Raw genomic sequence first — 55,381 nt, 5'->3', positions numbered from 1 at the left:
GTGCCCGGTCGTACCCGGCCGGCGTTACGAGGACTGGGCGGTCGCCGACCCCGCCGGTGCCGGTGCGCCGGACGTCGCCGCGATCCGTGCCGACCTCGATGCGCGCGTGCGGGACCTGATCGCCTCGCTGCTGCCGGACCTCGACCTGCCCGCCGCGGTGGTGCCGCAGGCGCCCGTTCCGACGCGGTGAGCGGTGGCCTGCGGCTGGCCGTGATCGGTGGATCCGACGCCGGCATCTCCGCCGCTCTCCGCGCCCGAGAGCTCGATCCGGCCACGGACGTGACCGTGGTCGTCGCTGACGCGTACCCGAACTACTCCATCTGCGGGATCCCGTACTACGTCTCCGGTGAGGTCGGGCACTGGCGCAACCTGGCGCACCGAACCGCCGCGGAGCTCGAGGCCACCGGCATGCGCCTGCGGCTGAACACCCGCGCCACGGCCATCGACGTCGCCGGGCACAGGGTGGCGGTCCGGGACGGCGACGGCATCACCTCCGCGGTGGAGTACGACCGGCTGGTCGTCGGCACCGGCGCGCACCCGGTCCGCCCACCCATCCAGGGGCTCACCGGCCCCGAGCCGCTGGGTCCCGACGACGGCGTGCACCTGCTGCACACCATGCACGACACCTTCGCGTTCATGGCCACTCTGGAGCGGACGAGGGCGCGTTCCGCGCTGATCGTGGGCGCCGGCTACGTGGGCCTCGAGATGGCCGAAGCACTGACCACTCGCGGTCTCACGGTGCACCAGGTCGAGATGCTGCCCGAGGTGCTGCCCACCGTGGATCCCGAACTCGGCGGCGTCGTCCGCACCGAGCTGACCAAGCGCGGGGTGCAGGTCACCACCGGCGTGGTGGTGAGCCGCATCGGGCGGGCGCGAGAGGGCGCCGCAGGCCGGCTGCTCGTCGAAGCTCGTCCGGTGGACCAGGAAGGCGGCGTCGACTGGAACGTCGACCTCGTGCTGATCAGCGTGGGCGTGCAGCCGGACACCGAACTGCTCGTCGATGCCGGTGCCGCCACCGGCATGCGTGGTGCCGTCCTCGTCGACGAGGGCATGGCCACCGGGTTACCGGACGTGTGGGCGGCCGGGGACTGCGTGGTGACCCACCACCGCCTGGCCGGGACGACGTACCTGCCGCTGGGCACGACCGCGCACAAGCAGGGCCGCGTGGCGGGGGAGAACGCCCTCGGCGGCGCCGCCCGGTTCGCCGGCAGCCTCGGCACCCAGGTGGTCAAGGTCTTCGACCTCGTCGCCTCACGCACCGGCCTTCGCGAGCACGAGGCCACGGCGGCCGGCTACACGCCGGTGTCCACGACCACTGTCGCCGACGACCACAAGGCCTACTACCCCGGCGCACAGCCGATCACGATCCGGGTGACCGGCGACGCCGCCACCGGGCGCCTCCTGGGCGCGCAGCTCATCGGGGCCCGGGGCACCGAGACCGCCAAGCGCGTCGACACCTACGCCACCGCGCTGTTCCACCGCATGACGGTCGACGACGTCGCCGCCCTCGATCTCTCCTACACACCGCCGCTGGGCTCACCGTGGGACGCCGTCCAGATCGCCGCCCAGGCATGGGTCCGCGAGCACGCGCCCACGCGGCTGCCCGCAGTCCGGTCGTCCGTGGCATGAGCGACCACCTGAGCCCGGACGCCGCCCGACCGCGGGTGCTCTTCGTGTGCACCCACAACGCCGGCCGCAGCGCCCTCGCCGCGGCGCTGGCCGCGCACCACGCCGTCGACCGCATCGACGTCGACTCCGCGGGAACCGACCCCGATCCGGCGCCGAGTCCGGCAACGATCGCCACCTTGGCCGAGCTCAGCATCGACGCCGCTGCACACCGTCCCTCGGCGGTCACCGCCGACCGCATCGCCGCCGCCGACGTCGTCGTCGCCATGAAACCGGGCCTCGATCTGCCCCAGGTCGACGGCGTGCGCTACGAGACCTGGGCGCTGCCCGACCCCGCGGGTTGGGATGCCGAAGGCCTCAGGCCGCTACGCGACGAGATCGACCGTCGTGTCCGCACCCTCATCTCCGACCTGACCTTCCGGCGCGACGGCGCCGGCTCCCCGGAAGGACGCCAGTGACCGACCGACCCACCGTTCTCTACGCCTGCATCCACAACTCCGGCCGTTCCGTGGCTGCACAGGTGCTCACCCGGCACTACGCCGAGGGCGCCGTCGACGTCCGATCGGCCGGCTCGGAGCCCGGCGCCGGGGTGAACCCGGTCGTGGCCCAGGTGCTTGCCGAACGCGGTCTCCCAGTCACCGACCACACACCGACGAAGCTGGACACCGAACTGGTCCGGGGCGCCGACGTCGTCATCACCATGGGCTGCGGCGAGACGTGCCCGGTCTTCCCGGGCAAGCGCTACGAGGACTGGCCCGTCGACGACCCGGCTGGCCAGGATGTGGAGACCGTCCGAGGGATCGTCGACGACATCGACGCCCGAGTGCGTGACTTGCTCCGAGAACTGGAGAAGGCAGCGATCTCCTCCTGACGATGCCATCGGGGGGACCTCAGGAAGATCGGTTGCCCACTGCAGCCACCTGCTCGTGCCGCAACTGAAGGCACTGGCCGATCCGACCGGCTGCACCTGCTGCTGCTCGCCGAGCGGTCGCACACCGTCCGCGAGCTCACCGGCGCCGCCCCGCCTGCTCGCAACTCTGGCCACCAGGACGCCGGAAGGCGCCGACGCCTGCTGCTCGGGATAGGAGGATTCGTGCTTGACCTTGGACTCCGCTCCAAGGTCTAGCGTCGATCGCATGACCACGACGGCCGTGCGCGGACTGCGAGTCTCGGAACTGGCCGCTGCCGTCGGGGTGTCACCGGACACCATCCGGTACTACGAGCGCGCCGGCCTGCTGCCTTCTCCCGAGCGGACCCCGGCTGGCTACCGCAGCTATGACGCAGGCGCGGTCGACCGCCTGAAGTTCATCCAAGGAGCCCAGCGGCTCGGCCTCCGCCTGGCCGACATCCGCGACCTGCTCGCCGTCCGCGACACCGGGACCTGTCCCTGCGAGCCTGCCGAAGACCTTCTCCGACGTCGGCTGGCCGAGGTGGACGCGGAGATCGCGCGGCTCGTCACCCTCCGCCAGGAGATCGCCGCCATGGCCGACGCTCTGCCGGCCGCCGACTGTCCTCCTCCGAGCCCCGGCACTTGGTGCCCTCCTGAGGGAGGAGGTGACCCACGATGCTCGAGTTGACCTGCAGCTGCGACCCCGACAGCTGTGACGAGGCCTGCGAGTGCGACTGCGACTGCTGATCAGGGCATGCATGGAGGCGCCGGGCACCCGGGACCGGCTGCCGCCGCCACGGTGGACCAGCGGTGTCGCCACACCTTCACGGCCGAGGCCAGCAGCAGTGCGACGAGCACCGGAATCAGCACGCCCGTCGGCACGACGCCGAGCAGCAGGCCGCCGGCGACGGCGCCGGCGATCGAGCCGGCGGCCATCACGAGGACGAACCGCCCGTTCGCGCGGACGACCCGAAAGCTCTGGTCCCGGCTGTACCGCGCGAAGGCCACGAGCATCGTCGGAAGGGATACCGCGAGGGACAGGCTCCCGGCCAGCTTCAGCTCGACGCCGTAGAGCAGCACGATCGTCGGGATCAGCAGCTCGCCGCCTGCGACGCCCATCAGCGCGGCGACGACGCCGATCGCCAGACCGGCGGCCAGTCCGACGAGGAACCGCCCCCAGCCGGTGAGGCCGAGCGCGTGCACGGTCCCGAGGTGATCGGCCGCCAGAGCCACCGCGATGAGCACGAGGAGCGCGGAGAGCACCCGGTACAAGACGGCGGACCGCATCCTGGTCGCCCAGGTGGCTCCCAGGTACGCGCCCACGAGGCTGCCGACGAGGAGATTGACGATCACCTCCCAGTGGGCGGCGATCGTCGGCAGCGGAACGGCCGCCAGCCTGGCCGGCAGGGCGACGACGACCACGATCAGGCTCATGGTCTTGTTGAGGATCACCGCCTGCAGTGCGATGAAGCCGAAGAGCCCGATGAGCAGCGGCAGCCGGAACTCCGCCCCGCCCAGGCCGATCATCCCCCCGAGCACGCCGATGCCCGCCCCCGTGGCGAAGGCGGCGATCGGCGAGCGCGTGATCGTGGCTCCCGCGGCTTCCCCTTCCGGGGCCGGACCAGGGCCGACCACGGCTACCGACGCGGTCGAGCAGGAGACGTCACGGCGGGACCGTAACGGGACCTCGGATCAGTGGCCATGGCGCCCACAGGACGCCCACAGGCGGGCCGCTCCTGACCGTTACCCGCCATCGATGCCCAACGGTGTCTTCCCGGGTGGCACCGAACGTGCGGGACGAAGGCCCACGCCAGAGGAGCGTCTCGGGCAGGCTGTCGATCCGCGGGTTGCGGGTTCCATCCCCACGGGGCCCACCCACGGCACGGTGGACGGCGGGTGACCGATGACTCCGGCCCGATGTCGCGGTCACCCTCGTGTGCGCGACGCAGGAGGAGCGACATGGCGGTGATCGAGGACGTCCGGCCGCTGGGCGCCGGGCTGGAGCGCTCGTACGAGGTGTACGTGCGCGGCCGGCTGAAGTTCCGCGTCGGGCAGCTCGTCTACGTGGCGTTCTCCCCGGACGAGAGCGTGATGGGCTTCGCGTTCCCCAAGGAGGAGCGGGAGGCGCTGGTGCGGGGCGAGCCGCACAAGTTCTCCCTGCCGGCGGCGTCGGACCTGAGGTTCCACTGGGTGCACGCCGCCCTCGCCGCGCTCGATCCGAGCGAGGCCCGCGAGCTCGTCGTCGACGCCTGGCGGATGGTCGTCCCCGCCAAGGTCTCCCGCGCCTACGACCTCGTCCACCCGCTCGGCCCGGGCTGAGGCCCGCCCGGCCCCCACCCCGGCCTGCGTTCCGGCAGCATGGCGCACCGTGCCGAGGGCCCCCGTCCGCGCAGGTGACGAGCTGATCACCACCATCGCCCCGCGTGCCAGGGCCCGGCTGCTCGCCGGGGTCTACGCCGGGTGCGCCGTGGGGATCGCCGTGATCGTCGCGCTGCTGGCCCCGGCGTCGCCGTGGGGGCTGGTGATCGTGGGCCCCGTGATCGTCCTGTTCGCGCTGATCGCTGTCCGCCACGCCCGCGAGCTCACCCACCGGACGGTGCTCACGTCGTCCCAGCTGGTCCACCCGGGCCGGTTGCTCGGCTGGCGCACCGTCGAGCTGGCCGATGTCGTCTCCGTCGCGATGCACCACGAGGCCGATCACGAGACGGGGGTCGAGTGGGAGCTCCGGATCGCGACGGCCGACGGAGGGTCGGTCGCGCTCCCGGTGGACGAGCACCCCCGGCTCCTGGGCTGGGCGCCGTCGCGGTTGAACGACGCCGAGGCCGAGCAGGAGTGGCGGGCGGTGCGCGACGGCGGTGGCGGCCCGGTCGCGGTGATCGCCGCGCAGGTGCGCGCCGTGCAGGGACCGGACGGTCCGCTCGCACGCCCGCCCGCCTCGGGTTGAGGACGAGGTGCGGTCAGGTCGCCGAGACGGCCTCGATGGCGGCCATCGCCTGGTCGCGCAGCCCCTCGGGGATGGGCGCCGATCCCGCGACCTCGGCCGCCGCGCCCTGGCCCTCCTCGCTGACGACGTGGGTGAGGAACGCCTGCAGCCGCTCGACCAGCGCCGCGTCGTCGTAGCGCAGGCACCCGATGTGGTAGCTGACGAGAACGATCGGGTACTCGCCGGATCCCTCGGTGTCCCGCTCGATCTCGATCACGTGGTCGTGCTCCCCGCGGCCCTCGGCCCGGGGTGAGTTCGACACGACGGCGGCAGCGGCCTCGGCCGACGGGCGCACGAACCCGCCGCCCACCCCGACGGCGACGACGCCGAGGTCCGCGACCTGGCTGAGGTCGGCGTAGCCGATCGTGCCCTCCCCGCCGCCCACGGCGGCCACCACACCGGAGTTGCCCTGGGCGGACTCGCCCTGCTCCAACGGCCAGCTCCCGTCCGGCTCGTACGGCCACGCCTCGGGTGCGGCGCCGGCGAGGTAGTCGGTGAAGTTCTGCGTCGTCCCGGACTCGTCGCTGCGGTGCACCGCGGTGATGCGCAGGTCCGGCAGGGCCACCTCGAGGTTGTCCGCGGCGACGGCGGGGTCGCGCCACGTGGTGATCCGGCCGGTGAAGATCCCGGCCACCGTCGCCGGCGAGAGGTTGAGCTGCTCGACGCCCTCGAGGTTGTGCACGATCGCGATGGGGGAGATGTAGTTCGGCAGCTCGAAGACACCGTCCGGACCGCAGCGCTGCGCGGCCTGCGCCAGCTCCTCGTCGTCCAGGGCGGCGTCCGACCCCGCGAAGTCGAGGCCGCCGGCCAGGAACTGCTCGCGGCCCCCGCCCGAGCCGACCGGGTCGTAGCTGACGTCGACGTCGGGCTGCACGGCGCTGAACCCCGCGGTCCAGCCCTGCATCGCCGCCTGCTGCGCGCTGGACCCGGCCCCGACGAGGGTGCCGGTCAGCCGGGGGCCGTCAGCGGCCGCGCTGCCGCGCTCGTTCGGCGGGACGTAGTTGGCCGCGAAGACGACGATGCCGGCCACGGCGGCCACGCCCACGAGTCCCGCGATCCTGGCCCGTACCCCCACTGCTGCCTTCCCGCCGCTCGGCCGCTCCCGCCCCAGTGTGCGGGACGCGGTGGTTGTCGACATCTGCCAGTTCCGGCGCGCCGGTTCTCGCAGGCTCGCCCGTGCCGCGTGCCGGTCCGGTTCCGCACCCGGGGGCAGGGTGGACGGCGTGACCGTCGTCCCCCTGCCCACCACCAGCCGCTGGGCCGGCGACGTCCGCGAGGACGGTCGGGCGGTGCGGGCGACCGCGCACCCCGACGAGGGCTTCCTCACCCTGAGCGTCTGGAAGGACGACACCTGCGCCGGCACGGTGCAGCTCGCCCCGGCCGAGATCGCGGGCCTGGTCGCCCGGCTCACCGAGTGCCTCGTGCAGCTGGCCGCGCCGGAGGCCGCCCGGCGTCACGACGTGCGGGCCGACGACCGGTCCTGACCCGGCGCGCGGGGCAGCTCCCGCGCCTGCTCGGACACCGCGGCCAGCACGGTCCGCAGCGCCGGCGCCGTCGGGCCCTCCCGCGTGACGACGACGAGCCGGCGACCCACGGCGGCGTCGGCGACGTCCCGGACCGCCAGCGCCGGGTCCTCCGGCGGGAGCGTGAGCGCCGGCATCAGCGCCACCGTGCCGGTCCGGCGCACGAGCTCGAGCTGCACGTCGGCGTCGTTCGAGCGGTGCCGCAGGTCGGGTTCGAAGCCGCCCAGGGAGCGGCAGGTGCCGACGACCATCGCGTGGTGACCGGTCCCGACCGCCGACGAGGTCCAGACGGCGTCGCGCAGGTCGCCGATCGGGACGGGGCGGCCGCTCGCCGCCGAGGGGTGCGCCGCCGGGAGCGCCAGCCGCAGCGGCTCCTCGTGCAGCAGCTCGAAGCGGAGCCCGGCGGGCCGGGGGCGCGGGTGGCCGTCGTACTCGTCGCTGACCACCAGGTCCAGCGCGCCGAGCCGCAGCTCGGGCAGGGCCTGCTCGAGCTCGAGCTCGGTGATCTCCAGGCGCACCCGCGGGTGCCCGGACATCAGCCGCGCGACGGCCGGGATGAGCAGGTGGCGGGTCGCCGACTGCAGCCCCCCGGCGCGCACCGTGCCGCGGACCTCGCCGGTCAGCGCGGCCAGGTCGGCCCGTGCCGCCTCGGCGGCCGCCAGCAGCACGCCCGCGTGCTGCGCCAGCAGGCGACCGGCATCGGTCAGCCGCACCCCGCGGCCGGCCCGCTCCAGCAGCCGCGCGCCGACCTCCTTCTCGAGGACGGCGAACTGCTGCGAGATCGCGGACGGCGTGTAGCCGAGCGCGGCGGCGACGGCGCCGAGGGTCCCGCGTTCCTCGAGCTCGCGCAGCATCCGCAACCGGCGCAGGTCCACGGCGATCATGCAGCACATCTTACGAATCAGGTCCAAGAATCGTCACTGGACGTGATGGATCGCCCGCTGCACCCTGGAGGCGTGGGACCGCTCCTCTGCCTGCTGTCGGCCGCGTGCTTCGGCGCGATGGCGATCTTCGGCAAGCTCGCCTACGACGCCGGCGTCTCGCCGACCGCGCTGGTCCTGGTCCGCTTCTCCCTGGCGGCCGTCCTGCTCGGCGCGCTGCTGCTGGCCCGGCCGGGACTGCGCGCCGGCCGCCCGGCCCCGTCGGCGGGTGCCGGCCCGGGCGCCCGGGGCCTGGTGCTCACCGCCCTCGGCCTGGGGGCCATCGGGTACGCGACCCAGGCGAGCCTCTACTTCTCCGCCCTCGAGCGGATCGACGCCTCGCTGCTGGCGCTGCTCTTCTACAGCTATCCGCTGCTCGTCACGCTGGGCGCCGTCCTCCTCGGCCGTGACCGGCTGACGCCCGGGCGGGCGGCCGCGCTCGCCGCCGCCACGGGCGGGACGCTGCTCGTGCTGCTCGGGGCCGGCGGGTTGCGGTTCGACCCGCTCGGGGTGGCGATGGCCGTCGGGACCGCCGTCACCTACACCGTCTACATCCTCGTCGCCGACACCGTCGTGCACCGGATGCCGCCGGTGGTGCTGTCCGCGCTGGTGATGGCCGGCGCCTCGCTGGCGCTCGCCGGCAAGGCGCTGCTGACCGGCGGCGTCGACCTCGGGTTCGCGGCCGCGGGGTGGTTGTGGCTGGCCTGCATCGCGGTCGTGTCCACCGTCGTGGCGATGCTCGCCTTCTTCGCGGGCCTGCGGCGGACCGGTGCCGCCACGGCGGCGATCCTCTCGACGTTCGAACCGGTGGTCACGGCGGCGCTGGCCGCGGTCGTGCTCGGGGAGTTCCTCACCCCGGTCCAGCTGCTCGGGGGGCTGCTGGTCCTGTCGTCCGTCGCCGTCCTCCAGCTGCGCGCCGGGCGGACGACGGCGCCGGCACCGGCCCGCAGCGCGGAACTGGAGCGCGTGCTCTAACAACCCGCATGGCTGAGCACCGTGCCCCCGTGCTGGACCTGTACGAGCGGCTGGAGCCGAAGCCGCTCGGGAGGCACCTGTTCTCCCTGGCGATCACGTGGAAGGCGCCGTGCTTCCGCAGCGTCCGCTCCCGGTTCGTCAGCCTGGCGCCGGGCAGGGGGGAGGTGCGGGCGCGCAACCGCCGCGCGGTGCGCAACCACATCGGCACGTCCACGCCATCGCCTGCTGCACCCTCGCCGAGCTGGCGGCCGGCACCACCATGGAGGCCACGCTCCCGGCGAGCCACCGCTGGATCCCCAAGGGCATGGCGGTCGCCTACCTCGCCAAGGCCGAGACCGACCTGCGCGCCGTCGCCACCGTGCCGGACCTCCCCGATCTGGCCGAGGGCGGGTCGCGGGAGGTGGTCGTCCCGTCGACGTCGTCGACACCGGCGGCCGGGTGGTCGTGCACGCCGACATCACCAGGTGGGTCTCCCCGAAGCGGCGCGAGGAGGCGGCGGTCGGTGCCCCGGCGGAGGCTGCACGCGCCTGGGGCCGTCCTCGACGCCGCCGAGGAGCTGCTCCTCGAGACCGGCCGCACCGGCCTGACCGTGCGGGCGCTGGCCGACCGGTCCGGTGCGTCGAACGGCAGCATCTACCACGCCTTCGGGTCGCTGGCACCGCCGGGCGGTGCAGTTCCTCGCCGTGCAGTCCGCAGCGGCCGCACGCGAGCCCGACGCCGTCCGGGCCGTCCAGGCCGCCGCCGACGCCCCGGCCCGCTTTGCCGAGCGCGAGCTCGCCGCGGCCCGGCAGCTGGTCTCGGTCCGCCGCGACGACCTGCTCACCGACGCCCTGCCCACCGATCTGGCCGCGGACCTCCGCGCGCTCGACGGGCGCCTGGTCGACCTGCTCCGGCAGCTGGCCCGCGGCCTCTGGGAAGTCGTCACCACCTGCGTCGTCCGGCTGCCCGAGGCCCTGCTGTTCCCCGACATCCGCGCCGGGTGCGTGCGCGAGCTGACCCGCGCGCAGCTGTCGGCCGCCGTGGCGGCGGTGCTGGGCTGCGGACCGCCCTGACACGCCGGGGGACGGCGTCGTCGGAGGTCGTCGACCGCCACGACCGGCGTGCCACGCTGCGGGAACGCCGTTCCTGTCGACAAGTGGCCGACGCAGGGGACGGGTCGTCGTCCGGCATCGGCGGTCCCGCAACGATTCGGGAACGCGGCCGCTGCGGCCGGTCGTGAGTGGCGTGCGGCACACGCGCGCGGCCCTACGTTTCTGCCACTGCCGCACGGACGCGGCGGTGGGGATGGAGCGGTGAACGGTGAGCTACGCGGGTGGTCTGTCCAGCGGTGAGGTCGTCCTCGGCGGTGTCGCCTGCCAGGGCTGGTGGCTGGTCGTGGACGAGGAGGGCGGTCCCGGCCGGCTGGTCGCCGGCCCCTTCCCGGACCGGGCCGAGGCGCGGTGGGCGGCCGCGACCTGCGGCGTGGACGGCGCCGTCCCGACCTACGGCTACCGCCGGGCCGACGGCGGGCTGAGCCGCCGGCCCTCGCCGGAGGACTGGGCGTGGCTGGCCCACCTCGGCGAGCAGCTCGACCGGCTGCCCGAGGACCGGGACGCGCAGATCGCCGACGAGGACCCGCTGACGACCCTGGTGGTCGAGGTCGCCGCGGCGGTCGCGGAGGCCGGCCTGCCGCTGCACGACGCCACGGGTGCGGCCGCTCCGCTCGGCGGGGCGTGCCTGACGCCCGAGCCGGCGCTCGGCGGCATCGTCGTCACCTGGCGCCAGCACGACCGGATGAGCGTCGACCAGGTGCACGGCGCCGCCGCCGACGCCCTCGCCCAGCAGGTGATGAACCGCGCCCTCGCCGATCTCCTCGCGCTGCGCGGCTTCGCCCTCGAGGCGCTGGACGGCGGGAGCGGTCACGTGGTGCGGTCGGCCTGAGCCCCGGCGCGCAGGGCGCGCCCCGCGAGTTCCCGGCCGGAGCGCGAGGCCCCGGCCGGGAACGGTTCAGCGGGCGACGGGGGTGGGGCGCGGGCTGGTGTCCGCCGCGGTCGCCGGCGCCTCCGGGAGCCGCAGCCGCTTGAGCAGCAGCGCGTTCACCGCGACCAGGAAGCTCGACCCCGACATGGTCAGCGCCGCGATCTCCGGCCGCAGCACCAGGCCGAACGCCGGCGCGAAGACCCCGGCCGCGATCGGCAGCGCGACGGCGTTGTAGCCGACGGCCCACGCGAGGTTCTGCCGCATCTTGCGCACCGTCGCCCGGCCGATCCGCAGCGCGATCGGGACGTCGAGCGGGTCGGACCGCACGAGGACGACGTCGGCGGTCTCGATGGCGACGTCGGTGCCGGCGCCGATCGCGATGCCGAGGTCGGCCTGGGCGAGCGCCGGCGCGTCGTTCACGCCGTCGCCGACCATGGCGACCCGCTTGCCGGCCCGCTGCAGCTGCGCGATCTGCTCCGCCTTGTCACCGGGGAGCACCTCGGCGACGACGGCGTCGATGCCGAGCTGGTCGGCGATGCGGCGGGCGGTGGCCTCGTCGTCGCCGCTGAGCATCACGACCTCCACCCCGAGGTCCCGCAGCTCCCGCACCGCGGCGGCCGAGGTCTCGCGGGCCGCGTCGGCGAGGGCGACGACCCCGACGGCGCGCCCGTCGACGGCCACCAGCACGGCGGTCCGCCCGGCGCCCGCCAGCTCGTCGCGCCGCGCCCCCAGGGCGCCGACGTCGACCCCTTCGCCGGCCATCAGCGCCGCGTTGCCCACGAGCACCCGCCGGCCGCCGACCACCGCGCTCGCGCCGTGCCCGGTGACGCTGCGGAACTCCCGGGCGGTCGGCGCCGCCACGCCGCGGGTCTCGGCGTACCGGACGACGGCCGTGGCCAGCGGGTGTTCCGACTCCCGCTCCACCGCGGCGGTCAGCGCCAGCAGGTCGTCCTCGTCCAGACCGTCGGCGACCACGTCGGTGACCTCGGGCTCGCCCCGGGTCAGGGTGCCGGTCTTGTCCATGACGACGGTGTCGATGCGGGCGGCGGCCTCCAGCGCCGCGGCGTTCTTGACCAGCACCCCGCGGCGCGCGCCGAGGCCGGTGCCCACCATGATCGCCGTCGGCGTGGCCAGCCCCAGCGCGTCGGGGCAGGTCACGACCACGACCGTGATGGCGAACAGGATCGCCGTGGCGAACGAGGCGCCCGACAGCAGCCAGGCCACCAGCGTGGCCCCACCGCCCAGCAGCGCCACGAACACCAGCCAGAACGCCGCCCGGTCGGCCAGCCGCTGCCCCGGTGCCTTGGAGTTCTGCGCCTCCTGGACCAGCGCCACGATCTGCGCCAGCGCGGTGTCGGCGCCGACCCGGGTCGCGCGGACCCGCAGCGTGCCGGTCGTGTTCACCGAGGCGCCGATCACCGCCGAGCCCGCGGTCTTGGGCACCGGCAGGCTCTCGCCGGTGACCATGGACTCGTCGACCTCCGACTCGCCGTCCTCCACCGTGCCGTCGACCGGGACCTTCGCTCCCGGCCGGACCAGCAGCAGGTCGCCGGCGACCACCTCGGCGGTCGGCACCTCCACCGGGACGCCGTCGCGCAGCACGACCGCCCGCGGGGGGGCCAGTTCGAGCAGTGCCCGGATGGCGTCGTTGGCCCCGCCGCGCGCCCGCATCTCGAACCAGTGGCCGAGGAGCACGAACGCGGTCAGCACCGAGGCGGCCTCGTAGAAGACCTCGCCGCCGCCGCTCAGCGTGACGGCGACGCTGTAGAGCCAGCCGGCGCCCACGGCGACGGCGACCAGCACCATCATGTCCAGCGTCCTGGCCCGCAGCGCCCGGTAGGCGCCCTCGAAGAAGATCCAGGCCGAGTAGAAGACCACCGGCAGCGACAGCAGCAACGAGAAGACGTCGTCGCGCAGCCCGAACGGCGCCGGGACCTCCCAGCCCAGCACCTCCCGCCCGATCGGCGACCACAGCAGGATCGGGATCGACAGGACGGCGGCCACGAGGAACCGGTTGCGCATGTCGCGGACCATGTCGTCCATCGACATCGAGCCGTGGTGCCCGCCGTGGCCCATCGCCTCGTGCTCCGGAGCGCGGGAGGCGTGCGGCTCGGCCGCGGGGTCGCAGACGTGCGCCGGGACCGACTGCCCCGCGCAGTGGAAACCGCAGTCGCGGACCCAGGCCGAGAGCTCGGCCACCGACGTGCGGTCGTCGTCGTAGGTGACGGTGGCGGTCTGGGCGACCGGGTTCGCCTCGACGTCCAGCACCCCGGGACGCCGGCCCAGCACCTGCTCGGCCACGACCTTCGACGAGGCCCACTGGACCCCGGAGACCTCGAGCACAGCAGTCGTGCGACTCATGTCTTCCTCCTCCGTCGACGCGAGAAGGTAATACCCCTAGGGGGTATACGCAAGGGCCCGGCGGCCTTCCCTGTTCCCGCCGGGTCCGCGATCCTCGGCGGAACGGCCGGCGGAGGTGGCGATGCCGATCTGGGACGGGACGCAGCTGCCCGAGACGGAGCAGTTCGACTACTGGCACGAGGTCATCTGCCGCGCCTTCGTGCCCCTCACCCCGCGCCGGCTGGAGCGGAGGCCCGGCTTCGCCGCGACGGTGGAGACCCGCCCGCTCGGGGAGGTGAACCGGGCGCGCATCTGGTCCCAGCCGCAGGCCACCGACCACGGCCCGAGCGAGGTGGCGGCCACCGACGGTGCGTTCTACTTCGTGAACCTGCAGCTCACGGGGCGGTGCCGCACGCGCCAGGGGAATGCCGAGTCGGTGGTGGGGCCCGGGCAGTTCGTCGTCGTCGACACCACGGCGCCGTACCACTTCGACTTCGACCGCGAGTGGCGGATGCTCTCCTTCCGCGTGCCGCACGAGCAGCTGCGGTCGCGCCTGGCCGGGCGCTCGCCCCGGACCGGCACGGGCATCGGCGGGACGGGCGTGGGAGCGGTCGTGCCCGCCCTCATGCGCGCGCTCTGGGAGGTCGACGAGGCGACGCCGCCGGCCGCGCTGCGCGACCTGGAGCAGTCCTTCGCCTCGGCGGTCGCGGCCACGACCGCGCCGTGGGAGCCGGCCGTCCCCGGGCGGGCCGCGCTGCGCGCCGCCGTCCTGCAGCACGTGCGCGACCACCTGACCGACCGCGGGCTGTCGGTGACGAGCGTCTGCCGCCGCTTCGCCGTCTCCCCGCGGACGCTGCACAACGCCTTCGCCGACGGCGGCGACTCCTTCGCGGCCACGGTCCGCGCGATGCGGCTGGACGCGTGCGCCGCCCTGCTCGCCGACGGCCGCGTCCCCGCGACGGTCACCGAGATCGCGGCGGCCCACGGCTTCGACGACCCGACGGCGTTCAGCCGCGCCTTCCGCCGGCGGTTCGGCGCCAGCCCGCGGGAGGTGCGCGGCCGGTAGGTGCACGAACGGCACGGGGAGCCTGCGCGCACGGCCGAGACGCGCCCCCGCCGCAGGCCCACGCTGGGAGGCGGTCCGCCGACACCGAGGAGGGCACCCGCGATGACCGTCTCGTTCCTGCTCAGCCCGGAACAGGAGAAGCTGAAGTCCGTCGCCCGCCAGTTCGCCGAGGAGCGCCTGGCCGGTCTCGCCGCCGCCGTCCGGGCCGAACCCGACCCGCTCGCGCGGGCGCTGCTCGCCCGCCCGGTCTTCGAGGAGGCGGTCGCCGCGGGGTTCCTCAAGGGCTTCATCCCGGCCCCGTTCGGCGGCACGGCGTCGAGCGGCGTGGACGCCGGCATCTTCATCGAGGAGTGGGCCGTGCACAGCCCCGACTTCGTCATCTCGATGGCCGGCCCGCTCATCGCCCTCGTGCCGGTGTACCAGGCGGGCACCCCCGCGCAGATCGAGCGGTTCGTCGCGCCGTTCCTGGCCGACACGGGCGCGCCGCTGGCCGCCATGGCGTACAGCGAGCCGGGCGGCAGCGCCAACTTCGACGCCCCGCCACCGGCGGAGGGCACCCGAACCACCGCCGTCCCCGACGGCGACTCGTGGGTGGTCAACGGGCGCAAGGCGTGGGCGTCGCACCTGTCCGGGTGGGACGGCGACGGCCCCGACGTGATGACCATCGTCTGCCGGACCCCGGGCGGGGTGTCCCTGCTGGTGGCCGAGCGCGAGCACCTGGCCGGGCACGTCGAGGTCGAGGAGCACTACGACCTGCTCGGCCTGCGCGGCTGCCTGACCTCCCGCATCCGGCTGGTGGACGTCCGCGTGCCGCGCGAGAACCTGATCGGCGAGGAGGGGCAGGGGGTCGCGCTGACCCGGGCGGCCTTCCTCGGCAGCGGCGCCTCGATCGCCGTCTTCGCCGTCGCGGCCATGCGGCGGGCGTTCGACATCGCCTACCGGTTCGCGCGCACGGAGAAGCGCGGCGGTGCGGTGCCGATCCTCGACCACCAGGCCGTGGCCGACGTGCTCGCCGACGCGAAGGGGCGGATCGAGGCCGTCCGGCTGCTCGGCTGGCGGGCGCTCGACGCCGTCCTGTCCGGTCACCCGTCGGCGCTGGAGATGGCGCTGCACGCCAAGGTGTTCGGCTCCGAGACCGGCGTCGACGTGGTCAACGACCTGGTCAAGGTGGTCGGCGTCCAGGCCTACGACCGCCGCTTCCCGATCATGTCGGCGCTGGCCGACGCGCTGGCCTACCCGATCATCGAGGGCAGCAACGTCGGAGTCCGGCGCCGCCAGCTGCACGAGCTGCTGCGCAGCCCCGGCTACGACCCGCTGGCCGCCTCCGGGATGGCCTGACCGGTCAGCTCGCCCTCCAGGTGCCGGACCCGTGCGTCGATGTCGTCGACGATCCGGCGCACGGTCTCCAGGTCCTGGCCGGCGGGGTCCTCGACCGGCCAGTCCTCGTAGCGCCGGCCGGGGAAGACGGGGCAGGTCTCGCCGCAGCCCGTCGTGATCACACGCTGATGCCACCTGGCCGCGTGCCGGCCGTCGAGCGGACAGCCGGTGACCGGCGGTCAGCGGGTCGCCAGCGCTCCCCGCAGCGCCTCGAGCGCGGCCGGCACGACGGCGTACCAGATGTTGCGCCCCCGCCGCTCGCTGGTGAGCAGCCCCGCCTCGACCAGGACCTTCAGGTGGTGGGAGACCGTCGGCTGGCTCCGCCCGACCGGGTCGACGAGGTCGCACGCGCACACCGCGCCGTCCTCCGCCGTGGCGAGCAGCGAGACGATCCGGAGCCGGACCGGGTCGGCCAGGGCGGCGAACTGGCGGGCGAGCGTCTGCGCGTCCGGCTCGGTGAGCAGGACGGCCGCCAGCGGCGCGCAGCACGCCTGGACGTCCGGCTGCTCCAGCACCGGCAGCTCTCGCACCGTCATGGCTCTCCCTCGCCGTCCGAACTCGCTCCCACGAACATATTGACAGCTGTCGATGTTCCGGGCAACCTCTCGTATCGACGGCGGTCGATGTGTCCGCCCCGAGTCCCCGGAGGTCCCCGTGTCCCGCGTCCAGCTCGCGCTCAACGTCGACGACGTCGAGGCGGCCACCGCCTTCTACGCCAAGCTCTTCGGCACCGAGCCGGCCAAGACCCGGCCCGGCTACGCCAACTTCGCGATCGCCGACCCGCCGCTGAAGCTGGTGCTGCTGGAGAACCCGGGGCAGGGTGGCACGCTCAACCACCTGGGCATCGAGGTCGCCTCGCCCGACGCCGTCGACGCCGAGCAGACCCGGCTGGCCGCGCTCGGCCTGGCCTCCACCGACGAGCGCGGCACCACCTGCTGCTACGCGAGGCAGGACAAGTTCTGGGTGGAGGGCACCCCCGGCGGCGAGCGCTGGGAGGTCTACACCGTCCTGGCCGACAGCGCGACCTTCTCCGCCGACACCGCCGAACCCGCCTGCTGCTGAAGGAGACCCACCATGAGCACCCTCTACGTCGCCCAGGTCATCGCCGACGAGCGCGGCGCCGAGCTGCAGCGCCGCGCCGACACCGCCCGGCTGGCCGCGCTCGCCCGCTGCTGCCGCCCGAGCACGTGGGCGCGCGCCGCCCGCCGCGCCGCGGCCGCGGTCGACCGGCTGCGCACCGCCCGGTCCGCCGGCACGCCCTGCTGCGCCCCGGCATGATGCGGGACGCCGTCGTCCGCCCCGCCGTCCCGGCGGACCTGCCCGCGGTGCACGCCCTGGTCGCCGCCTCCGGCCTGCCGCTCGACGGGCTGGATGGCGCGACCCAGGTGCTGGTCGCGGAGGAGGACGGCGACGTCGTCGGCACGGTCGCGCTCGAGCGGCACGGCGACGGGCCGGCCACCGCCTTCCTCCTCCGCTCGGCCGCGGTCGCCGAACGGCGGCGCGGCACCGGCCTCGGCGCGGCCCTCGTCACCGCCGCACTGGCCCCGGTCGATGCCGCCGGCGCGCCGGTCGCGCTGCTGACCGAGTCGGCCGCGAACTGGTTCCCGCGGTTCGGCTTCGTCGTCGTGCCCCGGGAGGAGCTGCCCCCCGCGCTGGGCGCCTCCGCGGAGCTTCGCGGCGCCTGCCCCGCCTCCGCGCACGCCCTGCTGCGACCCCCGACCGGAGGAGGGAGGTGACGAGCGTGCCGACGTACTGCTGCGACCCCGACTGCACCGACGCCAGCTGCGACTGCGGCTGCTGACCCGGCGCGACCACGAGGGCCGCCGGGCACCCGGGACCGGCGGCCCGCCTCCCCCCGGCGGAGGAGTTCCGGCTCAGGACCGGCCGGATCCTGTGGCGGGCGGCCGGGGCGGCGGACGGCGGCCCCGAGCCCACGATCGCCGTGAACGTCTCCGGCCGGCACCTCGCCGACCGCCGCGTGGTCGCCGACGTGCGCGACGCGCTGGACGCCTCGGGCCTGCCGGCCGAGCTGCTCGTGCTCGAGGTGACCGAGACGGTGCTCGTCGACGACCCCGTGGCCCTCGCGCACCTCGCCGCGCTGCGGGGGATGGGCGTGGCGATCGCGCTCGACGACTTCGGCACCGGCTACACCTCGATCGGCCAGCTGCGGCACATGCCGGTCGACACGCTGAAGATCGATCGCAGCTTCATCTCCTCGACGGAGCCGGGGCACCACGACCTCGTCGCGCTGATCATCCGGGCGGCGCACACGTTCGGGCTGACCGTCGTCGCCGAGGGCGTGGAGGAGCCGGCGCAGCTGGCGGCGCTGCGTGCGCAGGACTGCGACCACGCCCAGGGCTACCTGCTGCACCGGCCGATGCCGGCGGCGGACGCCGGGGCCCTGCTGCGGCAGGCGGCGGGCGCCGCCTCCTAGGCAGCGGAGGGCACCCGGTGTCGCCCCGGAGCGGTGTCGCGCCGGCCGGACACCGCTCCGGTCCGTCACCCGGTGGTGTCGCGCGACCTAGGTTGGCCCCGTGACGGTCGTCGAGCAGCTGCGCGCGGCCGGCTGCGTGTTCGCCGAGGAGGAGGCCGCGCTGCTCCGGGCCGAGGCGGCCACCGACGCGCAGCTCGCGGCCCTCGTCGCCCGCCGGGTCGCGGGCGAGCCCTTGGAGCACGTGCTCGGCTGGGCGGAGTTCCGGGGCCTGCGGATCGCGGTGGCGCCCGGGGTCTTCGTCCCGCGCCGGCGCACCGAGTTCCTCGTCGACCGGGCGGTGGCGCTCACCCCGCCGTCCGCCGTCGTCCTCGACCTGTGCTGCGGCTCCGGAGCGCTCGGGCTCGCCCTGGCCGCCGCCCGGCCCGGCGTCGCGCTGGCGGCCGCCGACATCGACCCGGCCGCGGTGGCCTGCGCCCGCCGCAACGTCGAGCCCGCCGGGGGGCGGGTGTTCGAGGGGGACCTGTTCGCCCCGCTCCCCGCCGAGCTGCGCGGCCGGGTCGACGTGCTGCTGGCCAACGTCCCCTACGTGCCCACCGCCGCGCTGCCCCTGATGCCGGCCGAGGCGCGGCTGCACGAGGCACCGGGCGCGCTCGACGGCGGCGGCGACGGGCTCGACGTCCTTCGGCGGGTCGCCGCGGAGGGGGCGGGCTGGCTGGCGCCGGGCGGGTCGCTGCTCACCGAGACCGGCGCGGACCAGGCGCCCGCGGCGGTGGCGGTGCTCGCCGCCGGCGGGCTGACCGCCCGGGTCGTCGCCGACGAGGACGGCGAGGCCACCGTCGTCATCGGGACCCGCCCGCTCGGCCGCGCGACCGGCGCCGCCAGGGGATGAGGAGAACGGCGCCGACCAGGACCGCCGCGCCGCCGACCAGCAGCCAGGCCGGCAGCCCACCGGGGTCGCTCTCGGCGGCCGCCTCGCTCGGCGCGGCCGGCGACGGCGCTGCGGGTTCCGGGGTCGTCTCCGGCGTGGGCGACGGTGCGGCGGACGTGGCGGGCGGCGCGTAGGTGAAGGTCAGCGACCCGTCGACGTCGTGCCCGTCGGAGGAGGTCACCCCGTAGTCGACCGTGTAGGTCCCGGCCGCGCCCAGCGACACGGGCTGGGTGAGCACCGCGCCCGCCACGCTCGCCGGGCCGGTCGTGACGTCGGCGCCGTCCGGGCCGCGCACGGTGACCTGCCGGGTCAGCACCGCCCCGCTGAACGTCAGCTCCACGGCGGGCAGCGGCCCGGTCACCGTGCCGCCGTCGGCCGGGGTCGAGGCGGCCAGCTCGGTGTGCGCCCGCGCCGACGTCGCGCCGCCGAGCAGCACGGCCAGGACGGCGACCACGAGCAGGGCGGACCGGCGGACCAGTGCGGCTCCCGACACCCGGCGCACCGTACCGGGGCCCGGGTCATTGACGACGGCGGCGCGAGCAGGCAGCTTCCAGCGTCGAGACGGACCGCCCTCCGGGTCCGCCCGACCAGAGGGAACCGATGCCCGCCCCGCTGTCCCGGCTCTGCACGGCCCTGCTCGGCGCCGTCCTGCTCACCGGCTGCACCTCCACCGTGGTCGGCGCCGCGGCACCCGAGAACGGACTGCGGACCGACGTCAGCGACGCGGAGCTGACCGTCGGCCTGGCCGGCGACGGCGAGACCGACCGGATCGCCCGGAACTCCCTGGCCGACGTCCTCGCCTTCTGGGACGAGGTCTTCCCCCAGGTGTTCGGCGAGGAGTTCGGCACGGTCGAGGGCGGCTTCTGGTCGATCGACCCCGCCGAGACCGGCGACGACGAGCTGCCCGACAGCGGCTGCTTCGACCGGGATGTCGGGGAGCTCGCCGGCAACGCCTTCTACTGCCCGCCGGACGACGCGATCTTCTTCGACCGGGCCTGGATGGCCGACCTCGCCGAGGAGTACGGGCCGTTCGTGATCGCCGAGATCATGGCCCACGAGATGGGGCACGCCGTGCAGGGTCACGCCGGCATCGACGAGGAGTCGATCGTCATCGAGACCCAGGCCGAGTGCTTCGCCGGCGCCTGGACGCGCTGGGTCGTCGACGGCAACTCGCGGCACTTCACGGTGCGCGCCCCGGCGCTGGACCCCTACCTGCTCGGCTACCTGTACTTCGGCGACCCCGCGGGCACCTCGGAGGAGGAGGACGGGGCGCACGGCTCGCTGTTCGACCAGCTCTCGGCGTTCCAGGAGGGCTACGCCGACGGGGCGGCCGCCTGCGCGGCGTTCGACTCGACGCGCTTCTACACGCAGGACGAGTTCGACGAGGGCACGGAGGAGGCGAACATGGGCAACCTCCCCTTCGACGAGAGCCTCGACTCCGTCGACGAGACCCTCACCCTCTTCTGGCAGCAGGCCTTCGCCGTGGGCTTCGAGAGCACCCCCGCCCTCGGCGGGGAGTTCGCGCCCCCCGAGCTGCGCGCCGCCGACGGCGACGGGATGGTGTGCAGCGGCCAGGGGGAGGAGCTCGACCTGCAGTACTGCGCCGAGGACGGCTCGGTGCGCTACGACACGACCGACCTCCTCGAGCCGGCGCACGACGAGGTCGGCGACTTCGCCGTCGACACCCTCCTGGCGCTGCCCTACGGCCTCGCCGTGCGCGCGCAGCGGGGGCTGTCCACCGGCGACCCCGACGCCGTCACCAGCGTCGTCTGCGCCGCCGGCTGGTACGCCCGCGAGCTGTCGCTGGGCACCGTCGACGGCGCCCCGGTGACCATCTCGCCGGGGGACGTCGACGAGGCCGCCGTCGTCCTGCTGCAGTACGCCACGATGCGCAGCGTGCTGCCCGACGCGGGGCTGTCCGGCTTCGAGCTCGTCGACTACTTCCGCCAGGGCTTCGTCGAGGGCGGCGCCGCCTGCGGGCTCTAGGTCAGGAGTCGAGGAAGTCGTCGATCACCGGCGCCAGCGTGCGGGCCTCGGTGATCAGCGCCAGGTGGCCACCGCGGTAGAGGTGCAGCCGGCCGTCGGGGATCAGCCGGGCCATCAGCCGGGCGTTGATCGACGGGATGATCGGGTCGTCGTCGCCGGCCACCACCAGCGTCGGCTGCTTGATCAGCCCCAGGAACGGCAGGCTGCTCCAGCCGACGCCCGCGGCCAGCTGGTAGTAGTAGCCCCGCTTGGGGCCCAGCCGGGTCGCCGCGTGCAGCGCCCGGGCGGCCCGCTCGGGGTCGGTGCGCACGGTGCCGCCGTAGAGCTCACCGGCGATCGACCGCGCGTAGTCCGGGTCGCGGTGCCGCCGCGGGGTGAGCATCCGCGCCAGGACCTTGGGGTGGCCCGGCACCATGAGCGTGCCGGTGCCGGTCGCCGCCAGCACCAGCCGGCGCACCCGCCGGCGGTGCTGGATGGCGAAGTGCTGCGCCAGGCCGCCGCCCCAGGACAGGCCGAGGACGTCGACCTCGTCGTCGTGGCCGAGCTCGGTCAGCATCGCGGCGACCACCGGCGTGAACGTGGCCAGCACGTACGGCACGACCGGCCGCGGCGATCCGCCGACACCGGGGACGTCGAAGCGGATCACGGTGCGCCGCCGGTCGACGGCGTCGACGAAGGGCTGCAGCACCTCGAGGCTGGCGCCGATGCCGTTCATGAGCAGCAGCGGCGGCACGTCGGCGGCGGTGCCGGGGCGCACGGCCACCCGCAGCGTGCGGCCGGCCGCGGTGAGGGTGCGTACCCGCTCGGGTGGGCGGCCGGCCGGCCGGCTACTTGTCGAAGACATAGGTCCCCGGGGCGTCGGCGAGGACCTCGAGGTCGCCCCCGAGGCGGTCCGGTGCCGGGATCTGCTCCCCGGAGCGCTCGCCCAGCCAGCTCGCGAAGTCCGGCCACCACGAGCCCTTGACCGTCTCGGCCCGCTGCAGCCACTCGTCGGGGTCCGGCGGGGTCGAACCGGCGACCTGGAAGGTGGACTTGGGGTTGGTGGGCGGGTTGACCAGCGAGGCGATGTGGCCGTTGGTGGAGAGGACGAACCGGCTCTCGCCGCCGAGCAGCTGCGTCGTCCGGTAGCAGGCCTGCCACGGGCAGAGGTGGTCGGCGACGCCCGCGGTCACGTAGGTGTCGACGTCGACGGCGGAGAGGTCGACCGGGGTGCCGAGCATCGTGGCGGCGCCCGGCTCGGTCAGCGCGTTGGCGATCGCCAGCTCGATGAAGTCCTTGTGCAGCGCCGCGCTCATCCGGGTGGTGTCGGCGTTCCAGTAGAGGATGTCGAAGGCGGCCGGCGGCTTGCCCTGCAGGTAGTTGTTGACCCAGTAGTTCCACACCAGGTCGTTGGGGCGCAGCCAGGCGAAGACCTCGGCCAGCGCGGCGCCGTCGAGGTAACCCTTCTTCCGCGACTTCTCGACGGCCTCGCGGACGGCCTCGGGGTCCATGAGCGCGCCGACGGTGCCCGCCCGCGCCCAGTCGAGGACGGTGACGGTGAAGCTGGCGGCCGCGATCCGGTCCTGGCGGCCGGTGGCGGCCAGGTGGGCCAGCAGCATCGCGGTGATGATGCCGCCGGAGCAGAACGCCTGCAGCGCCACCCGCCGGCTGCCCGTCACCCGCTCGACGGCGTCCATCGCGTCGAGGATCGCCTGCCCGTAGGTGTCCAGCCCCCAGTCGGCGTGCCGCTCGTCGGGGTTGCGCCACGAGATCATGAAGACCTGCTGGCCGGCGCCGACGTAGTGCTCGACGATGCTGCGGCCGGGGGCGAGGTCGGCGATGTAGTACTTGTTGATCGTCGGCGGCACCATCACCAGCGGCACCTCGCGGACCTGCTCGGTGACCGGCCGGTACTGGATCAGCTCGAAGACGTCGCTGCGGAACACCACGGCGCCCGGGGTGACGGCGAGGTCCTCGCCGACGGCGAACGCGTCCGGCTCCACCATCGAGGGCACCCGCGGCGGGGCGACCAGGTCGCGCAGCATGCGGCGGGCCCCGCGCACGGCGTTCTTGCCGCCGGTGTCGATGACCGCCTTCCAGAGCAGCGGGTTGAGGGGGGTGTTGCTGGGCGCCAGGGCGTCGACGACGTTGGTCAGGGTGAAGCGGATCCGCTCCTCGTCCTGCCAGCCCAGGTCGGCGTCCTCGACCAGCTTGGCGGCGGTCTGGGCGGTGGCGATGTGCGCCTGCATGAGCCGCTGCAGCAGCGGGTTGCCGCTCCACGCCGGGTCGGCGAAGCGCTTGTCCTTGGGGTGCGGCGCGACCTCCGACCGCCCGACGCCGATGCGGCCGAGCTCGCGGACGAGGTAGCGGGCCCTCTTGCCGACGACGTCGGGCTTGCCGGCCAGCGCCCGGGCGAAGGACAGCGTCGTCCGCGCCGGGGGGACGAAGCGGCGCAGCGGCCCGCGGGCGCCGTCGACCAGCACCATGTCGAGGCCGGTGACGGCCTCGGCGGCCTCGGTGGGGGCGTCGGGCGGCGCCGCGGGCCTCCCCGCGGACTTCTCCGGCCTCTCCGGCGCGGCCGCCGCGGCCTCGCGGCCCTCCGTCGTCGTCGCGTCGGTGGTGCCGGCGCGGGCCCGGCCGTCGGCCCGACCCCCGGCGTCCCGGCCGGCGCGCTCCCGTGGCGCGACCTGCGTCATGGCGGTCCCCCTGTGCTCGTGTGACCCCAGCCACTGAACCACAGCGCTGCAGGTCCGGCAGGTCAGACCGATTCCGGCACGAGCGCGGTGCGCGGCGCCGTGCCCGGTGCCCGCCGCCAGGAGCGGTTGCGCTGCCAGAACAGGTACGTGGCGACGCCGAGAGGGATCGGCAGCACGTAGGTCAGGGCGCGGAAGACCAGCACGGCGGCGGCCACCGCCGACCGCGTGCCACCGGCGGCGGACAGGCCGGTGATCAGCGCCAGCTCGATCACCCCGAGTCCGCCGGGCGTGAAGGGGACGGCGGTGAGCAGCCGGGCGAAGGCGAAGACCGCCAGCGCCTCGGCCCAGCCGACCTGGTCGGCTGAGACCCCGCAGAAGCGCAGGGCGAGCAGCAGCACCAGGAACAGCGACAGGTGGCTCACGACCGTGGTCAGGGTCAGCCAGTGCCAGCGGGCCCGCAGCAGCAGCACCGTGCGGTCGCGGAACTTGGTCAGCGCGTCGTCCCAGCCGCCGACCGGCCCCTTGCGCAGGGGGCGGAGGACGGCGGAGACGACCCGGGCCAGCCACCGGCCCAGACCGGCCGCGCTCTCCCGGCTGCGCAGCGCCAGCCACAGGACGACGGCGGCGCCGGCCAGACCGGCCAGCCCGAGCACGCCACCGAGCAGCCGGCCCGCGGTGGGTGACCCGGAGAACGCGAGCGCGGCCAGCGCGAACACCGGCATGCCGAGCTTGGCGAAGTTGTTCCACAGCCCCGACGTGAGCAGCGAGACCGACGTCCGCGAGCGGGAGAAGCCCCACGAGGAGTTCATCGCGTAGGTCAGGCCGAGCGAGATGGCCGCGCCGCCGACCAGGACGTTCGACACCGCCGTCGTCGTCTGGGTGGAGACGAAGGCCTGCCGCAGGGTCAGCCCGGGCATGCTCGTGACCATCACGAACTGGTAGGTCGCGAGGTTCCAGACCGCCGCGGCCCCCAGCACGACCAGCTGCCACCCGCTCATCGCCGCCACCGACGCCCAGACGTCGGAGATGCTGGTGAACTCCGGCAGGAACCAGACGAAGACGGCGACCACGAGGACCAGGGAGAACACCGGGCCGATCAACCGCCGCCACAGCGGCTTGGCCGGGCGCGGCGGGCTGGCGACGGCGGTCACGGCGCGCCCGTCGGGTCGAGCTCGAGCCGTCCGCCGCTCTCCTCGCGCACCTGCTCCTGCAGGTCTTCCCGGGCGATCACGCCGACGACCTGCGAGACCAGGGCCAGCCCCTCGCCCGGGCTGTCCCCGTGCAGCGCGAAGACGAAGGTCAGGCAGCCTCCGTCGAAGAGGTAGAAGCGCTCGCCGGCGTAGGTGGGCGCCATCTGCGAGACCCGCTCGAGCCGCTGCATGCCCTCCCGGTCGCTGGGCACCGGGGTGGCGCCGAGCGTGTCGCAGGACGGGGCTAGCCGGACCTCCACGGCCTTCTGCCCGTCCCGGTCGGAGTTCAGCCAGAAGCGCGAGCCGCCGTTGCGCGCCTCCAGGTGGTGGAAGCCCCAGCCCAGCGGCAGGGCGGCGCGGATGCAGGGGATCCACTCCGCCGTCGGCACGGACTGGGCCATGAGGATCACGCCGTTGCCCGCTCCGTCGTCGCCGGACTCGCACAGCGGAGGAGCGGCGATCGCGGTCGAGCCGTTGGCGCAGCCGGCGAGCACGGCGGCCGCCAGCAGCAGCGACGCACCGGCCGAGGCCGCCCTCACAGCGGCTGTCCCAGCACGTTGGCCAGCACGACCGCGGCCAGGAATGCCGACACCAGCGTGGCGATCGTCAGCCCGACGCGCCGCCAGCTCCACCGCTGGATGCGCACCGGCGGCAGCCGGTAGGGCAGCAGGGCGAGGAACTCCGCGTGCAGGTCGCGCCCCTGCTGGCGCAGCATGCGACGCAGCTGCGAGGGCATCGTCAGGCCGCGGGTGGCGGCGAACGCCTCGGCGATCTCGGCGTCGGTGAAGTGCACGGCTGCCCGGCGGTACACCTGCTCGGCGCTCGTGCGCAGGGCCAGGACCAGCATCATGTTGGCCAGGTCGACCGCCTGCCGCCACGGGCTCGGGCGCACCTCGGCGAAGGCGGTGTCGATGAGCACCAGCCGCCCGTCGCAGACCAGCAGGTTGGCCGGCTTGATGTCGCGATGGGCGACGCCGACCTCCCACATGCGCCGGACGAGGGCGAGGCCCTGGTCGATGACCGCGTCGTCCACCTCGGCGTCGCCGAGCTCGGTGGCGCCGCCGACGAACTCGTTCACCAGCAGGTACTCGCGTTCCGGGGTGATCTCGACGATGCCGAGGGGGTGCGGCACCGGCAGGCCGGCGTCGGTCAACAGGCGCAGCATGTAGTCCTCGTACTGCACCAGCCGGCGCACGCTGTGGTACGGCTGCTCGTCCTCCAGCCGGCCGTAGAGCAGCGTGCGGCCGAGCTTGTACCAGCGGTCGGAGCGGACGTGCGTCGCCGCGTACAGCTTGCCGAAGACCGTGCTCTCGCCGCCCGCGTCGTCGGACTTGACGCGGATCTTCAGCGGCGTGGAGCCGCCCGACCCCTCGAGGTTGAACGGCTTCACCGAGGTGGCGAGCAGGCCGAGCTGGTCCTGCAGCGCACGGACGATCGCCTCGCCCCGGGCACCGGTGACGTCGAGGTGGGCGGTGCGCCCCCGGCGGTAGCGGACCGGGTACATCTCGTTCGGGGTCAGTATCCGGAACGCCGCCAGCGGGACGGCCACGCCGATCACCGCGCCGGCGAGGATCCCGGTCGGGTGGTCCTGGGCCAGGTAGAGCCGGGAGACCGCGGTGACGGCCAGGAGCCCGGTCACCGCCCACTTGCCGATGGTCCGCAGGCGCCCGGCCGGCACCAGCGAGTAGAGGGTGCAGACCAGGAACGCGGTGAGCACCGTGATCGGCAGCGACGGCATGGCGAAACCTGACCAGCGGGCCGCGAGCACCACCTCGAACGGGCGGGGACGCTGCAGCGTGCTGAGCATGATCGACCCGATGTTGACCACCACGAGGGCCACACCGATCCACACGAACAGGTGCCGCCACCGCCGGAACACGATGAGGACCGCGAAGTTGGCCACCCACAGCGCGTAGACAGCGACCGGCGTGGCCAGCGCGCCGGCGGCCAGCGCGGCCTGGGTGAGCCCAGGGGTGCGGATGGACTCGAAGGCCTGCAGCAGCCGGGTGTCCGCCAGGTCGAACAGCGCGACGGTGCCGGTCGCCCACACCACGATCCACGCGACGACGACCACCGCGGAGGCGGCCAGCCACCACTTGCCGGACGCGTTGAGCTGGTGAGGCAGCGGTGGCGGTTCCCCGGAGGGACGGCGACGGCGGCGCACACGGCGCAGCTCCGGCGGTGCCTGCCGGCGGGCCGGCACCGCTGCGGACACGGCCTGCGGCGGCGACGCCATGTCGAGGGATCGTCCTCTCATCCGGGGCGTCGAGACCACCCCTTTGCGCCTCGCGGCGGCTAGCCTGCCCGCGAGCGGGGCCGGGGAGGAGGCCGCCCGTGCGATGGTCCCGGTGGCGCACCGCCGTCGTCCCCGTCGTGCTGGCTGCCCTGGTCGCCTGCGGCGCCGAGACCCCGTCGGCGCCTCCCCTGCCCGCGGGGACGATCCGGTTCACCACCTACGACTTCACCGAGAACCAGGTGCTGGTCGCCGTCTACGCCGAGGCGCTGCGGCGGGCCGGGCTGCCGGTGGCCGTGGAGCCGGGTCTCGGCACGCGCGAGGTGGTCGAGCCGGCGCTGGAGCAGGGGGTCGTCGACATCGTCATCGACTACCTCGGCACGGCGGTCACCTTCGTGGGCGGGGGCGACGCCGTCGCGCGGCGGTCGGTGGCGGAGCTGCACGGCACCCTGTCGCTGATCCTGGTCGACCGCGGGGTCACGGTGCTCGCCGCGGCGCCCGCCGAGGACCAGAACGGCTTCGCCGTCACCACCGCGTTCGCCGCCGAGCACCAGGTGGGCCGGCTCTCGGAGCTGGTGCCGCTCGCCCCCGACCTCGTGTTCGGCGGGCCGCCGGAGTGCCCGGACCGCCCGCTGTGCCTGCCCGGCCTGGAGGAGGTCTACGGGCTGCGCTTCGGCGAGGTGCTGAGCATGCCCTCGCGCGGCGCCACCGTGGAGGCGCTGCTGGCGGGCGAGATCGACGTGGGCCTGCTCGAGACGACCGACGCCCGCCTGGGCACCGCCCCCGTGCTCCTGCTGCTCGACGACCGGGGCCTGCAGCCGCACGAGAACGTCGTCCCGCTGGTGCGCACCGCCGTCCTGGACCGCTGGGGCGACCGGCTGCGGGAGGCGCTGGACTCGACCAGCGCGCGGCTGACCACCCAGGAGCTGGTCGACCTCAACCGCGCCGTGGAGATCCGCGGCCGCACGCCCGAGCAGGCCGCCGCCGAGTGGTGGAGCCGCCGATGAGGTCCAGCGCCGGCCTTCTCAGACGATGGCGCCCCTGCCGGTGATGGCGCGGCCGACGATGAGGCCGTTGACCTCGCGGGTGCCCTCGTAGGAGTAGATCGCCTCCGCGTCGGCGACGTACCGGCCGACGTGGTTCTCCAGCAGGATCCCGTTGCCGCCCATCAGCTCGCGGGCCCACCCCACGGTCTCGCGCATGCGCATGGTGCTGAACATCTTGGCCAGCGAGGCGTGCTCGTCGGCCAGCCGGCCCTCGTCCTGCAGCTGCGAGACGCGGGTGCACATCGTCGCCGAGGCGGTGATGTTGCCCAGCATCCGCACCAGCAGGTCCTGCACCAGCTGGAACTCCGCGATCGGCCGGCCGAACTGGGTGCGCTCGCCGGCGTACTGCAGCGCGTGCTCGTAGGCGCCGCGGGCGCAGCCCACCGCCGACCAGGCCACGCTGGCCCGGGTCATCCGCAGCACGTTGGCGGTGTCGCGGAAGCTGTGCGCCTCCTGCAGCCGGTTCTCTTCGGGCACGTGCACGCCGTCGAGCGTGATGAGCGCGTTCTGCACCGCCCGCAGGGCGATCTTGTCCTCGAGGTCGACCGTGGTGAAGCCGGGCGTGTCCTTCTCGACGACGAAGCCGAGCACCCGGTCGGTCTCCTCGTCGCGGGCCCAGATGACCACCAGGTCGGCGAAGCTGGCGTTGCCGATCCACTTCTTGTGCCCGTTCAGCACCCACCCGTCGCCGTCCCGCCGGCAGGTGGTCTTCAGCCCGCGCGCGACGTCGGAGCCGGACTGCGGCTCGGTCAGGCCGAAGGCGCCGATCAGCTCCATGCGGGCCATGGGCGGCAGCCAGCGCTGCTTCTGCTCCTCGGAGCCGCAGAGGTAGATGGTCCCCATGGCCAGCCCGCTGTGGACGCCGTAGAAGGTGGCCACCGACGGGTCGCCCCGGGAGAGCTCCATCGCCACCATGCCGTCGGTCAGGAACGACCGGCCCGGGCACCCGTAGCCGGAGTACGGCGTGCCCGCGATGCCCAGCTGCGCCATCTCGGGGATGAGGTGCAGCGGGAACTTCCCGCGCGTCCACCACTCGTTGATGCAGGGCTCCACCTGCTCGTTCATGAACGTGCGGACCCGCTGCAGGAGTTCGCGTCCCTCGTCGTCGAGCAGACCCGCCAGGTCGTAGAAGTCCGACGTGCCGATCGAGTCCATGGGACGGGCATGCCCCGGCGGGGGTGCGGGCACACCCGGGCGGCATCGTTCCGGATCCCGAGGAGTACCCGTGCCCCTGTCACTGTCCGGCCAGACCGTCGAGGAGCTCGGCGGGCCCGGCAGCGTGCTCGCCCGCCAGCGCGCCGACCACGAGGAGCTCGACCGCCTGCTGCACGAGCTCGACGGCACGACCGGCACCGCGCAGGAGGAGGTGCTCACCCGGGTCGACCGGCTGGTCTTCAGCCACGCGTTCGCCGAGGAGACCGTGATCTGGCCGGTCGTGCGCCGGGTCCTGCCGGACGGCGACGAGCTCACCCTGCGGATCGAGCGGGAGCACCAGGAGGTCAACGAGCTCGTCAGCGCGCTGGAGCGGGACGGCCTGGACGACCCGCGCCGGCCGGCGCGGCTGGCCCGCCTGGTCGAGGTGCTGCGCGAGGACGTGCGCGACGAGGAGGACGTGCTCCTGCCCCGCCTGCAGGAGGCGCTCTCCGTCGAGGAGCTGCGCCGCATCGGGCGGCAGTGGGAGCTGGTGCGCCGGGTCTCGCCGACCCGGGCACACCCCACGGTGTCCCGCCGTCCGCCCGGCAACGCGCTGTCGGCGCTGCCGCTGTCGCTGCTCGACCGCACCCGTGACGTCGTCGACGCGGGTGCGCGGCGCGCCCCCGAGCCGCTCGGCCGGGTCGCGCGCGGCGCGAGCCGTGGACTGGCGGCGCTGGCCGGCCTGGTGGAGCGCGTCCCCGCGGCGCGCGCGGGTGACCGGCCGCCGACCGCCCGCTGAGCCGGCCCCGGACACGCGTCAGGCGCCCCCTCCCGCCGCGGGAGGGGGCGCCTGACGCGTGCTCGTCTGCGACTAGGTCGTCTGCTTGGGCTTGGGCTCCGCGCGGGCGTCGAGCTGGATCTCCTTCTCCGCCCTCGGCACGCCCTCCTTGATCTCGCGGTTGCGCTCGATCTCGGCGTCGAGCTCGATGCCGAAGAGCACCGCGACGTTGGTCAGCCAGAACCAGACCAGGAAGACGATCACGCCGGCCAGGGAGCCGTAGGTCTTGTTGTAGCTGCCGAAGTTGGCCACGTAGAACGCGAACAGCGCCGAGGCCACCGCCCACACGACCAGGGCGACCGCCGCACCGGGGCTCACCCACTTGAAGCCGCGCAGCCGCACGTTCGGCGTGGAGTAGTACAGGACGGCGATCATCAGCGCGACGAGGACGACGATCACCGGCCACTTGGCGATGTTCCACACGGTCAGCGCCGTGCTGCCGATGCCGAGCGCGCTGCCGAGCTCGCGCACGACCGGGCCGCTGAGCACGACCATGCTCACGATCACGACCGCGAACAGCACACCGATCAGCGTGATCAGCAGCTGCAGCGGCTTGAGCTTCCAGATCTTGCGACCCTCGGGGGTCTCGTAGACGACGTTGGCCGCGCGGGTGAACGCGCCGACGTAGCCCGACGCCGACCAGATGGCGCCGACCAGACCGAGCACGAGACCGAAGCCGGCGACGTCCCGGCCGGCGATCTGCTGCACCACCGGCTCGATGTCCTCGCGGGCGTCACCCGGGATGACGGCGGTGACCGCGTCGGTGATGGTCTGCGGCTCGGCGACCAGACCGATGAGCGAGACCATCGCCAGCAGGGCCGGGAAGAGCGCCAGCACGCCGTAGTAGGTGAGCGCCGCGGCCCAGTCGGTCAGGTTGTCCTCGCTGAACTCCTTGACCGTGCGCTTCAGGGTCGCGAAGAACGTCGTCTTGCGCTCGGCGCCCTCCGGCGCGTAGTCGGCGCGGGTACCGCTGATCTCGTCGACCTCGGGTGCGGGGTCGGCGGTGCGGTTGCCGGAGAACTGCGTCTCGTACTTGGTGCTGCTGGAGCCGGTGGCTCGGGCCATTGGGGGTCCTCCGGTCTCGGGAACGATCCTCCCGTGGGTGCCCCGGACGGTCCGGTTCCATGCCACGGCCCGCGCGCCGCCCGCGTCCGTCCAGGTCAGCGCACGTGCAGGTCAGCGCAGGCCGGAGACCGGCGACCACTCGCCGGCACCGGCCGTGGCCTCCTCGACGTCGGCGAGCTCGTCCGGTCCGCGCCGCTCCGACCGCCAGCCGAGCGCGCTCACCAGCGCCACCCCGGCGCAGCAGGCCAGCCCGACCGCGCCGATCCACGCGTACGCCGACTCCCGCGGCAGCCCGGTCGCGGGATCGAGGCCCGCGGCGAGCAGGGCGACGGCGACGGTGCTGCCCAGCGCCTGACCGCTGGAGCGGGCGATGGAGTTGACCGCGTTGGCCACCCCGGTCTCGTCGGGGCGGACGGCGTGCACGACCAGCGCCGGCAGCGCCGCGTAGGCGACCGTGACCGACAGCTGGGTGAGCAGCCCCGCGAGGACGAACAGCCACGGCGCCCCGCGGAACAGCGCCAGCACCGCGAAGCCGGCGATCCCGGAGACGGCGCCGGTGAGCAGCGTCGGCAGGGCGCCGACGCGGCTGACCACCCGGCCGGCCAGCGGGGCGACGACGATCCCCGCGATCCCGCCCGGGAGGAGGTAGACCACGGCCGCCTCGAGGACGCTCGCGCCGAAGCCGTAGCCGGCCGCCGCGGGCGGCGTCTGCACGTACTGGAGGATGCCGAGGAACGAGGTGAAGATGCAGACCCCGGTCAGCAGACCGGCGATGTTGGGCAGCACCATCCGCCGGTCGGTGAGCAGCGCCGGGCGCACCAGCGGCTCGGCGAGGCGGCGCTGCAGCACCACCCAGCCGGTCAGGACGACGACGGCGCCGGCCAGGCAGCCGAGGACGGCGGGGGAGGACCAGCCCCACTGCTCGGCCTGCGACAGGGGGAGCAGGAACAGCACGAGCCCCAGGCCCAGCAGCACCGCGCCCCACCAGTCGACCCGCCCCGACCCGGTCGGCGGCCGCGCCGGCAGCACCCACGCGGCCAGCGCCAGCGCCAGGACGCAGACGGCGAGACCGAGCCAGAACGAGCGGTGGTAGTTGCCGGCGTCCCCGGTGAGCAGCGCCGTCGCCACCAGCCCGGCCACGCCGCCGATCGCGAGGGTGCTGCTGACCACCGACATCGCGACGCCCAGCCGCTCCTTCGGCAGCTCGCGGCGCAGCACGCTGATCGACAGCGGGAACAGGCCGTAGGAGGAGCCCTGCAGCACCCGCGCCACGAGCAGCAGCGGCAGCGAGGAGGTGGTCGCGGCGAGCAGCGTGCCCAGGGTGACGGCGGTGAGGATGCCGAGCACCACCCGGCGCTCCCCGAAGAGGTCTCCGAGCCGGCCGAGCACCGGCGTCAGGACGGCGGCGGCGAGCAGGTTGGCGGTGAGCACCCAGCCGGCCGCGCCTGCCGATACCTCCAGCTGTGCGGCGACGGCCGGCAGCACCGGCACGACGAGGCTCTGCAGGAGCGAGAGGGTGGTGACGCCGGCGGCGAGGGTGAGGACGAGGAGCAGCGGCCGAGGGGTCCGCGAGGGGGGCGGCGCGCCGGGCCCGGGTGCTGCCACGGCGCGGGGGGACACCCCAGGATGAGACCACGCAGCAGCGCGGAGCCGCGCCGCCGACCCGGGGGTCGGTAGGGATGACGGTCGTCACACCCGGACGGGCGATTCAGGTTCCGACGATTGGGACCGATGGGTTCCGGGGAAGAAGCTCATCACGAGAACGTGCCGCCCAGGCGCCAGCCGGGTGGCCGCGACCGCCGATGTGGGGGAGAACCGATGTTGCTGTGGCCGGCCGTGAGCCTGATCGGGTTCCTCGTGCTGACCGCCCTGGTGATCGCGATGGGCACCCGCTCGACCGCGCGCTACGAGCGCGAGCAGCGGGCCGCCGCGAGGACCGCGCCCGCCGCCGAGCCGGTAGGCGTCGCCCAGGCAGCCTGACAGGAGGGCCCCGCTGCCCCGTCCCCCTCGCGGGGGCGGGGCAGCGCCGTCCTCACAGCCAGCGTTCGTCGGTGTCCAGGACCGTGCGGTCCAGCGACTCCAGCAGGTCCAGCTGCACGTGCACCCGCGGTAGCTCCCAGCGGTGGAAGTACCGCGCCGCGGCCCGCTTCCCCTCGTAGAAGTTCCCGGACGACGTCCCGGCGGCCAGCACCTGCTCCAGCCACAGCCACGCGACGACCAGGTGGCCGGCCGCCTCCAGGTAGGCGCTGGCGTTGGCCAGCGCGAGCTCCGGGTCGCCGGTGCTCCACAGGGTCTGCGTGACGGAGCCCAGCCGGACTACCGCGGTGTCGAGGTCGGCGGCGAACCCGGACCAGTCCGTCCCGGCCGCCCGGGCGGTGGTCGCCGAGATCGTCTCCGTGAGCAGCCGCAGGCCCGCGCCGCCCTGCGCCACCACCTTGCGGCCCAGCAGGTCGAGGGCCTGGATGCCGTTCGTCCCCTCGTGGATCGGGTTGAGCCGGTTGTCGCGGTAGAACTGCTCGACCGGGTAGTCGCGGGTGTAGCCGTAGCCCCCGTGCACCTGGATGGCGAGGTCGTCGGCGACCGGCCCCCACTGCGAGGGCCACGCCTTGGCGATCGGCGTGAGCGTCTCGAGCAGCAGGTGCGCCCGCGCGCGGTCCTCCTCGGTCTCGGCGGTCTGCTCCTCGTCGACCAGCCGCGCGCAGTACAGGCCCAGCGCCAGCCCGCCCTCGGCGTAGGACTTGGCGGCGAGCAGCATCCGGCGCACGTCGGGGTGGTCGACGATCCGCACCGCGGGGGAGGCGGGGTCCTTGGCGGCCACCGGGCGGCCCTGGGTGCGGGTCCGCGCGTAGTCCAGCGCGTGCAGGTAGCCGGTGTAGCCGAGCACGGTCGCGCCCATCCCGACGCCGATCCGCGCCTCGTTCATCATGTGGAACATGTAGGTGAGGCCCCGGTGCGGCTCGCCCACCAGGTGGCCGACCGCGCCGGCCCGCCCGCCCGGCGTGTGCACGCCCTCGCCGAAGTTGAGCAGCGTGTTCGTCGTCCCCCGGTAGCCCATCTTGTGGTTGAGCCCGGCCAGGACGACGTCGTTGCGCTCGCCCAGCGAACCGTCGTCGGCCACGAGGAACTTCGGGACGACGAACAGCGAGATGCCCTTCACCCCGGGCGGGCCGCCGGGGATCTTGGCCAGCACCAGGTGGACGATGTTCTCGGTCAGCTCGTGGTCGCCGCCGGAGATCCACATCTTGTTGCCGAACAGCCGGTAGGTGCCGTCGTCCTGCGGCTCGGCGCGGGTGGTGATGTCGGCCAGCGACGAGCCGGCCTGCGGCTCGGAGAGCGCCATCGTGCCGAACCAGCGGCCCTCGACCATCGGGGCGACGAACGTCGCCTTCTGCTGCTCCGACCCGTGGGCGAGGAGCAGGCGGGCGTTGGCCATGGTGAGGAACGGGTAGGCCGAGGTGCCGACGTTGGCCGCCTTGAACCAGGCGAAGACGGCCTGGCCGACGGTGTGCGGCAGCTGCATGCCGCCGTACTCCTCGTCGAACTCCCCGGCCATCAGCCCCGCCTCGGCGAAGACCTCCAGCGCCCGCGCGACCTCGGGGATGAGCTCGACCTTGCCGTCGACGAACCGCGGCTCGTTCTCGTCGGCCTTGCGGTTGTGCGGCGCGAAGTGCTCGGTGGCGATCTGCTCGGCCAGCTCGAGCACCGCGTCGAACGTCTCGCGGGAGTGCTCGGCGTACCGCGGCCGCTTGGCGAGCGTCTCCACCTCCAGCCACTCGTACAGCAGGAAGTCGAGGTCGCGGGCGGAGAGGATCAACGACGATCGCACCCCGCCAGACTAGAAGAAGGACCCCGTGGCCCCCCGCCGCTCGCACGCTCGCGGCGGCCCCGCTCGACCCGGATCACCGGCCGTGGAGCCGCGTCACGGTGCGGCTCCATGGCCGGCCAGGCGGGTGGACCCGCGCGAACTCGGGCGTCAGTCCTTCGGTCGGCCGGACGGTGGGGCGGTCGACGTCGGCGCGGCGGCACCGGCGGCGTGGGCCGCCTCCTCACCCGATGTGCGCTCGACACCCGGCGGGACGGCGTCGGGCGCCGGGGCCTCGCCGGCCCCGGCCTGCTGCGCCTGGATGCCCGACTGGTTGCGCAGCTCCAGCTGTGGCAGGAACCACAGCACGAAGAAGCCCACCGCGACCACGGCCGCCGCGACCAGGAACACCAGGTCGAGGGCGTTGGAGAAGCCCACACGGAACGGCGTGACCAGCGCCGGGAAGGCGTTGATCGCGCTGGTGTCGGCCAGGACGGTGTCGGCGCCCGCCTGCTGCAGCGCGGCGGCCTGCTGCGCGGCCTCCGAGCTGGACGCGGCCGCCTGGCGGATCTGCTCCGGGATCTCGGTGCCGAGCCGGGAGAACATGATCGAGAGGAACGCCGCGGTCCCGATCGTGCCACCCATCTGGCGGAAGAACGTCACCGAGGACGTCGCCACGCCGATCTCCCGCGGCGAGACGGCGTTCTGCACGGCCAGGATGACCGGCTGCATGTTGAAGCCCAGGCCGAGGCCGAGCAGCAGCATGAACGGCACCAGCGTCCAGACCGAGGCGTCGGCCTCGACCACCAGGGACAGGCCGACCAGCGCGACGACCATGAAGACGACGCCCACCAGCGGGAACGCCTTGTACCTGCCGGTCCGCGCGATCGTCTGACCGGAGGTCATGGCGCCGGTCATGATGCCGAGCACCAGCGGGAGCATCTGCAGGCCGGCGACGGTCGGGCTGGAGCCGTGGACCACCTGCAGGTACTGCGGCAGGAGCAGGATGCCGCCGAACATGCCGGCGCCCAGGACGATGCTCGCGACGCTGCTCACCGAGAAGGTCCGGTTGGCGAACATGCGCAGCGGCAGGATCGCCTCCTCCTTGTAGATCCGCTCCGCGACGACGAAGCCGACCAGGCCCACCGCGCCGACGACGTAGCAGAGCAGCGCCCGGCCGGAGCTCCAGCCCCACTCGCGCCCCTGCTCGGCGACGATGAGCAGCGGGACGAGCGCGACGACGAGCGCGAGGGCGCCCGGCCAGTCGATGCGGTGCTCGCGGCGCTCGTGCGGCAGGTGCAGCACCCGCATGACGACGGCGAAGGCGACGACGCCGAGCGGGACGTTGATCCAGAAGATCCAGCGCCAGCCCTCGAGGCCCACGATCGACCCCTGACCGGCCAGGAAGCCGCCGATGACCGGGCCGAGCACGCTCGAGGTGCCCCAGACGGCCATGAAGTAGCCCTGGTACTTCGAGCGCTCCCGCGGCGGGACGACGTCGGCGATGATCGCCAGCGCCAGCGACATCAGACCACCGGCGCCGATGCCCTGCACGGCGCGGAACGCGGCGAGGGAGTACATGTTCCAGGCCAGGCCGCAGAGGGCCGAGCCGATGACGAACACGGCGATGGCGAACAGGTAGAAGCCCCGCCGGCCGTACATGTCGGACAACTTGCCGTAGAGCGGCGTGGCGATCGTCGAGGTGATGAGGAACGCCGTCGTCGCCCACGCCTGCAGGTCGTAGCCCTGCAGGTCGTCGGCGATGGTGCGGATCGCGGTCGAGACGACCGTCTGGTCCAGCGCGGCCAGGAACATGCCCAGCATCAGCCCGGACAGGATCGTGAGGATCTGCCGGTGGGTGAACACGCCGCTCGCGTCGGGTGCGGCGGCGGCGGCGCGGGCGTCCCTCCGGTCGGCCGAGCTCGGTCGGGTGGTGGTCATGCGTTCTCCCTCGGAGCGGGAAGGGCGGTCGGGGCGGAGGGGGCGACGCTGCCGGGGCCGCAGGGGAAGCCGGGGAGCCCGGCGGTGAGGTCGTCGAGGAACCGGCCGAACAGGGTGGTGAGCGCGGCCAGGTCGGCGTCGCTCCAGCCGGCGGTGATCTGCTCGAGGTGCGCCTCGCGCTCGCGGCGGAGCAGTTCGAGCTGCGCCCGGCCGGCGTCGGTGACGACGAGCCGGCTCGCCCGGCCGTCGTTCTCGTCGGCCACGCGGCTGACCAGCCCGCGCTCGACCAGGGTCGTCACGTGCCGGCTGACCGTCGACGGGTCGGCGTGCACGAGCTCGGCGAGCGCGCCCTGGCGCAGCGGACCGAGCCGGACGAGGGGGAAGAGCAGCACCAGGGCCGCGCGGTCGCGGCCCTCGGCGGCCTGCTGGGCCTTGAGCGCGTGCACGAGCCGACCGAACCGGGGCAGCTGCTCGGAGAGCAGGCGCAGGGCGTCCGACCGGGAGCCGGCGGACGGGCGGGGTGGGGAGGCGGTCACGGTTCTCCGGACGACGGAGGAGTGGAACAAGTGCACGCTACAACTTGTTGTAAGGCGCACGCAATAAGTTGCACCATGCACACTCTGTGACCCGGACAACGGCGGGACCGGTGCGCGACGGTGGGATCCTCGATGCGGGTACCCGGCTCGTCGTCCGCTACCCGCCGGTCCGGACCAGCGAAGGAGGAACCCCGCCGTGAGCGCCCCGCACGACGGCCCCACCGCGGCGTCCGACGACCTCCGCTCCCGCCTGGCCGGCCTGACGCTGGAGGACGAGCACCGGCTGCGGCGCCGGCTCGACGGCCTCCGGCGCACCCGCGACCCCGAGGCCCGCGCCCGGCAGCGGGAGCGGATCGCCGCCGACGTCGCCACCGCCGAGGCGCGGATCGCGCGCCGGCGGGCCGCCGTCCCGGCCGTCACCTACCCCGACGACCTGCCGGTGAGCGCCCGCCGCGACGACATCGCGGCCGCGCTGCGCGACGCGCAGGTGGTCGTCGTCGCGGGCGAGACCGGGTCCGGCAAGACGACGCAGCTGCCGAAGATCGCCCTGGAGCTCGGCCGGGGCGTGCGCGGGCGGATCGGGCACACCCAGCCGCGGCGGATCGCCGCCCGCAGCGTCGCCGAGCGGATCGCCGAGGAGCTCGGCTCGCCGGTCGGCGACGTCGTCGGCTTCAAGATGCGGTTCACCGATTCGGTCGGCGACTCGACGCTGGTCAAGCTGATGACCGACGGTGTGCTGCTCGCCGAGATCGCGCGCGACCGGCTGCTGCGCCAGTACGACACGATCATCCTCGACGAGGCCCACGAGCGGAGCCTCAACATCGACTTCCTGCTGGGCTACCTCGCCCAGATCCTGCCGCGGCGGCCCGACCTCAAGCTGGTCATCACCTCGGCGACCATCGACGTCGAGCGCGTCGCCAAGCACTTCGGCGACGCGCCGATCGTCGAGGTCACCGGCCGCACGTACCCGGTGGAGGTGCGCTACCGGCCCGTCGTGGACCCCGACGACCCGGAGGCCGACCCCGACCGCGACCAGGTGAGCGCGGTCCTCGACGCCGTCGACGAGCTCGTCGCCGAGGGGCCGGGCGACATCCTGGTGTTCCTCGCCGGCGAGCGGGAGATCCGTGACACCCAGGACGCGCTGGCCGAGCGGGACCTGCCGAACACCGAGATCGTGCCGCTGTACTCCCGGCTGTCGGCGGCCGAGCAGCACCGGGTCTTCGCGCCGCACACCGGCCGGCGGATCGTGCTGTCCACCAACGTCGCCGAGACGTCGCTGACCGTGCCCGGGATCCGCTACGTCATCGACCCCGGCACCGCCCGCATCTCGCGGTACAGCCATCGCACCAAGGTGCAGCGGCTGCCGATCGAGCCGGTCAGCCAGGCCTCGGCCCGGCAGCGCTCCGGCCGCTGCGGCCGGCTCGGGCCGGGCATCGCGATCCGGCTCTACACCGAGGACGACTTCCTCGCCCGGCCCGAGTTCACCGACCCGGAGATCCTGCGCACCAACCTCGCCTCGGTGCTGCTGCAGATGGCCGCCCTCGACCTCGGGGACGTCGCCGAGTTCCCCTTCGTCGACCCGCCCGACCGGCGCGCGGTCGCCGACGGCCTCGCCCTGCTCGAGGAGCTCGGGGCGCTGGACGACCAGGGCGCGCTGACGCCGACGGGCCGCTCGCTCGCCGCGCTGCCGCTGGACCCGCGGATCGCGCGCATGGTCGTCGAGGCCGACCGGCGCGGCGTGCTCGAGGAGGTCCTGGTCATCGCCGCCGGGCTGACCATCCAGGACCCGCGGGAGCGGCCGGCCGACGCGCAGCAGGCGGCCGACCAGGCGCACGCCCGGTTCGCCGACGAGCACTCCGACTTCCTCGCGCTGCTCAACCTCTGGCGGTACCTCGGCGAGCAGCAGGACGCGCTGTCGGGCAGCGCCTTCCGCCGCACGGTGAAGCGCGAGTTCCTGCACTACCTGCGCATCCGCGAGTGGCAGGACCTGCACGGCCAGCTGCGGGGGACGGCGCGGCGGCTCGGCATGCAGCTGGGCGAGCTCGCCGCCGAACCCGACGAGCGCGGCATCACGATCGCGCTGACGGCGGGCCTGCTCTCGCACGTCGGCCTGCAGGCCGAACCGGCCAAGAACCAGGGCCGGCGGCCCGTCCGCGAGTACCTCGGTGCCCGCGGCACGCGGTTCGTCGTCGCCCCGGGCACGCCGCTGGCGAAGAAGCCGCCGCGCTGGGTGGTGGCCGCCGAGCTCGTCGAGACGAGCCGGCTGTTCGCCCGCACGGTCGCCCGCGTCGACCCCGACGACGTCGAGCGGCTCGCTTCCCACCTGGTCAAGCGCCAGCACTCCGAGCCGCGGTGGGACGCCAAGCGCGGGTCGGTCGTCGCCAGCGAGCGGGTGACCCTCTACGGCATCCCGCTCGTCGCCGGCCGCCGGGTCCAGTACGGGTCGATCGACCCGGTGGTCTCGCGCGAGCTGTTCATCCGGCACGCCCTGGTGCAGGGCGAGTGGACGACGCACCACCGGTTCTGGGCCGACAACCAGCGGTCGATCGAGCGCGTCGCCGAGCTGGAGGAGCGGGCCCGCCGCCGCGACATCCGGGTCGACGAGGAGACGCTCTTCGAGCTCTACGACGCCCGGGTCCCCGCCGACGTCGTCTCCACGCGGCACTTCGACCGCTGGTGGAAGACCGCCCGCCGGGAGACGCCCGACCTGCTCACGTTCACGCCGGAGATGCTCACCAACGCGGCCGCCGCCGGGCAGGTGCGCGCCGAGGACTTCCCCGATGCGGTCGAACTGACGCAGGGGCTGACCCTGCCGCTGGCCTACGCCTTCGCCCCGGGCACCGCCACCGACGGGGTGACCGTCGACGTCCCGATCGGCGTGCTGGACACCGTCGCCGAGCGGACGTCGGGGGAGTCGCTGGCGTTCACCGTGCCCGGCATGCGCGAGGAGCTGGTCACCGCGCTGCTGCGCACGCTGCCCAAGCAGGTGCGCCGGGCGCTGGTGCCCATCCCCGACCGGGTGCGGGCGGTGCTGCCGCACATCGACCCGGGCGAGCCCCTGCTGCCGGCACTGGAGCGCGAGCTGCGGCGGGCCGCCGGGGTCGTCGTCCCGCCCGACGCGTGGCAGCCCGACCAGGTGCCGGGCCACCTGCGCGCCACCTTCCGCGTGCTGGACGACGCGCAGCGCCCGCTGGCCACCGGCAAGGACCTCGCCGCCCTCAAGGCACAGGTCGCGCCGCAGGCCCGCGCCAGCCTGGCGCGGGCGGCCTCGGAGCTGGAGCGCACCGGGCTGACCTCGTGGGAGTTCGGCACGCTGCCGCGCACCGTCGAGGTGCGTCGCGGCGCCCACGAGGTGACGGCGTTCCCGGCGCTGGTCGACGAGGGCGCGACCGTCGGTCTCCGGGTCGTGTCGACCGAGGCCGAGGCCACCCGCCTCGGCTGGGCTGGCGCCCGCCGGCTGCTCGTGCTCGCCGCCGGGTCGCCGGCCCGCGACGTGGTCAAGGGGCTCTCGCCGCGCACGCGGCTGGCCCTGCAGTTCAACCCCGACGGCGACATCCCCGACCTGGTGGCCGACGTCGTCGACGCCGCGGCCGGCGAGCTGGTCGCCGCCGCCGGCGGGCCACCGCGGGACGCGGCCGCCTTCGCCGCGCTCGTCGAGAGGGCGCGGGCCGAGCTGCGGCCGCTCACGGTGGAGGGCGTGCGCCGGGTCGAGGCGGTCCTCACCCAGGCCCGGGAGGTCGCCGTCGCGATCGGTGCGGCGCCGCAGCGGCGGGTCCCGGAGGCGGCCGTCGCCGACCTGCGCCGGCAGATGGGCGGGCTGCTGCACCGGCGGTTCGTCACCGGGACCGGCCTGCGCCGGCTGCCCGACGTCGTCCGCTACCTGAAGGCCATGGCGCACCGGCTGGAGAAGCTGCCGGCCAACGCGGCCCGCGACGCGCTCTGGACCGACCAGGTCGCCGCGGTCGCCGCGGAGTACGAGCAGCTGCGCCGGCGGCTGCCGGCGACGGGTGCGCCGGACGACCCGGTCGTCCGGGTGCGCTGGATGATCGAGGAGCTGCGCGTCGGCCTGTTCGCGCAGGGCATCGGGACGCCGCGGCCGATCTCCGAGCAGCGGGTCTACAAGGCGATCGACGCGCTCGCCGGCTGAGCGGCGGCGTCGTCCTCGCGGGCCTTCTCCTCCGCGTGCTCGCGCAGGAGGGCGGAGATGCGCTGGCGGGTCACGCCGAAGAGCGCGGCGATGCGGTTGATGCTGACCTGCTCGCTCTGCAGGGCGTGCGCCTCGGCGCGCCGGAAGGCGCTCCCGGCGCGGGCGAGGGTGCCCATCACGGTGCTCACCGTCTCCACCACGAGCGGTCGGCTCTCGGTGGTGACGAGCTCCAGCCAGCTGGTCCCGTTCGCTCGCGCGGCCAGCAGCCGGTCCGCGCGCTCGCGGGCCGCGTGCAGCCGGTCGATGCAGTCGTCGAGCGCGGCGACCAGGTCGGCGAGGGCGCGGCTCGCCTCGTCCGGCGCGGAGGGACCTTCGACCATGCGGGCGGGACCTCTTCCTCTGTCGACGAGTTGCACACGATCCACCTGAACCCATGTTGCATGCAATGCGTGTGACATGCAACGGGTGCGACACGCAAGAGGGGTTGCACTGGGCCTCCCGAGCGTGGATAGTCACGCTCCACCGGATGGCGCGCAACCCGTCGCGCCGGACCGCCGGGCCCACCCCGTCGACGTGGTGGCCCCGGCCCGACAGGATCCAGGCCAGGCAGCCCGCAGAACGGAACCCGATGTCCACCTTCACCGCCAGCCTCGACCTCCCCCCGGGGGTGCGCAGCGTGCCCGTGGCGCGGCACGTGGTCGTCGACCTGCTGCGCGTCTGGCGCGCGCCGCACGACCGCGACGACGCCGCGCTGCTGGTCACCGAGCTCGTCACCAACGTCGTCGACCACGTCGGTGGCGAGGCGGTCATGACGCTGGAGCTGCAGCTGGCCGACGGCTGGCTCCGGATCTCGGTGGCCGACGGCTCCTCGGTGCAGCCCGTCATCCGCGAGCTCGACACCGGTCACCCGCGCGGGCGCGGCCTGCGGCTGGTTCAGGCGATCGCCGACCGGTGGGGCAGCGAGGACCACGACGGGGGCAAGCGGGTCTGGTTCGAGCTCGCCCCTCGGCAGCAGTGACCCGGCCGCTGGTTTGCCACCGGCCGGGTCCGGGGACGGGGACCGCAGGACCTGTTCGCGGACCGAAGGAGACTGCGCGATGAGCGAGCCCACCAGCAACACGCAGGCGGCGGGCGAGGGCCTGTCCGACGAGGAGATGGTGCAGACCGTCGCCGACCAGACCGCGAGCGACTCCGAGCACGCCGACGAGGCCGGCAAGGACTGGAACGGCGACCCGGGATCGGCTCCCGCGCCCACCGAGTGACCTCCCGGACGGCGCCGTCCCCGTCGGGGGCGGCGCCGTCGGCGTGCTGACAGACTCCGGGCCGTGACTGCTGCCCCGGTCGCCACCCGCCGTCCGCCGACCGTCGCCGTCGCCCGGCCGTCGCACCGCACGCTGCTGCGCTGGGCGGTCCGGCACGGGCTGCCCGCGGTCTACCTCACGCGCGCCGCGCGCCGCGGGGACCTCGTGGGCCGGTTCATGCGCGACCGGGCGACCCGGGAGCAGCCCTTCGCGCTCTACGAGGAGCTGCGCGCGGCCGGCCCGCTGAACTCCAGCAGCCTCGGCCTGGTCACGACGTCGCACGCCCTGGCGCAGGAGGTGCTGCGCTCGGAGGCCTTCGGCGTCGGCTGGGACCGCTCGTCCGCGCCCGCCCCGATCCGCTGGGCCCTCGAGCACGGCGACGAGCTGGACGCGGCAGGCGTCGCCGAACCGCCGTCCATGCTGGTCGTCGACCCGCCGGACCACAGCCGCTACCGCCGGCTGGTCAGCCGCGCGTTCACGCCGCGGGCCATCGCCGCGTTCGAGCCGATGGTCGAGCGGACGGCGCACGAGCTGCTCGACGCCCTCGAGGGCGAGGACGGCGTCGTCGACCTGGTCGAGCGCTACGCAGCAGGGCTTCCCGTGCTCGTCATCGCCGAGCTGCTCGGCGTCCCGGTCGACCGGCGGGAGGACTTCCTGCGCTGGGGCGGGGCCGGCGCGGCCACGCTGGACCCCGGTCTGCCGCTGCGCCGCTACCTGCGCGCCGAGCGCGGGCTGCGCGAGCTGCACGCGTTCCTGCGCGGGCACTTCGACCGGCTGCGCCGCGAGCCGGGGGACGACCTGGTCAGCCGGCTGGTCGGGCTGCCGGGGGAGGAGGCGCTGTCCGAGCGGGAGCTGCACGCAACGGTGATGCTGCTGCTCGGCGCCGGGTTCGAGACCACGGTGAACCTGCTCGGCAACGCCGTCGTCCTGCTCGACGCGCACCGGGACCAGTGGGACGCGCTGCGCGCCGCGCCCGAGGGCTGGGCGGGCGCCGTCGAGGAGGCGCTGCGCCACGACAGCCCCGTGCAGATCACCGGCCGGACGGCGAGGAGCGACGTCGAGCTGGCCGGGCGCCGGCTGCCGGCCGGTGCGCGGGTGACCCTCCTGCTCGGGGCGGCCAACCGCGATCCCGAGGTGTTCGCCGATCCGGCCCGCTTCGACGTCACCCGCCCGAACGCCCGCGAGCACCTCGCGTTCTCCGGCGGCATCCACTACTGCCTCGGCGCGGGCCTGGCCCGGCTCGAGGGCGTGGTGGGGCTCCGGGTGCTCACCGAGCGCTTCCCCGGCCTGCGGGTGGCCGGGAGCCCGGTGCGCCGCGACCTGCAGACCCTGCGCGGCTTCGAGATCCTGCCCGTGCGCCTCCGGTAGTCCCGCCCGGGCCGGTCGTCACGACGGCAGGACGGCGCGACCGCTCCGGTCGGCCACCAGCGCCACGGAGACGTCCCAGGCCCGCGCGGCGTCCTCGGCGCTGCGCAGCGGGCGCCAGAGGGGCTGCTCCGCGGGCGGGCCACCGAGGCCCCCGAGTCCCCCTGGCCCGTACAGCCGGCTCCCCTGGGCGGCGGGTGAGGTGGCGGCGACGAGGGCCGGCAGCTGCGCCGTCTCCACCGTGCCGACCACGAGACCGCGACGGGACAGCGCGCGGATCACCCGCACCTCGCGCGTGTCCTCGGCGCGGCCCATCTCGGGGCGCGCGGCGAGCAGGCTCGTCGGTGCGACGCCGGGGTGGGACAGGTTGCTCGTGGTGCCCCAGCCGCCCGCCCGGCTGCGCCGGTCGAGCTCGAGGCCGAACAGCCCGAGGGCGATCTTGGACTGCCGGTACGCGCGCATGCCGTCGTAGCCGCGCTCCCAGCCCAGGTCGTCCCAGTTGATGCCGCCGCGTCGCGCGGCGACGCTGATCTGCGAGGTGACGCGGGCCCGGCCGGCGCGCAGCAGCGGCAGCAGGTGGGTGACGAGCGCGACGTGGCCCAGGTGGTTGGTGCCGAACTGCAGCTCGAACCCGTCGGCGGTCGTCCGCCGGTCCGGCGGCGTCATGACGCCGGCGTTGTTGACCAGCAGGTGCACGGGCCGGCCCTCCTCGTTCAGCGTCTCGCCGAGGGCGGCGACGGAGGCGAGGGAGGACAGGTCGAGGGCGCGGAGCGACACCTCCGCGTCGGGCACCCGCCGGCGGATCGCGGCGAGCGCCGCCTCGCCCTTGCCCGGGTTCCGGACGGGCAGCAGCACCTCCGCCCCGGCGGCGGCGAGCGTCGTGGCGATCCCGAGCCCGATGCCGTCGCTCGCGCCGGTGACGACGGCCCGCGTGCCGGACAGGTCGGGGACGGTGGGGTCGAGTCGTGTGCGTGTCATGGCTCCACCGTCGCCGGGATCCAGGACGGCGTTCAGGGCCTGTCGAGCCACGGATCGGCGGTCCGTGGCTACGCGGGCGCGGCGGCGGTAGGAACGGGGCGCATGGGGATCGACCGGGCAGGGCTGGCGGACTTCCTCCGCATCCGCCGCGAGGCGCTGCAGCCCGAGGACGTCGGCCTGCCGCGCGGGCAGCGCCGCCGGACCAGCGGGCTGCGCCGCGAGGAGGTCGCCGCGCTCTGCCACATGTCGGCCGACTACTACGCCCGCCTGGAACGGCAGCGCGGGCCGCAGCCCTCGGAGCAGATGATCGCCGCGATCGCCCAGGGCCTGCACCTGTCCGTCGACGAGCGGGACCACCTGTTCCGGCTCGCCGGGCACCACCCCCCGGCCCGGGGTGCCGACAGCGAGCACGTCAGCCCCGGCCTGCTGCGCATCCTCGACCGGCTGGACGACACCGCGGCGGAGGTCGTCACCGAGCTGGGGGAGACGCTCCGCCAGACCCCGCTGGGCGTGGCGCTCACCGGGGACGCCACCCGGTACACCGGCCCGGCGCGCAGCCTCGGCTACCGGTGGTTCACCGACCCCGCCTGGCGGGCGCTCTACGCGCCGGAGGACCACCCGTTCCTCTCCCGGCTCTACGCCTCCGGCCTGCGGGAGGTCGTCGCCCTGCGCGGTCCCGGCTCGCGGGCCGCGCGGTACGTCGACCTGCTGCTCGCGCGGAGCGAGGAGTTCCGGCGCATCTGGGAGGACCACGAGGTCGGCCTGCGCCCCCGCGAGGTCAAGCGCTTCGTCCACCCCCAGGTGGGCGCGCTCGAGCTCCACTGCCAGACCCTGCTCGACCCCGACCAGTCGCACCGGCTGCTCGTCTACACCGCCGTCCCGGGCTCGGAGACCGCCGAGAAGCTGCGGTTGCTGGGGGTGCTCGGCGCGGCCGCGGTGCCCTGACGGCCGGCCCCCACCGCCTCCGCCACCCGCGCGTGGGCGCGGTCACACCCTCTGACAGAGTGCCGGGAGAGCACTCGACGAAGGGTTCGCATGAGCATCCTGGGCACCCGCGTGGTCCGCACCGAGGACCCGCTCTTCCTCACCCGCGGCGCGACCTACACCGACGACCTCGTCGACGACCGCCTCACCGGAGCCGTGCACGCCACGTTCGTCCACTCGCAGGTGGCGCACGGGCGGGTGCTGTCGGTGGACGTCTCGGCAGCCCGCGAGGCGCCGGGCGTGGTCGACGTCGTCACGGCCGCCGACCTCACCGACCTGGAGCCGCTGCCGGCCGGGCTGCCGATGGTGCCGCCGGCGGTGCAGCGGCCGTGGCTGGCGGGGGACACCGTCCGGTTCGTCGGCGAGCCGGTCGCCGTCGTCCTCACCGAGGAGCGCTACCAGGGCGAGGACGCCGCGGAGCTGGTGTCGGTCGACATCGACCCGCTGCCCGCCGTGGTCGCCCTCGACCACGCGGTGCGCGACGAGGTGCTGCTGTTCCCCGAGGCGGGCACCAACGTCATGGCGACGTTCGGCAAGCCCGTCCCCGAGGGCTTCTTCGACGGCTGCGAGGTCGTCGTCCGGCAGCCGATGGTCAACCAGCGGGTCGCGCCGGTGCCGCTGGAGACCCGCGCGGCCGCCGCGGCCTGGGGCGACGACGGCCGGGTGACCATCTTCTGCTCGAACCAGAGCGCCCAGCAGGCCAAGGGGCAGATCGCCGGCTGGCTCGGCCTCGACCCCGCGCTGGTGCACCTGGTCACCCCCGACGTCGGCGGCGGCTTCGGCGCGAAGATCGGCGCCGACCCGGAGTTCGCGCTGGTCGCCTGGCTCGCCAAGCGGGTGGGGCGGCCGGTCCGCTGGGCGGAGAACCGGTCGGAGAGCATGGTCGGCATGGTCCACGGCCGCGGCCAGGACCAGGTGGTCACCGTCGGCGGCCGCCGCGACGGCACCGTCGAGGCCTACGCGATCGAGGTCGTGCAGGACGCCGGGGCCTATCCGCGGCTCGGCGTCGTCCTGCCGACGTTCACCCGGCTGATGGCCGCGGCCACCTACGCCTTCCCGAAGGTGCACGCCTACGCGCGGTCGGTGGCCACCAGCACGACGCCCACCGGCGCCTACCGGGGGGCCGGCCGGCCGGAGGCCACCGCGGCGGTGGAGCGGGCGCTCGACGTGTTCGCCGCCGAGATCGGCATGGACCCCGCCGACGTCCGCCGGAAGAACCTCATCCCGCCGTTCGACGAGCCGTACACGACCGCCAGCGGCGCCACCTACGACACCGGCAACTACGCCGCCGCCCTCGACCGGGCCCTGGAGGCGGCCGGCTACGCGGAGCTGCGGGCCGAGCAGGCGCGCCGGCGCGAGCGCGGCGACGTCCGGCAGCTCGGCATCGGGTTGTCGACGTACGTCGAGATCACCGGGGCCGACAACGGCATGGGCGCCGCCGAGTCGGCGTCGCTGGAGGTGCACCCCGACGGGACGGCGACGGTGCTCACCGGCACCTCGCCGCACGGCCAGGGGCACGCCACGGCCTGGGCGATGCTGGCCAGCGACCAGCTGGGCATCCCGGTCGAGAAGATCACCGTGCTGCACGGCGACACCGACCGGATCCCGCGCGGCGGCGGCACCATGGGCTCGCGCAGCCTGCAGCAGGGCGGCGCGGCCGTGCACCAGGCGGCGGTCGAGCTGATCGAGCTGGCCAAGGGGCGCGCCGCCGAGCTGCTGGAGGCCGACCCGGCCGACCTGGAGGTCGACCTGGGGGCGGCGGGCATCGCGGTGCGCGGCACGCCGGGGGCCGGGATCACGTTCGCGCAGCTGGCCGAGCAGGAGCAGCTGCTGGTCGACACCCGGTTCACCGCCGCCGGGCCGACCTTCCCGTTCGGCGCCCACCTGGCCGTGGTCGAGGTCGACGTCGAGTCGGGGAAGGCCGAGCTGGTGCGGATCGTGACCGTCGACGACGCCGGCACGATCGTCAACCCGCTGCTCGCCGACGGGCAGCGGCACGGCGGCATCGCGCAGGGGGTGGCGCAGGCGTTGCTGGAGGAGGTCCTCTACGACGCCGACGGCAACCCGCAGACCTCCACCCTGGCCGACTACCCGTTCGTCTCGGCCACCGAGCTGCCCAGCTTCGAGCTGGTCGACATGGCCACGCCCACGCCGATCAACCCGCTCGGCGCCAAGGGGATCGGCGAGGCCGGGACCATCGGCGCCACCCCCGCGGTGCACAACGCCGTCATCGACGCCGTGTCGCACCTCGGCGTGCGTCACGTCGACATGCCCGCCACCCCCATGAAGGTGTGGCGGGCCGTCCAGCAGGCCTCCGGAGGGACCCACTGATGCAGGTGACCGTCACCGTCAACGGGCAGCAGCGGACCGACGAGGTCGAGCCGCGGCTGCTGCTCGCGCACTACCTGCGCGAGGTCTGCGGGCTGCGGGCCACCAACATCGGCTGCGACACCACCTCGTGCGGGGCCTGCACGGTGATCGTCGACGGGCTGTCGGTGAAGTCGTGCACGGTGCTGGCGGCGCAGGCCGACGGGGCGAGCGTGACCACGCTGGAGGGGCTGGCCGGCCCCGACGGCGAGCTGCACCCGGTCCAGGCCGCGTTCCGCAGCGAGCACGGCCTGCAGTGCGGCTTCTGCACGCCGGGCATGGTGATGGCGGCGATCGGCGTCCTCGCCGACAACCCCGATCCCACCGACCGCGAGGTGCGGGAGGGCCTAGAGGGCAACCTCTGCCGCTGCACCGGCTACCACAACATCGTCCGCGCGGTCCGCGCCGCGGCCGAGGCCGGCCCGGCCGCCGGGCAGGTGCCTCAGTCCGAGGGGGTCCGAGCGTGATCCCGGCGCCGTTCGACTACGTACGGGCCTCCTCGGTGGAGGAGGCGATCGCCGCGCTCACCGAGCACGGCGACGACGCCAAGCTGATCGCCGGCGGGCACTCGCTGCTGCCGCTGATGAAGCTGCGGCTGGCCGTGCCGGCGGTGCTGGTGGACATCAGCCGCATCCCGGAGCTGTCCTACGTCCGGGTCGAGGACGGCGAGGTCGCGATCGGTGCGGGCACCCGCCACTTCGAGCTGGAGCGCTCCGACGTCGCCCTCGCCGAGGTGCCGCTGCTGCCGCACGTCGCCTCGCGCGTCGGCGACCCGCAGGTGCGCCACCGCGGCACGCTCGGCGGCACGGTCGCGCACAGCGACCCGGCGTCCGACCTGCCCACCGCGCTGCTGGCGCTGGGCGGCGACGTCGTCGTCCAGGGCCCGGGCGGCCGGCGGTCGATCCCGGTGACGGAGTTCTGGCTGGGCTTCTTCGAGACCGCGCTCGAGCCCGACGAGGTGGTCGTCGAGCTGCGCGTGCCGCGGACCGGGGCGGGCGGCTGGGGCTACGAGAAGTTCACCCGGCGGGAGAACGACTGGCCGATCGTGGCCGCCGCGGCGGTGCAGGGCCGGGTGGCGCTGGCGAACATGGCCGGCGCCGTGGTCCGGGCGACCGCGACCGAGGAAGCGCTGGCCGGCGGGGCCTCGATCGCCGATGCCGCCGCGCTGGCCGACCAGGGCCTCGAGCCGTCGTCCGACATGCACGCCGACGCCGAGTACCGCCGGCACCTCGCCCGCCTGCTCACGCGCCGCGCCCTGGAGAAGGCGGCCTAGTCACGCTTTCGGCGCCGGAAGCGGTCCTGCTTTCGGCGCCGGAAGCGGACGTTCAGCGGTGGGGCGGGAGCATCCCGGCGCCGACCGTGGCGTTGGTGGCCTCGTCGACGAGGATGAACCGGCCGGTGACCCGGTTGCGGTTGTAGTCGTCGAGGAACAGCGGCTGGGTGGTGCGCAGCCTGACCCGGCCGATGTCGTTGAGGCCGAGCTCGGTGGCCTCGAGGTCGCGGTGCAGCGTGTTGACGTCGAGCCGGTAGACCAGCTCCTTGACCATCGCGCGCACCGTGCGGGTGGTGTGCTTGACCACCAGCCGCTGCCGGGGGCGCAGGGGCTCGTCGGTCATCCAGCAGACCAGCGCGTCGAGGTCCTGGGTCGCCTGCGGCACGTTGCCCGGTCGGCAGAGCAGGTCGCCGCGGGAGACGTCGAGGTCGTCGGCGAGCCGCACGGTCACCGCCATCGGCGCGAACGCCTCCTCGACCGCCCCGCGCGGGCCGTCGATCGCGGCGACCGTGGTGGTCAGGCCGCTGGGCAGCACCTGCACCTCGTCGCCGGGGCGCAGCACCCCGCTGGCCACGGTGCCGGCGTAGCCGCGGTAGTCGTGGAACGCGTCGGACTGCGGCCGGACCACGTACTGCACCGGGAAGCGGACGTCGACCAGGTTGCGGTCGCTGGCCACGTGCACGTGCTCGAGGTGGTGCAGCAGCGACGGTCCTTCGTACCAGGGCGTGTGCGCCGAGCGGCTCACCACGTTGTCCCCGTGCAGCGCCGAGATGGGGACGACGGTCAGGTCGGGGATCGACAGCTTCGAGGCGAACGCCGTGAACTCGTCGCGGATGCGCTCGTAGACCTCCTCGGACCAGTCGACGAGGTCCATCTTGTTGACCGCGACGACGACGTGCGGCACCCGCAGCAGCGAGGCGAGGAAGGCGTGCCGCCGGCTCTGCTCGAGCATGCCCTTGCGGGCGTCGACCAGCACGATCGCCAGGTCGGCGGTGGACGCGCCGGTGACCATGTTCCGCGTGTACTGCACGTGGCCCGGGGTGTCGGCCAGGATGAACGTGCGGCGCGGGGTGGCGAAGTACCGGTAGGCGACGTCGATGGTGATGCCCTGCTCGCGCTCGGCGCGCAGGCCGTCGGTGAGCAGCGCGAGGTTCACGTAGTCGCCGCCGGCGCTGGCCCGCTCCACGGCCTCGTACTGGTCCTCGAAGACGGCCTTGCTGTCGTAGAGCAGCCGGCCGATGAGGGTGCTCTTGCCGTCGTCGACCGAGCCGGCGGTGGCGATGCGCAGGATGTCCTTGCGGGCGACGGCGATGTCGTGCGCCTGCTCGGCGGCGGCGGAGTGGACGTCGACGGGCGCCTGGGTGCTCGTCATCAGAAGTACCCCTCCTTCTTCCGGTCCTCCATGGCGGCGTCGCTGACCTTGTCGTCACCGCGGGTGGCGCCGCGCTCGGTCATCCGGGTCACCGCGATCTCGGCGATGACCTCCTCGACGGTGCGGGCCTGCGAGCGCACGGCTGCGGTCAGGTTGGCGTCGCCGACCGTGCGGTAGCGCACCGACTCGCGGAACACGCGCTCGCCGTCGCGCGGGGTGATGAACTCGTTGACCGCGTAGAGCATCCCCTGCCGCTCGACGACGTCGCGCTCCTCGGCGAGGTACAGCGGCGGGATCGCGATCTCCTCGCGGGCGATGTACTGCCAGACGTCGAGCTCGGTCCAGTTCGACAGGGGGAAGACGCGGAGCGACTCACCCAGGTGGATGCGGCCGTTGTAGAGGTCCCACAGCTCCGGCCGCTGGTTCTTCGGGTCCCACTGGCCGAACTCGTCGCGGAAGCTGAACACCCGCTCCTTGGCCCGTGCCTTGTCCTCGTCGCGGCGGGCGCCGCCGAACAGCGCGGTGAAGCCGTGCTTCTCGACGGCGTCGAGCAGCACCGGCGTCTGGATGCGGTTGCGCGAGCCGTTCGGCTCCTCCTTGACCAGGCCGGCGGCCATCGCCTCGGGCACCGAGGCCACGATGAGCTGCACGCCCAGCTCGGCCACCCGCTTGTCGCGGAACTCCAGGACGTCGTGGAAGTTCAGCCCGGTGTCGACGTGCATGACCGGGAAGGGGATGCGGGCCGGCGCGAACGCCTTGCGGGCCAGCTCCAGCATCACGATGGAGTCCTTGCCGCCGGAGAACAGCAGCACCGGCCGCTCCAGCTCGGCGGCCACCTCACGGATGATGTGGATCGACTCCGCCTCGAGCGTCTCCAGCTGGGTCAGCCGGTAGTCAGGTGTGGACACGCGCGCGGGCTCCGGTCGCTCGACAGCAGGGCTATGACAGGACCCCAACCGCATCGGTTCGGTAGGGATTCCCGGGACCAGTGTCCCTGATCACCCGGCGGCGACGGCCGTGAGGATGGTCTCCTTCAGCTCGGGACGGCACACCACGAGGTCGGGCAGCGACGGATCGGCCTCGTTGTAGCGCAGCGGCGAGCCGTCGAGGCGGACGGCGACGAGGCCGGCCGCGAGCGCGACGGCGACCGGCGCCGCGGAGTCCCACTGGTACATGCCGCCGGCGTGCACGTAGGCGTCCACCTCGCCGCGCACGACCGCGCTCACCTTGAACCCGGCCGACCCCATGGGCACCGTCGTGCCGCCGAGTGCCCGGGCGGCCGACGCGGCCACCGCCGGCGGGCGGGTCCGGCTGACGGCGATCCGCGGCGGGCCGGCGTCGCGGGCGGGGACGACCGGCGGCGGGTCGGTGACCAGCACCGTGCCGAGGCCGGGCAGCGCCACCGCGGCCGCGGTCAGCGAGCCCGCGGACCACAGCGCCACGTGCACCGCCCAGTCGCGGCGGCCCTCGCCGTACTCGCGGGTGCCGTCGAGCGGGTCGACGATCCACACCCGCGGCGCGTCGAGCCGCCGCCGGTCGTCGACCGCCTCCTCGCTGAGGACGGCGTCGTCCGGGCGGTGCTCGACGAGCACGGCCGCGATGGCGGCCTGCGCCCCGGCGTCGCCGCGGTCGCCCAGCTCCCGGCCGGTGGCCCCGCCGGCCCGCAGGTCCAGCAGGACGCGCGCGGCCGCGGCGGCGGCCTCCCGCGCGACGTCGACGTCGGTCACCGCCGCACCTCCGTGGCGTCGGTCGGCCGCCCGGGCGGTGCGTGCCGGCCGGAGGCGTCGGTGATCGCACCGAAGTAGCCGGCCAGCTTCTCGGGCCGGGGGGAGACGAACACGCCCCGCGCCTCGACCAGCGCACGGTCGGGCTCGGCGGCGAGGGCGATCGTGCCGGCGACGACGGTCCGGCGCCCGGCGTCCTCCACGACCCGGGCGCGCAGCACCACCGGCGTGTCCAGCGGCACGGGCCGCCGGTAGTCCAGCTCGAGGTGCGCCGTCATGCCCCACAGCCCGGCCGCGATCGCGGCCGAGCCCAGCACCTGGTCCAGGAGCAGGCCGCTCACGCCGCCGTGCAGGTACCCGGGCGGGCCCTCGTAGGCCAGCCCGAGCACGGTCTCGGCGACGATCCCACCGTCGGCCCGGCGCAGGTCCAGCGGCGGCGCCATCGCGTTGCCGACGCCGGTCACCGGGCTGTACACGCGCCGGAACGCGATCGGGTCGTCGAGCGCGGGCAGCTGGTGGGCCGGCCGCTGCGCGGCGGTCAGCCGCGCGGTGACCGCGCGCGCCTCCGCCGCGGCCGCGAGCAGCTCCTCGGCCGGCACCGTCGTCCGCACCGAGGCGTCGAGCAGCCCGCGCAGCGCACCGCCCAGCTCGGTGACGGCGGCCAGCAGCGTCGGGTCGGGTTCGGGTGCCACGTCCCGGGACGGTAGCCAAGCTCGGGCGGGGCTCAGTCGGGCGGCCCCGAGCGGCGCAGCCGCACGGTGAACTCGGCACCCTCTCCCGGCGCGGTGACCAGGTCCACCGTGCCGCCGTGGGCGGCCACCAGCGAGGCCACGATGGCCAGCCCCAGGCCGGTGCCCCCGCCCTCCCGCGTGCGGGAGGTGTCGGCCCGGTAGAACCGCTCGAACACCCGCGCCGCGTCGGCCTCGGTCATGCCGGGCCCCTCGTCGGCGATCCGCACCAGCAGGACGTCGGGATCGGCGTCCTCGGCGACGGTGACGGTCACCCGGGCGGTGTGCGGCGTGTGGGTCAGCGCGTTGGTCACCAGGTTGCCGATCACCTGCCGCAACCGGGCCTCGTCCCCCAGGACGACGGGGACGTCGGTCAGCGACTCGTCGAGGTGCAGCGTGACCGGGCGGTCGGGCTGGACGGCGCGCGCGTCGTGCACCGCGTCGCCGGCGATCTCGGCCAGGTCGACCGGCGTGATCGACAGCGGCCGCTGCTGGTCCATGCGGGCCAGCTGCAGCAGGTCCTCGACCAGCAGCCCCATGCGCGCGCCCTCGGACTCGATGCGGTGCATGAGCCGCTTCGTCTCCTCGGGATCGCCGACCGCCCCCTGGCGGTACAGCTCGGCGAACCCGCGGATCGAGGTGAGCGGGGTGCGCAGCTCGTGGCTGGCGTCGGCGACGAACCGCCGCATCCGCTCCTCGGACGCCCGGGCCTGCGCCTCGGAGTCCTGCTGCGCCCGGAACGAGCTCTCGATGCGGGCCAGCATGCCGTTGAGCGCGGTCGACAGCCGGCCGACCTCGGTGCGCTCGTCGCCCTCCGGCACCCGCTGGGACAGGTCGCCGGCCGCGATCGCCTGCGCCGTCCGCTCGACGTCGGTCAGCGGCCGGAGGCTGTTGCGCACCAGCAGGTAACCGGCCGCCCCCAGCAGGACGAGGACGATCAGCCCGACGACGACCTCGATGGTCACCAGGCGCTTGATGGCCGCCTGGTCCCGTGAGACGTCGATGCCGATGACCACCGTGGACCCGTCCGGGAGCTCGCCGCTGATCAGCCGCCAGTCGGTCTTCCCGTCGACGGCGGGCACGGTGACCGCGTTCCCCGCCGTGCCGAGGTCGGTCTCGGGGGTCGGCGTGCCGACGTCGGGCTCCCCACCCCCGGTCGGCCCCCAGAGGACGACGAGGTCCGCCTGACCGGGCGCGAGGCAGGCGAGGTAGACCGGGGTGGGCGCGGCCTGGTACTGCCCGCGCGCGCACATCCCGAGGTAGCGGCCCGGTCGTTCCTCCACCTGCCGCAGGTAGGAAGCCAGCTGGGCGTCCTGCTGAGTGGTCAGGTAGTCGCGCAGCAGCGAGGTCGCCGCGATCCCGGTCGCGCCCAGCCCGACGGCGACCAGCACCACCAGCAACGCCACGAGGGTGACCCGCAGCGGCACCCGGGCCGGCCGGGCCGGGCGCGGACCCCCCTCCAGCAGTCCGGAGGTCGTCACCGCGTCACGTGCCGCGCGGCAGCCGCAGCGTGTAGCCGACGCCGCGGATGGTGTGGAGCAGCCGCGGCTCGGTGGTGTCGACCTTGCGGCGCAGGTAGGAGATGTAGGACTCGACGACGTTGGCCTCGCCGTTGAAGTCGTAGTTCCAGACGTGGTCGAGGATCTGCGCCTTGGACAGCACCCGCCCGGCGTTGG

Annotated in this window: 56 protein-coding genes and 1 pseudogene (2 of these 57 only partly in view); 31 read left to right on the top strand and 26 right to left on the bottom strand. The window is 74.5% G+C overall.

Annotation, left to right across the window (positions count from 1 at the left end):
• The 5 genes from ACI797_RS10755 to ACI797_RS10735 all read left to right on the top strand — a co-directional run.
• On the top strand, positions 1-190 hold the 3' end of the coding sequence (locus tag ACI797_RS10755) for an arsenate reductase/protein-tyrosine-phosphatase family protein (protein ID WP_456858594.1). Its footprint begins 506 nt before the window's first position; 190 of the gene's 696 nt are visible here — the last part of the coding sequence; its start codon lies off the left edge, out of view; it ends in the stop codon at positions 188-190.
• Positions 187-1,629 carry an FAD-dependent oxidoreductase gene (locus tag ACI797_RS10750; RefSeq protein WP_456858593.1) on the top strand — a complete coding sequence of 481 codons (1,443 nt, stop codon included), beginning with the start codon at positions 187-189 and terminating at the stop codon, positions 1,627-1,629. Before ACI797_RS10755 ends, ACI797_RS10750 begins: the two co-directional genes overlap by 4 nt.
• Positions 1,626-2,084 (top strand): arsenate-mycothiol transferase ArsC, encoded by a 459-nt coding sequence (locus ACI797_RS10745; RefSeq protein WP_456858592.1) that lies wholly within the window; start codon positions 1,626-1,628, stop codon positions 2,082-2,084. The genes ACI797_RS10750 and ACI797_RS10745 overlap by 4 nt, the downstream gene beginning before the upstream one ends.
• On the top strand, positions 2,081-2,497 hold the full coding sequence (locus ACI797_RS10740; RefSeq protein WP_456858591.1) for an arsenate-mycothiol transferase ArsC: 417 nt from the start codon (positions 2,081-2,083) through the stop codon (positions 2,495-2,497). The genes ACI797_RS10745 and ACI797_RS10740 overlap by 4 nt, the downstream gene beginning before the upstream one ends.
• Before the next feature lie 265 nt (positions 2,498-2,762).
• Positions 2,763-3,203, top strand: a complete 441-nt coding sequence (locus tag ACI797_RS10735) for a heavy metal-responsive transcriptional regulator (protein ID WP_456858590.1) — start codon at positions 2,763-2,765, stop codon at positions 3,201-3,203.
• A 59-nt stretch (positions 3,204-3,262) separates the two neighbouring features.
• On the opposite strand, the gene ACI797_RS10730 is transcribed toward ACI797_RS10735, so the two are convergent.
• Positions 3,263-4,150: a sulfite exporter TauE/SafE family protein gene (locus ACI797_RS10730; RefSeq protein ID WP_456858589.1), complete on the bottom strand. Its 888-nt coding sequence runs from the start codon at positions 4,148-4,150 to the stop codon at positions 3,263-3,265.
• Between the two features lie 324 nt (positions 4,151-4,474).
• Here ACI797_RS10730 and ACI797_RS10725 point away from each other — a divergent pair, with 324 nt between their 5' ends.
• Together ACI797_RS10725 and ACI797_RS10720 are read left to right on the top strand one after the other, a co-directional pair.
• Complete coding sequence (locus ACI797_RS10725; protein ID WP_456858588.1) at positions 4,475-4,834, top strand: MmcQ/YjbR family DNA-binding protein; 360 nt, start codon at positions 4,475-4,477, stop codon at positions 4,832-4,834.
• Positions 4,835-4,883: 49 nt separating this feature from the next.
• Complete coding sequence (locus tag ACI797_RS10720) at positions 4,884-5,459, top strand: hypothetical protein (RefSeq protein ID WP_456858587.1); 576 nt, start codon at positions 4,884-4,886, stop codon at positions 5,457-5,459.
• A 13-nt stretch (positions 5,460-5,472) separates the two neighbouring features.
• On the opposite strand, the gene pstS is transcribed toward ACI797_RS10720, so the two are convergent.
• A complete protein-coding gene (gene pstS / locus ACI797_RS10715; protein WP_456858586.1) occupies positions 5,473-6,543 on the bottom strand; it encodes a phosphate ABC transporter substrate-binding protein PstS in 1,071 nt (356 codons plus the stop codon).
• Positions 6,544-6,721: 178 nt separating this feature from the next.
• On the opposite strand from pstS, the gene ACI797_RS10710 reads away from it, so the two are divergent.
• Positions 6,722-6,982: a hypothetical protein gene (locus ACI797_RS10710; RefSeq protein ID WP_456858585.1), complete on the top strand. Its 261-nt coding sequence runs from the start codon at positions 6,722-6,724 to the stop codon at positions 6,980-6,982.
• On the opposite strand, the gene ACI797_RS10705 is transcribed toward ACI797_RS10710, so the two are convergent.
• Positions 6,952-7,905 (bottom strand): LysR family transcriptional regulator, encoded by a 954-nt coding sequence (locus tag ACI797_RS10705; RefSeq protein ID WP_456858584.1) that lies wholly within the window; start codon positions 7,903-7,905, stop codon positions 6,952-6,954. The genes ACI797_RS10710 and ACI797_RS10705 overlap by 31 nt on opposite strands.
• A gap of 72 nt (positions 7,906-7,977) precedes the next feature.
• Here ACI797_RS10705 and ACI797_RS10700 point away from each other — a divergent pair, with 72 nt between their 5' ends.
• The 4 genes and pseudogenes from ACI797_RS10700 (at position 7,978) to ACI797_RS10685 (ending at position 10,836) form a co-directional block, all read left to right on the top strand.
• Positions 7,978-8,916, top strand: a complete 939-nt coding sequence (locus ACI797_RS10700) for a DMT family transporter (RefSeq protein WP_456858583.1) — start codon at positions 7,978-7,980, stop codon at positions 8,914-8,916.
• Between the two features lie 8 nt (positions 8,917-8,924).
• Positions 8,925-9,556 (top strand): annotated as a pseudogene (locus ACI797_RS10695) (DUF4442 domain-containing protein); the annotation flags it as partial.
• A 28-nt stretch (positions 9,557-9,584) separates the two neighbouring features.
• Positions 9,585-9,968, top strand: coding sequence for a hypothetical protein (locus tag ACI797_RS10690; protein WP_456858637.1), 384 nt, complete (start codon positions 9,585-9,587; stop codon positions 9,966-9,968).
• Between the two features lie 247 nt (positions 9,969-10,215).
• Positions 10,216-10,836 carry a hypothetical protein gene (locus tag ACI797_RS10685; protein ID WP_456858582.1) on the top strand — a complete coding sequence of 207 codons (621 nt, stop codon included), beginning with the start codon at positions 10,216-10,218 and terminating at the stop codon, positions 10,834-10,836.
• A 66-nt stretch (positions 10,837-10,902) separates the two neighbouring features.
• Here ACI797_RS10685 and ACI797_RS10680 read toward each other — a convergent pair whose 3' ends face one another.
• Positions 10,903-13,236 carry a heavy metal translocating P-type ATPase gene (locus tag ACI797_RS10680; RefSeq protein WP_456858581.1) on the bottom strand — a complete coding sequence of 778 codons (2,334 nt, stop codon included), beginning with the start codon at positions 13,234-13,236 and terminating at the stop codon, positions 10,903-10,905.
• 121 nt (positions 13,237-13,357) lie between these two features.
• Here ACI797_RS10680 and ACI797_RS10675 point away from each other — a divergent pair, with 121 nt between their 5' ends.
• Both ACI797_RS10675 and ACI797_RS10670 read left to right on the top strand, forming a co-directional pair.
• Entirely contained in the window at positions 13,358-14,281 is a 924-nt protein-coding gene (locus ACI797_RS10675) for an AraC-like ligand-binding domain-containing protein (protein ID WP_456858580.1), read from the top strand.
• A 102-nt stretch (positions 14,282-14,383) separates the two neighbouring features.
• Positions 14,384-15,619 carry an acyl-CoA dehydrogenase family protein gene (locus ACI797_RS10670; protein ID WP_456858579.1) on the top strand — a complete coding sequence of 412 codons (1,236 nt, stop codon included), beginning with the start codon at positions 14,384-14,386 and terminating at the stop codon, positions 15,617-15,619.
• Here ACI797_RS10670 and ACI797_RS10665 read toward each other — a convergent pair.
• Positions 15,586-15,780: a hypothetical protein gene (locus ACI797_RS10665; RefSeq protein WP_456858578.1), complete on the bottom strand. Its 195-nt coding sequence runs from the start codon at positions 15,778-15,780 to the stop codon at positions 15,586-15,588. The genes ACI797_RS10670 and ACI797_RS10665 overlap by 34 nt on opposite strands.
• Positions 15,781-15,837: 57 nt before the next feature.
• Positions 15,838-16,194 (bottom strand): metalloregulator ArsR/SmtB family transcription factor, encoded by a 357-nt coding sequence (locus tag ACI797_RS10660; RefSeq protein ID WP_456538503.1) that lies wholly within the window; start codon positions 16,192-16,194, stop codon positions 15,838-15,840.
• A 118-nt stretch (positions 16,195-16,312) separates the two neighbouring features.
• Between ACI797_RS10660 and ACI797_RS10655 the strand changes: the two genes are divergently transcribed.
• The 5 genes from ACI797_RS10655 to ACI797_RS10635 all read left to right on the top strand — a co-directional run bounded on the left by ACI797_RS10655 (position 16,313) and on the right by ACI797_RS10635 (position 18,981).
• Positions 16,313-16,720, top strand: coding sequence for an ArsI/CadI family heavy metal resistance metalloenzyme (locus tag ACI797_RS10655; RefSeq protein ID WP_456858577.1), 408 nt, complete (start codon positions 16,313-16,315; stop codon positions 16,718-16,720).
• A 12-nt stretch (positions 16,721-16,732) separates the two neighbouring features.
• On the top strand, positions 16,733-16,936 hold the full coding sequence (locus ACI797_RS10650) for a hypothetical protein (RefSeq protein ID WP_456858576.1): 204 nt from the start codon (positions 16,733-16,735) through the stop codon (positions 16,934-16,936).
• A complete protein-coding gene (locus ACI797_RS10645) occupies positions 16,933-17,394 on the top strand; it encodes a GNAT family N-acetyltransferase (protein WP_456858575.1) in 462 nt (153 codons plus the stop codon). The genes ACI797_RS10650 and ACI797_RS10645 overlap by 4 nt, the downstream gene beginning before the upstream one ends.
• A 152-nt stretch (positions 17,395-17,546) precedes the next feature.
• Positions 17,547-18,092 (top strand): EAL domain-containing protein, encoded by a 546-nt coding sequence (locus tag ACI797_RS10640; RefSeq protein ID WP_456858636.1) that lies wholly within the window; start codon positions 17,547-17,549, stop codon positions 18,090-18,092.
• Positions 18,093-18,192: 100 nt separating this feature from the next.
• Positions 18,193-18,981, top strand: coding sequence for a putative protein N(5)-glutamine methyltransferase (locus ACI797_RS10635; protein WP_456858574.1), 789 nt, complete (start codon positions 18,193-18,195; stop codon positions 18,979-18,981).
• Here the strand turns inward: ACI797_RS10635 and ACI797_RS10630 are convergent.
• On the bottom strand, positions 18,932-19,513 hold the full coding sequence (locus ACI797_RS10630; RefSeq protein WP_456858573.1) for a copper resistance CopC family protein: 582 nt from the start codon (positions 19,511-19,513) through the stop codon (positions 18,932-18,934). The two genes, ACI797_RS10635 and ACI797_RS10630, sit on opposite strands and share 50 nt — an antisense overlap.
• Before the next feature lie 107 nt (positions 19,514-19,620).
• On the opposite strand from ACI797_RS10630, the gene ACI797_RS10625 reads away from it, so the two are divergent.
• Complete coding sequence (locus tag ACI797_RS10625; RefSeq protein WP_456858572.1) at positions 19,621-21,006, top strand: neutral zinc metallopeptidase; 1,386 nt, start codon at positions 19,621-19,623, stop codon at positions 21,004-21,006.
• 1 nt (position 21,007) lies between these two features.
• On the opposite strand, the gene phaZ is transcribed toward ACI797_RS10625, so the two are convergent.
• The 5 genes from phaZ to ACI797_RS10600 all read right to left on the bottom strand — a co-directional run bounded on the left by phaZ (position 21,008) and on the right by ACI797_RS10600 (position 27,107).
• Positions 21,008-21,850 (bottom strand): poly(3-hydroxyalkanoate) depolymerase, encoded by an 843-nt coding sequence (gene phaZ / locus ACI797_RS10620; RefSeq protein ID WP_456858571.1) that lies wholly within the window; start codon positions 21,848-21,850, stop codon positions 21,008-21,010.
• Positions 21,834-23,681, bottom strand: a complete 1,848-nt coding sequence (locus tag ACI797_RS10615; protein ID WP_456858570.1) for a PHA/PHB synthase family protein — start codon at positions 23,679-23,681, stop codon at positions 21,834-21,836. Before ACI797_RS10615 ends, phaZ begins: the two co-directional genes overlap by 17 nt.
• A 62-nt stretch (positions 23,682-23,743) precedes the next feature.
• A complete protein-coding gene (locus ACI797_RS10610; RefSeq protein WP_456858569.1) occupies positions 23,744-24,832 on the bottom strand; it encodes a lysylphosphatidylglycerol synthase transmembrane domain-containing protein in 1,089 nt (362 codons plus the stop codon).
• A complete protein-coding gene (locus tag ACI797_RS10605) occupies positions 24,829-25,410 on the bottom strand; it encodes a hypothetical protein (RefSeq protein WP_456858568.1) in 582 nt (193 codons plus the stop codon). Before ACI797_RS10605 ends, ACI797_RS10610 begins: the two co-directional genes overlap by 4 nt.
• Complete coding sequence (locus ACI797_RS10600) at positions 25,407-27,107, bottom strand: RIO1 family regulatory kinase/ATPase domain-containing protein (RefSeq protein WP_456858567.1); 1,701 nt, start codon at positions 27,105-27,107, stop codon at positions 25,407-25,409. Before ACI797_RS10600 ends, ACI797_RS10605 begins: the two co-directional genes overlap by 4 nt.
• Before the next feature lie 98 nt (positions 27,108-27,205).
• Here ACI797_RS10600 and ACI797_RS10595 point away from each other — a divergent pair, with 98 nt between their 5' ends.
• Positions 27,206-28,111 (top strand): ABC transporter substrate-binding protein, encoded by a 906-nt coding sequence (locus tag ACI797_RS10595; protein WP_456858566.1) that lies wholly within the window; start codon positions 27,206-27,208, stop codon positions 28,109-28,111.
• A gap of 18 nt (positions 28,112-28,129) precedes the next feature.
• Here the strand turns inward: ACI797_RS10595 and ACI797_RS10590 are convergent, their stop codons facing one another.
• The gene (locus ACI797_RS10590) at positions 28,130-29,305 is read right to left on the bottom strand and encodes an acyl-CoA dehydrogenase family protein (RefSeq protein WP_456858565.1); all 1,176 of its coding nucleotides are present in this window, start codon (positions 29,303-29,305) and stop codon (positions 28,130-28,132) included.
• Between the two features lie 70 nt (positions 29,306-29,375).
• Between ACI797_RS10590 and ACI797_RS10585 the strand changes: the two genes are divergently transcribed.
• Positions 29,376-30,083 carry a hemerythrin domain-containing protein gene (locus ACI797_RS10585; RefSeq protein ID WP_456858564.1) on the top strand — a complete coding sequence of 236 codons (708 nt, stop codon included), beginning with the start codon at positions 29,376-29,378 and terminating at the stop codon, positions 30,081-30,083.
• A gap of 72 nt (positions 30,084-30,155) precedes the next feature.
• On the opposite strand, the gene ACI797_RS10580 is transcribed toward ACI797_RS10585, so the two are convergent.
• Together ACI797_RS10580 and ACI797_RS10575 are read right to left on the bottom strand one after the other, a co-directional pair.
• Positions 30,156-31,187, bottom strand: coding sequence for a YihY/virulence factor BrkB family protein (locus ACI797_RS10580; protein ID WP_456858563.1), 1,032 nt, complete (start codon positions 31,185-31,187; stop codon positions 30,156-30,158).
• 111 nt (positions 31,188-31,298) lie between these two features.
• Positions 31,299-32,792 carry an MFS transporter gene (locus ACI797_RS10575; RefSeq protein ID WP_456858562.1) on the bottom strand — a complete coding sequence of 498 codons (1,494 nt, stop codon included), beginning with the start codon at positions 32,790-32,792 and terminating at the stop codon, positions 31,299-31,301.
• 213 nt (positions 32,793-33,005) lie between these two features.
• Here ACI797_RS10575 and ACI797_RS10570 point away from each other — a divergent pair, with 213 nt between their 5' ends.
• A complete protein-coding gene (locus tag ACI797_RS10570) occupies positions 33,006-33,167 on the top strand; it encodes a hypothetical protein (protein WP_456538521.1) in 162 nt (53 codons plus the stop codon).
• Between the two features lie 52 nt (positions 33,168-33,219).
• Here the strand turns inward: ACI797_RS10570 and ACI797_RS10565 are convergent, their stop codons facing one another.
• From ACI797_RS10565 to ACI797_RS10555, 3 genes are all read right to left on the bottom strand, one after another.
• Complete coding sequence (locus ACI797_RS10565) at positions 33,220-35,013, bottom strand: acyl-CoA dehydrogenase (protein WP_456858561.1); 1,794 nt, start codon at positions 35,011-35,013, stop codon at positions 33,220-33,222.
• A 147-nt stretch (positions 35,014-35,160) separates the two neighbouring features.
• Positions 35,161-36,930, bottom strand: coding sequence for an MDR family MFS transporter (locus ACI797_RS10560; protein WP_456858560.1), 1,770 nt, complete (start codon positions 36,928-36,930; stop codon positions 35,161-35,163).
• On the bottom strand, positions 36,927-37,466 hold the full coding sequence (locus ACI797_RS10555) for a MarR family winged helix-turn-helix transcriptional regulator (protein WP_456858559.1): 540 nt from the start codon (positions 37,464-37,466) through the stop codon (positions 36,927-36,929). Before ACI797_RS10555 ends, ACI797_RS10560 begins: the two co-directional genes overlap by 4 nt.
• Positions 37,467-37,662: 196 nt before the next feature.
• Here ACI797_RS10555 and hrpA point away from each other — a divergent pair, with 196 nt between their 5' ends.
• Entirely contained in the window at positions 37,663-41,613 is a 3,951-nt protein-coding gene (gene hrpA, locus ACI797_RS10550) for an ATP-dependent RNA helicase HrpA (protein WP_456858558.1), read from the top strand.
• On the opposite strand, the gene ACI797_RS10545 is transcribed toward hrpA, so the two are convergent.
• Positions 41,583-41,993 carry a hypothetical protein gene (locus tag ACI797_RS10545; RefSeq protein ID WP_456858557.1) on the bottom strand — a complete coding sequence of 137 codons (411 nt, stop codon included), beginning with the start codon at positions 41,991-41,993 and terminating at the stop codon, positions 41,583-41,585. The genes hrpA and ACI797_RS10545 overlap by 31 nt on opposite strands.
• Positions 41,994-42,241: 248 nt before the next feature.
• On the opposite strand from ACI797_RS10545, the gene ACI797_RS10540 reads away from it, so the two are divergent.
• From ACI797_RS10540 to ACI797_RS10530, 3 genes are all read left to right on the top strand, one after another.
• Positions 42,242-42,631 carry an ATP-binding protein gene (locus tag ACI797_RS10540; protein ID WP_456858556.1) on the top strand — a complete coding sequence of 130 codons (390 nt, stop codon included), beginning with the start codon at positions 42,242-42,244 and terminating at the stop codon, positions 42,629-42,631.
• A 79-nt stretch (positions 42,632-42,710) separates the two neighbouring features.
• Positions 42,711-42,875, top strand: coding sequence for a hypothetical protein (locus ACI797_RS10535; protein ID WP_456538528.1), 165 nt, complete (start codon positions 42,711-42,713; stop codon positions 42,873-42,875).
• Positions 42,876-42,938: 63 nt separating this feature from the next.
• Positions 42,939-44,282, top strand: coding sequence for a cytochrome P450 (locus ACI797_RS10530; RefSeq protein WP_456858555.1), 1,344 nt, complete (start codon positions 42,939-42,941; stop codon positions 44,280-44,282).
• Between the two features lie 18 nt (positions 44,283-44,300).
• Here ACI797_RS10530 and ACI797_RS10525 read toward each other — a convergent pair whose 3' ends face one another.
• Positions 44,301-45,257, bottom strand: a complete 957-nt coding sequence (locus ACI797_RS10525) for an SDR family oxidoreductase (RefSeq protein ID WP_456858554.1) — start codon at positions 45,255-45,257, stop codon at positions 44,301-44,303.
• 102 nt (positions 45,258-45,359) lie between these two features.
• Here ACI797_RS10525 and ACI797_RS10520 point away from each other — a divergent pair, with 102 nt between their 5' ends.
• The 4 genes from ACI797_RS10520 (at position 45,360) to ACI797_RS10505 (ending at position 49,881) form a co-directional block, all read left to right on the top strand.
• Entirely contained in the window at positions 45,360-46,202 is an 843-nt protein-coding gene (locus tag ACI797_RS10520; RefSeq protein WP_456858553.1) for a helix-turn-helix transcriptional regulator, read from the top strand.
• A 90-nt stretch (positions 46,203-46,292) separates the two neighbouring features.
• Positions 46,293-48,572: a xanthine dehydrogenase family protein molybdopterin-binding subunit gene (locus ACI797_RS10515; RefSeq protein WP_456858552.1), complete on the top strand. Its 2,280-nt coding sequence runs from the start codon at positions 46,293-46,295 to the stop codon at positions 48,570-48,572.
• Positions 48,572-49,075, top strand: coding sequence for a (2Fe-2S)-binding protein (locus ACI797_RS10510; protein ID WP_456858551.1), 504 nt, complete (start codon positions 48,572-48,574; stop codon positions 49,073-49,075). The genes ACI797_RS10515 and ACI797_RS10510 overlap by 1 nt, the downstream gene beginning before the upstream one ends.
• On the top strand, positions 49,072-49,881 hold the full coding sequence (locus ACI797_RS10505) for an FAD binding domain-containing protein (RefSeq protein WP_456858550.1): 810 nt from the start codon (positions 49,072-49,074) through the stop codon (positions 49,879-49,881). The genes ACI797_RS10510 and ACI797_RS10505 overlap by 4 nt, the downstream gene beginning before the upstream one ends.
• Before the next feature lie 52 nt (positions 49,882-49,933).
• On the opposite strand, the gene ACI797_RS10500 is transcribed toward ACI797_RS10505, so the two are convergent.
• The 6 genes from ACI797_RS10500 to ACI797_RS10475 form a co-directional block, all read right to left on the bottom strand.
• The gene (locus ACI797_RS10500; protein ID WP_456858549.1) at positions 49,934-51,253 is read right to left on the bottom strand and encodes a sulfate adenylyltransferase subunit 1; all 1,320 of its coding nucleotides are present in this window, start codon (positions 51,251-51,253) and stop codon (positions 49,934-49,936) included.
• Positions 51,253-52,161 carry a sulfate adenylyltransferase subunit CysD gene (cysD, locus tag ACI797_RS10495; protein WP_456858548.1) on the bottom strand — a complete coding sequence of 303 codons (909 nt, stop codon included), beginning with the start codon at positions 52,159-52,161 and terminating at the stop codon, positions 51,253-51,255. The genes ACI797_RS10500 and cysD overlap by 1 nt, the downstream gene beginning before the upstream one ends.
• A gap of 90 nt (positions 52,162-52,251) precedes the next feature.
• Positions 52,252-52,980 carry an inositol monophosphatase family protein gene (locus ACI797_RS10490; protein WP_456858547.1) on the bottom strand — a complete coding sequence of 243 codons (729 nt, stop codon included), beginning with the start codon at positions 52,978-52,980 and terminating at the stop codon, positions 52,252-52,254.
• A complete protein-coding gene (locus ACI797_RS10485) occupies positions 52,977-53,669 on the bottom strand; it encodes a PaaI family thioesterase (RefSeq protein WP_456858546.1) in 693 nt (230 codons plus the stop codon). Before ACI797_RS10485 ends, ACI797_RS10490 begins: the two co-directional genes overlap by 4 nt.
• A gap of 32 nt (positions 53,670-53,701) precedes the next feature.
• On the bottom strand, positions 53,702-55,186 hold the full coding sequence (locus ACI797_RS10480; protein ID WP_456858545.1) for a sensor histidine kinase: 1,485 nt from the start codon (positions 55,184-55,186) through the stop codon (positions 53,702-53,704).
• Positions 55,187-55,190: 4 nt separating this feature from the next.
• A protein-coding gene (locus tag ACI797_RS10475; RefSeq protein ID WP_456858544.1) for a response regulator transcription factor crosses the window boundary here: on the bottom strand, positions 55,191-55,381 show its final stretch. The gene runs 538 nt beyond the window's last position; the window shows 191 of its 729 coding nt (coding positions 539-729); its start codon lies off the right edge, out of view; its stop codon occupies positions 55,191-55,193.

The organism is Geodermatophilus sp. SYSU D00691 (assembly GCF_054050275.1).
This window is presented reverse-complemented; position numbering and strand designations above follow the sequence as displayed.

Bases quoted from the DNA above. Each gene is read 5' to 3' on its own strand.
- ACI797_RS10745 (WP_456858592.1), top strand. From the start codon at position 1,626: ATGAGCGACCACCTGAGCCCGGACGCCGCCCGACCGCGGGTGCTCTTC.
- ACI797_RS10735 (WP_456858590.1), top strand. From the start codon at position 2,763: ATGACCACGACGGCCGTGCGCGGACTGCGAGTCTCGGAACTGGCCGCT.
- ACI797_RS10725 (WP_456858588.1), top strand. From the start codon at position 4,475: ATGGCGGTGATCGAGGACGTCCGGCCGCTGGGCGCCGGGCTGGAGCGC.
- ACI797_RS10705 (WP_456858584.1), bottom strand. From the start codon at position 7,905: ATGATCGCCGTGGACCTGCGCCGGTTGCGGATGCTGCGCGAGCTCGAG.
- ACI797_RS10680 (WP_456858581.1), bottom strand. From the start codon at position 13,236: ATGAGTCGCACGACTGCTGTGCTCGAGGTCTCCGGGGTCCAGTGGGCC.
- ACI797_RS10675 (WP_456858580.1), top strand. From the start codon at position 13,358: ATGCCGATCTGGGACGGGACGCAGCTGCCCGAGACGGAGCAGTTCGAC.
- ACI797_RS10670 (WP_456858579.1), top strand. From the start codon at position 14,384: ATGACCGTCTCGTTCCTGCTCAGCCCGGAACAGGAGAAGCTGAAGTCC.
- ACI797_RS10660 (WP_456538503.1), bottom strand. From the start codon at position 16,194: ATGACGGTGCGAGAGCTGCCGGTGCTGGAGCAGCCGGACGTCCAGGCG.
- ACI797_RS10650 (WP_456858576.1), top strand. From the start codon at position 16,733: ATGAGCACCCTCTACGTCGCCCAGGTCATCGCCGACGAGCGCGGCGCC.
- ACI797_RS10645 (WP_456858575.1), top strand. From the start codon at position 16,933: ATGATGCGGGACGCCGTCGTCCGCCCCGCCGTCCCGGCGGACCTGCCC.
- ACI797_RS10625 (WP_456858572.1), top strand. From the start codon at position 19,621: ATGCCCGCCCCGCTGTCCCGGCTCTGCACGGCCCTGCTCGGCGCCGTC.
- phaZ (WP_456858571.1), bottom strand. From the start codon at position 21,850: ATGTCTTCGACAAGTAGCCGGCCGGCCGGCCGCCCACCCGAGCGGGTA.
- ACI797_RS10615 (WP_456858570.1), bottom strand. From the start codon at position 23,681: ATGACGCAGGTCGCGCCACGGGAGCGCGCCGGCCGGGACGCCGGGGGT.
- ACI797_RS10600 (WP_456858567.1), bottom strand. From the start codon at position 27,107: ATGGCGTCGCCGCCGCAGGCCGTGTCCGCAGCGGTGCCGGCCCGCCGG.
- ACI797_RS10590 (WP_456858565.1), bottom strand. From the start codon at position 29,305: ATGGACTCGATCGGCACGTCGGACTTCTACGACCTGGCGGGTCTGCTC.
- ACI797_RS10580 (WP_456858563.1), bottom strand. From the start codon at position 31,187: ATGGCCCGAGCCACCGGCTCCAGCAGCACCAAGTACGAGACGCAGTTC.
- ACI797_RS10570 (WP_456538521.1), top strand. From the start codon at position 33,006: ATGTTGCTGTGGCCGGCCGTGAGCCTGATCGGGTTCCTCGTGCTGACC.
- ACI797_RS10560 (WP_456858560.1), bottom strand. From the start codon at position 36,930: ATGACCACCACCCGACCGAGCTCGGCCGACCGGAGGGACGCCCGCGCC.
- ACI797_RS10545 (WP_456858557.1), bottom strand. From the start codon at position 41,993: ATGGTCGAAGGTCCCTCCGCGCCGGACGAGGCGAGCCGCGCCCTCGCC.
- ACI797_RS10540 (WP_456858556.1), top strand. From the start codon at position 42,242: ATGTCCACCTTCACCGCCAGCCTCGACCTCCCCCCGGGGGTGCGCAGC.
- ACI797_RS10535 (WP_456538528.1), top strand. From the start codon at position 42,711: ATGAGCGAGCCCACCAGCAACACGCAGGCGGCGGGCGAGGGCCTGTCC.
- ACI797_RS10525 (WP_456858554.1), bottom strand. From the start codon at position 45,257: ATGACACGCACACGACTCGACCCCACCGTCCCCGACCTGTCCGGCACG.
- ACI797_RS10520 (WP_456858553.1), top strand. From the start codon at position 45,360: ATGGGGATCGACCGGGCAGGGCTGGCGGACTTCCTCCGCATCCGCCGC.
- ACI797_RS10515 (WP_456858552.1), top strand. From the start codon at position 46,293: ATGAGCATCCTGGGCACCCGCGTGGTCCGCACCGAGGACCCGCTCTTC.
- ACI797_RS10510 (WP_456858551.1), top strand. From the start codon at position 48,572: ATGCAGGTGACCGTCACCGTCAACGGGCAGCAGCGGACCGACGAGGTC.
- ACI797_RS10500 (WP_456858549.1), bottom strand. From the start codon at position 51,253: ATGACGAGCACCCAGGCGCCCGTCGACGTCCACTCCGCCGCCGCCGAG.